This window comes from Xanthomonas euvesicatoria pv. euvesicatoria (assembly GCF_020880415.1).
GTDB classification, from domain to species: domain Bacteria; phylum Pseudomonadota; class Gammaproteobacteria; order Xanthomonadales; family Xanthomonadaceae; genus Xanthomonas; species Xanthomonas euvesicatoria.
The window spans coordinates 115,343-171,127 of record NZ_JAJIUJ010000038.1 but is presented as its reverse complement, the minus strand read 5'-3'; the positions used below and the strand labels follow the sequence as shown (position 1 = coordinate 171,127).

Genomic DNA, 55,785 nt, shown 5'->3' with positions numbered 1-55,785 from the left:
GTCGGCACGCGGTTCAGATGCTCGCGCCGGCGCGGCCGCAGCCAGTAAACTCGCAGGCCATTCAAGGTCGCTACGGCGAGGAACAGTCATGACGGTGGTCAGCGTTGAACATGCGCTTGCGGGAAAGCTCCCGGAAGGCGGCGAAGTCACGGTACGGGGGTGGGTGCGCACCTTGCGCGGATCTGCCGGACTGGCCTTCATCAACGTGACCGACGGCTCGTGCTTCGCTCCGATCCAGGTGGTGGCCAACGACACGCTGCCCAATTTCGACGAGATCAAGCGGCTGACCAGCGGCTGCTCGCTGATCGCCAAGGGCGTACTCGTCAAGTCGCAGGGCAAGGGCCAGTCGTTCGAGATCCAGGCCAGCGGCGTGGAGATCGTCGGTTGGGTCGAAGACCCGTTGACGTACCCAATCCAGCCCAAGCCGATGACGCCGGAATTCCTGCGTGAAGTGGCGCATCTGCGCCCGCGCACCAACCTGTTCGGTGCGGTGACCCGCATCCGCAACTGCTTGGCGCAGGCGGTGCACCGCTTCTTCCATCAGAACGGATTCAACTGGATCAGCACGCCGATCATCACCACCTCCGATGCCGAAGGTGCCGGGCAGATGTTCCGCGTCTCCACGCTGGACATGGTCAACCTGCCACGCGATGCCAGCGGCAATGTGGATTTCAGCCGTGATTTCTTCGGCAAGGAAACCTTTCTGACCGTGTCCGGCCAGCTCAACGTGGAGGCTTACTGCCTGGCGCTGAGCAAGGTCTACACCTTCGGCCCGACCTTCCGTGCCGAGAACAGCCACACCACGCGCCATCTGGCCGAGTTCTGGATGATCGAGCCGGAAATCGCCTTTGCCGATCTTGCCGAAGACGCACGCCTGGCTGAGCAGTTCCTCAAATACCTGTTCCGCGCGGTGCTCGATGAGCGTGGCGACGACCTGGCGTTCCTGGCCGAGCGCGTGGACAAGAACGCAATCACCAAGCTCGAAGCGTTCATCAATGCACCGTTCGAGCAGATCGACTACACAGAGGCGGTAAAGCTGCTGCAGAACTCCGGCAAGAAGTTCGATTTCCCGGTGGAATGGGGCCTGGACCTGCAGACCGAGCACGAGCGCTGGCTCACCGAAGAACACATCGGCCGCCCGGTGGTGGTGACCAATTACCCCGAGCACATCAAGGCGTTCTACATGCGCTTGAACGATGACGGCAAGACCGTTGCGGCGATGGACGTGCTGGCGCCGGGCATCGGCGAAATCATCGGCGGCAGCCAGCGTGAAGAACGCCTGGACGTGCTGGACGCGCGCATGGCGCAGTTCGGCCTGGATAAGGAGCACTACAGCTGGTATCGCGATTTCCGTCGCTACGGCTCGGTGCCGCATGCCGGCTTCGGCCTGGGCTTCGAGCGGCTGGTGGTGTACGTGTGCGGGTTGAGCAACATCCGCGACGCGATCCCCTACCCGCGTGCGCCAGGCAGCGCGGAGTTCTGAGGTGAGCTTGCCGGCCGCCGTCCCCCTGCTGCAATCGCTGGCCTTCTGGCTAGCGGCGATCATGGCCGGGCTGACGGCGGTACGGAGCGTGTTGCTGGCGCGGCTGGCAGCGCGCCAACTGGAGCCGCAACGCTGGTGGCAGACCGACGCCGCGCGCGCCGCAACCCGGCATGCCACCGGTCCAATGCGTTGGTCCATCGCCGCGTTGGTCATCGGCGCGACACTCCCCAAACTCGCACTCCTGCTGGCGGCCACATGACCCTGTTCTTCGCACTGTGTTTTGTGGGTGTCGCCGTCGCCGGGTTGACCGCGCTGCTGATCTTCTGGCCGCTGACCCTGGTGCACATGCGCGACCGCCACCCGGAGGCATTGGCCAGCTTCGGCGACCCTGCCTTCATCAGCCCTGTGGCGTTGCGCTGGTTATTGGCGCGCCGTTACCGCAGCTACCGCGACACTGCGCTGTCCGGTCTGGCCACACCCGCCTGGCTCTCGCTGCTCACCATCTTTTTCGGCCTGGGCATGGCGGCCCTGCTCGGCCTGCTTTCCAAGGTAATGCAATGACCACTTACGAAGACACCCTGCAGGGCGCCCGCGACTCCTGGTGGCTGGCCACGATCGGCCGCACGCTGATCTGGGCGCGCCTGCGCGTCAACGAAGCCGGCACCGCCGAGGTACTGGACAGCGACGGCAAGACGCTGCCCTACGACAGCGAAGACAGCGCACGCGCAGCCTTGTTCGATGCCGAATTCGTGGCACTGGAAGGGCTGGACGAGGAAGACGCGCTCATCCGCGGCTTTTCGCTGCATGAAGTCTCGCCGCCCCAAGGTAACGACGATGCCGAGCTGCGTGCGCGCATGGTCGTGAACATGGGCGGCCGCGCCTGACATGTACGCCCCGCGCGCATTTGCGCAGACCGATCTGGCCTTGCTGGACTGGCTGTTCGCGCGCGATGCGTTCGTCACCCTGATCAGCCAGGACGAGGACAGGCAGCCGGCGATCTCGCACCTGCCGGTGCTGTATCAGCGCGATGGCCAGGATGTCGTGATCGAAGGCCATTGGGCACGCCCCAATCCGCAGGCGCGCACTGCTGGCGACGCGGTCATGGTGTTGCAGGGCCCGCATGCCTATGTCTCGCCCACCTGGTACCTGGACAAAAACGCAGCTGCGCGTGTGCCCACCTGGAACTACGCCGTTGCGCACCTGCATGGACGCTGCAACCAGGTGAGCGATGAAAACGCGCTGGGCAGTCTGATTGCGCGCATGAGCGCGCACTTCGAGCAGCGCGTGGGCAGCGATTGGCAGTTCGAAATGGAGCGCGACAGTCATCGCCGGCAATTGCGCGGCCTGGTCGGCTTCCGCTTCGTTCCAAGCCGCATCGAGCTCACCTTCAAGCTGAGCCAGAACCACCCGGCCGGCAATCAACGCAGTGTCGCCCAGTTCCTGACGCAGCAAGCCGACCAAGACGCGCACGCCATCGCAGCATTGATGCAGGCGGCGCTGGATGTCGATACGACGCGCTGAGGCGGCCGCTTCGTACCCCGAACGGCTAGTCACCAAACGGCTGGGGCGCGTCGGCCACACTGCGGCCGACGCCTGCATCGGCCCGCGCACAGGTCATTGCAGGTGTCTCCCACTTCGTAAGGAATTGCCCTTCGCGACGCTCATGGCATGAGCAGTAGTTTGCCGGTGCGGTCATGTTCGAGCATTCGCTCCAGCCGTTGAATCGACTCCAAATTGCCGCCTCGCGCGCCGGCAACGGCACCATTGCCGGCCTTGGACAGCGCGCCAGCCAGATCGGCGCTTTTGGCGCTCAGAAATGTGCCGACGTCGATGTACCGCAGTGCATGCCGACACGCCTCAGCCGGCACGGCGCATGTGCTGCGCTACGCAGCCATCGGATGACTCACTGTTACCGTCGATTGCAGCTTCAAGCGGAGAAAGGCCCTGGGCGATCGCATAACGGGTCAGCTGAGCGATGCTTTGGATATTGAGCTTCAACATGCAGTTTTCGCGATGCGTCCCCACCGTCTTCACGCTCAGGTGCAAGCGGTTGGCGATCTGCCTGGTGGACAGGCCTTCCGAATAGAGCTGCACGATTTCGCGCTCGCGTGAGGTGAGTCGGGTGTAGGCCGAATCGGCCTTGGCGGCTCGACGCAGCCCGGCGATCAGCGAACGCGACATCTGCGGGCTGATGTAGGTCTGATCCTGGATGACGCATTGAATTGCCCGCAGCAATTCGGCAAAACGGCTGGTTCGCGCCAGATATGCTTTGGCGCCAGCTTCGAAGACTGCGCTGGCCTGGGTACAGGCATCGGACGGAGCGATACAGATTGCCCGGCTGTTGGGGCTGCGCTGCATCAAGCGCCGCGTCAGATCGATACCATTGAGGCCGGGTAGGAGCACATCCACCAGAACGATATCAGGGCGCTCTCTGGCGGCGATCTGAAGACATGCCAGCCCGTCTTCTGCATGGCCTACCACTTCGATACCGGGAACCTTTTGCAGCAAAGCGACCATCCCTTCCACAAGGATGGTGCGATCGGCAGCGACGACGATACGTGTCTTCATCATACCCTCTGGTGCACGAATGGGGACCGCGCTGTGCAGCGGCTTGCACGCGGCGCGCTGCAGCGAATCGGCAGATGCTCGGCAGGAGCACTTGAGCGAGCTTGTCACACGCTTATCTCCGGGCCATCGGTCTTGAACTGATTTGGCGAGCATCAGATGCTGGTATCGACAACGCCGCTAATGTCGCTGAGGCGCCGTGTCGGGTGCGCCTGCCTGAAGCGTGTTACGCAATTTGCGCCGACGCCGAAGCGAGCTATGCCGCACAACGCGAAAGCGTGCTGCCACCTGATGTCCGGCAGGCCGTGCCAAACCGCACTCTACGGACGGGCAAAAAAGGGCGCACGCGCGTGTTGAGCGCATTTCATGCGCGAACGATCAGGACTCGTCTGACATCATCTGCCTGGCAAGGCCGGTCAGTTGCTGGCGCACCTGATCCAGGCGCGGATCGGCCTGCATCTCACGCTGCAGGTCCAACAGACCCGCGGCAAGTTCGCCACGGGCGCGGATGCTTTCGGATTCGGCCGACGCACGCTGCGACTGGATCGCGGCAGCGGCTTGTTGGCCGGAATCGCCGCGCACGACCGTTTCCATGACCTCGACCATGCGTTGCAGCAGGCGATACACCGCGCTTGCCGAGAAGCCGCCCATCATCGCCAGTGCGGGCTTTCCGAACGCGCCCAGGCTGCTGTCAGCAAAAAGATTCTCCGGCAGCAACTCCACCAGGATCAGGCCAGCGATGAGACCGAGGATCATGCGCGCGGCATAGGAGGAATCGAAGCGCGGATCGTATGTTGCGTCGGCAACGTAACGATGGGCTTGGAACAACGCGGAAAACGCTGCACCGAGTCCGGCACAGGCCAGGATGAACATCACATTCCAGCCCAGCGTGCTCCCCGAGGAAGCGAGGAAGCCCAGCGTGATGTTGTGCTCGTTCACCAGGCTGGACATTGCCAGACCGACCACTGAGGCCAGGCAACCGACCGAGGTCAAGGTCAAGGTGCGGATCAACGGAATCGGCCCCAGCCAGCGCAACCAGCCACCGCGCAGGCGCTCGCGCTCGATCAGCACCACCGCCTGCGGCGTTGCCGGCTGGATCGCACGCACCAGCTGTCGGTGCAGACCGGCCAATTCGCGCGCGCCGGATTCGCCGTGCAAGGAGGCGCCAGGCATCACGCGCAGCTCTGCCAGCCGGCCAGGCAGATCGGGAGACATCGCCAGACCTTGCTTCAGTGCGTAGGACACCATCGCCCGGCATTCGAGCTCCAGTTGTTCGAGCACGCTGGAAAATGCCGGCCCGCCGAAATCCGCCGGCGGGACCGGCTGGGCCACTGCGCGTCGTCGTAGGCCGGCGCGCCGACTGGCTCGCTTCCACATAAATGACGTCCTTACTGGCAGCCACGCGGCTACGACACCTCAAGGCATCCGCTCGAACAGCGCCGTCTCTCGCTGTCCCTTCAACAGCAATGCAAGCTCGGCACTGCCATCTGCACGAACCTGCAGACTGGCCTGGGCATCGCTGAGCTGACGGCAATAGCCTCTATCGTTGGCCACGACCCAGGCATTCAACGCACCTGCTGCACGCCCGGCATAGCGCAATTCCACCTGGCAATCCCGTGGAGCACCGTAACGCAGGCGACCGAGCACGTCGCCGGGACGGATCGTGGTCGCCACGATTTCCAGCTGGGCGGAGATCAGCCCCGCCCCACGCCAGCGCCCGGCTTCGGCCAATCCAGCACTGCTCTGACTCAGGGCGACGACGAGCGGCGAGGCGCTGCCAGACAAGGTGAGCTGCATCCCGTGCGCCCCACCCTCTGCGATCTGGAGTTGGGCAAGCCCGCCGGTCAGCGCCTCGCAGAACTTGCCGCCATTGCGCGACAGCAAACCATACCCGTCCGGCTGCGCGCGCAACTCGAGCGCGCAATTGTAGGGAGGCCCGAATCGCAGATCCGCCACCTGGGTACCCTCGCCTCCAGCCGCGCGCGCACTCAGACGGACGTAGACCGGCCCAGCACTGCCGCTGGCGGACAGGATGCCGCGCCAGTCACCAGCCGGAATCCCGCCCGCCGGAGCTGCCTGCGCTGCGGTCAGCGATACACACAAGGCAAGTGCCGAGGTGATGCGCAAAATGTGATGTCGATAGCGATGTTGACCAGCCATGAAAAAGCTCCGATAAGAAATTGGAAAGCATGGAGAGATCGATCACGCTGCCGCTCAGCACACCGAACGCAGCGATAACCAGAACAACGACCAGGCAGATGACGAAGCTGGATCGCAGCTTGCGCCGGGACTGCCGACAGAGATCTGCATGCAAGGCGGCCACATCGGTTCCCAGCCGCTCGGCGAGCGCCCGGGCATCGGCATCCGACAGCAGCAGCCTCACCGCAGCGCTCCTGGATCGGATAGTGGCACGTCCATGAACGGGTGCAGCGTCCACTCCTTCAGTGCGACACCATCGAACCAAAGCACGCCACGCGGACGCTCGGCTCCTTGATAGCTGATCTTCAGCGTATGCCCAGGCGTACGGCCATCTGGCGGCGCAAGACGCAATGCCAACCCGGGTGCACCGTCGGCCTGCGTGACCGGCTCGATCTGCACTTGCAGCGTCAACGAAAGCTCGCTGATTTGCTGCAGCCGCAGCGCACGCAATTGGCATACAGGAATGGAGAACAGGGTTGCCGTTTCGGCCTGCGCCGTTTGCTCTGCATCCATGCACTGCACCCACAGGTCGCATGCGGCCGCCGCGGCATTTACGACTGCAGCGTGCCGCTGGCGGCACCGCTGTTGCGCGCGTCGGACGGCCTGGTCGAGCAGCTCCACGAAGGTGTCGAGGCAATAGCTCGCACGTGCCATCTATGCCTCCGTCAGCCAGACCGGCTTGCGCTTGAACCCGACGTGGTAGCACAGCCATTGCAGCACGACCTGGTGCTCGCCCAACTGCAGGATATTGAAGCTCTTCTCGATTCCGAGAATTGCCCCCCTGGGCGCTTCGCTGAGGCAGCGATTGAGCAACTGCTGCGCGGCTTCGACCTGCTCGGCAGTCTGCATTTTTGCCGGGTTGTCGCTGCCGACGACGATGCGCTTGATGAAACTGACTTCTGAAAAATCCATCATCGGCAACGACTCGGGTTAGGGGAAAGTACGGGACGCACTAGCGACGTTACGGCACCGGCACAGGTGCGGTGACTTTGCGTGGGGCCGCAGCGGTCTGCAGGATGTCGAGCACACGCGACAGGCCTTCGGGCGTGCCGCGATCTTCGGCGTGCAGCGCGACGTGATACTTTGCCGAGTTATCCGAAGAGCGGGTATTTTCCTTGTGGCTGGACACGGAGCCCTGCACGTTGACCTTGGCCTTGAAGACGCCCCAGCCGACGCTGGCTTCCAGATCCACCTTGAGGCTCTTGTCTTCGGCTTCCTTTTCCGAGAACGAGGATTTGACTTCCATATCGAAGGTGACGTCCACGGTCTGAATGCTCAGGTTGGGGACGTTGACGAGGGTCAACAGCGGTACAACGATCTCGACTTCTTCCTCTGCCATGCCGGTACCGCTAGGGTCTTCGACCGGGCGCTTGAATTTGAACTGCGCGGTGCGCGTGCCGCCGTTCCCGTTGGGATCGGCAGGGTCGGTCGGCGGCAGAAAGCCGATGACCTTGATGAAGTCGGCGGTGGCCCGTGCCAGCATGACCTGCGCATCGCAGGCTGCACGCAGCGGAGCGCCGATCAGGTCTGCCATCGGCAGGCCCTTGAACTGGTCGGACATGTTGACGATATCGCTCATGATGTTCTCCTGAAGAACGGTTGTTTAAGAAGAAAGCGATGACGGCGGGCGTTACTCTCCCTTGACCGTCTTGAACACACCTTGCGACTGCGCAAGGCGATTGATGAGACGTGCCACGCCCTCGGTCGGCTCGCTGCCTTCCACGCGCAACACGACGTGCACCGCACTGTTTCGTGCATTTTTTGCGTTGGAGCCGAGATCGATGCCAATCTGGCCTGGCAGCGCCGGCGGCTTGGGATGCCAGTCCTCGACGACGGATGGAACCGCCAACGCATCCGGCACGCCTGCTTCGTCCAGCTCGCTGAGTTCACCGAGCTGTGCATCGAAACTGATCTCTACATCCTTGATCCGCAGGACGTTGGACGACACCAGCGGCAACAGCGGTGCCCGATACAGGTCTTCGTCGTTCTCACCCGCTTCCGGGTGCTGCGACGGCAAGCGGATCAGGACGCTTCTAGGACGGTTGTCTTCGTCGAAGAACGCACCCAGGTTGGCCATCTGGTGTTGCTCGATCCGGTCCTGGGCGTCGATGACCGCGCCAGCCAGTGCTTCGATCAGATCATTGAGGGATATCTGCGCCATGTCGGGCTCGTCGGTAGGAAGTGTCGCTGGGCCGCTGCCGGCTCAGACCGAGTCGGGAAAGGAATCCACGCGCGCCAGCCAGCCCTTGAGAAACTTGCCAAGCGCCGGTCGCGCTGCGACGAGCCTGTGGTAATAGTCCCTGCGGCCGGCCTTGTAGCGTGCATACAGGTCTTGCTGGTTGCTGGATGCCAGCGCCGCGAAGGTGGCCGGCCCCATGCGGCCGTCAGCGACCAACTTGCCGCCGGTCTGGCTGTTGAGCACGGTCTGCAGCAGTTTGATGGCGTTGTTGCCGGCGTTGACGTAGAAGTCGAACACGATGTTGGCTAACGGCTGCAGCGCGATCTGATCGGCGCGCAGCCGGTCCCAGTACTGCGCCTTGTAGATGACCCCAGCCTGGGCGTCGGTCAACGCACGCAGGTTCGCCAGACTTGGCTCGATGCCCAGCAGGTTCTGCGCGCAGGCCTTGAAGGTCGACAGGGTGATGCCCTTGTTGGTGGCTCCGCCCGGATCGACGGGATCGTTGACGAAACCGCCTTCGTGTTTGAGCAAGGTCGGAAAGAACGCGTTGAAGTCGGCCATCGGCGCCACCTGTGGAGTTGATCGGTGGCGCCAGTTTCCCCAGGGGTGCACTGGCCGCACATCGGTCGTTCGCCGAGACCGGGAAGCCTGAAAGCTGATTCATCCTGGGCGCTCATAGAAGCCGCCACGGCCACGTTTTCTGGAATACTGCGCGCATGAACGAGCTTAACCACTTGCTTGAAAACAACCGCGCCTGGTCCGAGCGTATCCGCCGCGAGGATCCGGAATTCTTTTCCAAGCTCTCGACCCAGCAGACGCCGGAATATCTGTGGATCGGCTGCTCCGATTCGCGCGTGCCGGCCAACCAGATCATCGACATGGCGCCGGGCGAAGTCTTCGTCCACCGGAATATCGCCAACGTGGTCGTGCATACCGATCTGAATTGCCTGTCGGTGATCCAGTTCGCGGTGGATGTGCTCAAGGTCAAGCATGTGCTGGTGGTCGGCCATTACGGCTGCGGCGGCGTGTTCGCCAGCCTGACCCAGAAGCGCATGGGCCTGGTCGACAACTGGATCCGCCACGTCACCGACGTGGCCGACAAGCACGAAGCCTGCCTGCACAACGCCGGCGAGCTGTCGGTGCAGCACGCACGCCTGTGCGAGCTCAACGTGCTCGAACAAGTGGTCAACGTGTGCCGCACCACCATCGTGCACGATGCCTGGGAGCGCGGCCAGCAATTGAGCGTGCATGGCTGGGTATACAGCCTGCGCGATGGCCGCGCGCACGACCTGGGCATGTCGATCGACCGCCCCGAGTTGCTGCAGGAACGCTATGACGCAGCGCTGGCGCAGATCCAGGCCGATCGCGCCGAGCGCTGAGCCGCACGCACACCTGGCCGGCCGCAGCGTCCATCGGACGTAGGCGGCCGGCTGAGCCGGATACCTTACTTTGCCGAGGAACGTCGATGCTGATCCCGCCGATCAACCTGCACGCCTGGATCGAGGAACACCGCCATCTGCTCAAACCGCCGGTGGGCAACAAGTGCATCCAGCAGGATGGCTTCATCATCATGGTGGTCGGCGGGCCGAACGCGCGCACCGACTATCACTACGACGAAGGCCCGGAGTGGTTCTTCCAGCTCGAAGGCGAAATGGTGCTGAAGGTGCAGGACGAGGGCGTGGCGCGCGACATTCCGATCCGTGCCGGCGAAGTCTTTCTGCTGCCGCCCAAGGTGCCGCACTCGCCGCAACGCGCGGCCGGCTCGATCGGCCTGGTGATCGAACGCGAGCGCCTGCCCAACGAGCAGGACGGCCTGCAATGGTATTGCCCGCAGTGCAATCACAAGTTGTATGAAGCGATGTTTCCGCTGAAGAACATCGAAACCGACTTCCCGCCGGTGTTCGATCGCTTCTACCGTTCGCTGGCGCTGCGCACCTGTTCGCAGTGCGGGCATCTGCATCCTGCGCCCGAGCGCTATGCCACGGTCGAGGACTGACAGCGCGATGGCATGCGGCTGCGCGCAGCAGGTTTGCCGCTCGCATGCTCTGAAACCGGCACCATGCTGCGCGCACTGATCGACCTCAAACCGCGCGACGTGCCCCTGCGCGTCGCGCTGCGCAACACCGTTGCAGTCGTCCTGCCGCTGGCGATCGGCGTGGCGACCGGGCAGGTTGCCGCCGGCCTGGCGGTGTGCAGCGGCGCGCTCAATACCATGTTTTCCGACCAGCCCGGGCCGTATCGCGCGCGTCTGCAACGCATGTTGATGGCAGCCCTGGCGGCCGGCTTGGCTGCCTTGCTCGGCATCTGGGTCGGCCACAATACGCCGGCGCTGGTGCTGGCCGGCCTGTTGCTCGGCCTGGGCGGCGGCTTGCTGGTGGCGCTCGGACCGGTGGCCGCGCGGGTGGGCCTGACCAGCATGATCCTGCTGGTGGTCAGCGCAGACATGCGGCTGCCGGTGCAGCAGGCACCCGGTGTGGCGGCGCTGATCTTCGCTGGCGGACTGCTGCAGGTGGTGCTGGCGTTGGCGGCGTGGCCGCTGCAGCGTTATCGCCCGGAACGCTTTGCATTGGCAGACCTGATGCGCCAGCTGGCCGGCATCGCGCGGCAGCGCCCGGACGCCAGTGCGGCGCCGCCGGCGACGCAGGAAGTACTCGACGCGATGGTGATGCTGCACGGCGAGCATCGCTCGCGCGCGATCGCGGTGCAGAGCTTTCGCATCATCGCCGAGCTGTGCGATCGGGTGCGGCTGGAGCTGCTGTCGTTGGCCGATGCCGAGACGCGCCTGACCGACTCGCAGGCGCGACCGGCGATCGAACGCGTGCTCGAACGCAGCGCCATCGTGCTGGAACAGCTCGCGCACGCGATGACCATGGGTGAAGACCCGCAGGCCGCCAATGCCTCGATGACCGGGTTCGACGATCTGGTCGGTGCATTGGCACAGTTTCAGCACGACAACGCCGACACGCGCGAACGCCGCCTGGTGCGTGTCGCCGTCGCGCGCGCGCAAGGCCTGGGCGGCCAGCTGCGCGCGCTGATCCGCAACGCGCACTGGGCCAGCAGCCGTGGCGAAATCCAGGCGCAACTGGCCGAAGCGCGGCTGCCGTCGGCGTTGCGCCCGGCCGCGACCTGGGCCACGTTGCGCGCGAATCTGGACCTGTCGTCGGTCGCCTTCCGGCACGCGTTGCGTTGCGGCGTGTGCCTGGCGCTGGCCATCGCCTTCCAGCGCTGGCAGCAGATTCCGCACGGCTTCTGGATTCCGATGACCACCGCCATCGTGCTCAAGCCCGATTTCGGCGGCACCTTCAGCTTTGGCGCGTTGCGCGTGGCCGGCACCTTCGTCGGACTATTGCTTGCCACCTTGCTCGCGCACCTGGCCATGGACGGCGCCAGCGTCCGCATGGCCCTGCTGGCGCTGTTTTGCCTCGGGTTTCGCTTGCTGACACAGGTGAACTACGGCATCGGCGTGGCGTTTTTGACCGGCATGCTGGTGCTGCTGCTGTCCTTCGAAGGCGTTGCACCGGGCGAAGCGGTCGGCGCGCGCCTGCAGGCGACAGTGGCCGGCAGCGCGCTGGCGCTGGTCGCCTATGCGTTGTGGCCCACGCGCGAACGCCGGCAGATTCGCGCCTCGCTGGCGCACTTGCTCAGCGCATATCGCGACCATCTCCGCCATGTGCTGCTCGGCCAGATGGAGGGTCTGAGCGATACGCGTGCCGCCGCGCGTGTTGCCCGCACCAATGCGCAGGCCTCGATCGAGCGTCTTCGCGGCGAACCGCGCAGCCGCCGCAACCTGCAGGAGCTCAAGCTGGCCGAATCGCTGCTGGCCAATGGCAACCGGCTGATCCGCGCCAGCTTGTTGCTGGAAGCGGCGCTGCGCGATGGCCATCCGTTGCCCACGCTGGACGCGCTGCCCATCTTCGCGCGGCAGGCCGATGAGGCGCTGTCCGCGGTGATCGACTGCCTGCGCACTGGCGGTATTCCTGCCGCGACCACCTTGCGCAACGCCGAGCGCCAGCTTTCCGATGCGCTGGCCGCATTGCCCGACAGTTCCCCAACCACCGCCGCGCTGGCCGACACCATCGACCGCGTCACCGACAGCATCGGCACGCTCACCCACCTGCTGCGCCCTGCCCGACCGGCCTCGGCCGATGCGCCGGCCGTGCATGACGGCGTGCACGATGCGGGCAGGTAAACTGCCGCCCTGATCCGTGTTGCGAGCCCGACGATGACCGACCTGCTGTCCCGCGCCCATGCTGTCGCCCTGGATGCCGCCGACCCGCTGCGCGGCCTGCGCGATGCCTTCGTGTTCCCGCAGCACGGCGATGACGATCAGACCTATTTCGTCGGCAATTCGCTCGGCCTGCAGCCGCGTGCGGCACGTGCGATGGTGGACGAGGTGCTCGACCGGTGGGGCGCGCTGGCGGTGGAAGGTCACTTCACCGGCCCGACCCAATGGCTGACCTACCACCAACTCGTGCGCGACGGGCTGGCGCGCGTGGTCGGCGCGCAACCCGGCGAAGTGGTGGCGATGAACACCCTCAGCGTCAATCTGCATCTGATGATGGCCAGCTTCTACCGCCCCACTGCCGAGCGCGGCGCGATCCTGATCGAGGCAGGCGCATTTCCATCCGACCGCCACGCGGTGGAATCGCAGCTGCGCCTGCACGGGTTGGACCCGGCCACGCATCTGATCGAAGTGGACGCCGACGAACCCAACGGCACCGTCTCGATGACGGCCATTGCCGAAGCCATCGCGCAGCATGGCCCGCGCCTGGCCTTGGTGCTGTGGCCGGGCATCCAGTACCGCACCGGGCAGGCCTTCGACCTGGCCGAGATCGTGCGGCTGGCGCGCGCGCAGGGCGCGGCGGTGGGTTTCGATCTGGCGCACGCGGTGGGCAATCTCCCGCTGACCCTGCACGACGACGGCGTGGATTTCGCGGTGTGGTGCCACTACAAATATCTCAACGCCGGCCCCGGCGCGGTGGGCGGTTGCTTCGTGCACGCGCGGCATGCAAATAGCGACCTGCCGCGCATGGCCGGCTGGTGGGGACATGAGCAGCAGACCCGCTTCCGCATGGACCCGCAGTTCGTGCCCTCGCCCGGCGCCGAAGGCTGGCAGCTGAGCAATCCGCCGGTGCTGGCGCTGGCACCGCTGCGCGCGTCGCTGGCGTTGTTCGACCAGGCCGGCATGGCTGCGTTGCGCGCCAAATCCGAACAGCTCACCGGGCATCTGGAGCAATTGATCCACGCGCGGGTGCCGCAGGCACTACAGATCGTCACCCCGGCCGAACCTGCACGACGCGGCTGCCAGCTGTCGCTGCGGGTGGCCGGCGGACGCGCACGGGGCCGCGCGCTGTTCGAGCATCTGCACGCGGCCGGCGTGCTCGGCGACTGGCGCGAACCGGACGTGATCCGTATTGCGCCGGTGCCGCTGTACAACCGCTTCAGCGATCTGCATACCTTCGTCGAGCAGGTGGAAGCCTGGGCGGCTGCTTGAGCGCGGCAGTCTGACTGCAGTGCCACCAAAGCACTTGTACGGCACGCGGAATCGCCGCGCGCCCACGTACACTCCCAGCCCGCCCGGCGTTGCTGCCGGGGCCACCGTCGTTGCCAGTCGCTGTCTTCCCCTTTTCGCCGGCGCTGCGTCCGGCTGCTGCCGGACATTGCATTGAGCCCAGTTTCTCCGCGTTCCCTGACCCTGATCGGCGCCGGTCTGGCCGGTTGCCTGCTGGCCATCCTGCTGTCGCGTCGCGGCTGGCAGGTCACCGTATACGAACGGCGTGGCGACCCGCGCATCAAGGGCTACGAGTCCGGCCGCTCGATCAACCTGGCGCTGGCCGAGCGCGGCCGGCATGCGCTGCGCCAGGCCGGCGCCGAAGATGCGGTGATGGCCAAGGCGGTGATGATGCGTGGCCGCATGGTGCACCCAATCATCGGCCAACCGCAGCTGCAACGCTACGGGCGCGACGACAGCGAGGTGATCTGGTCGATCCACCGCGCCGCGCTGAATGTCGCGCTGCTCGACCTGGCCGAACAGGCCGGCGCGCGCGTGCATTTCTACCGCCGCCTGCATACCGTGGGCTTCGACGCCGGCTATGCGCGCTTCATCGACGACCGCGACGACCAACCGCACGAGATCCACTTTCAGAGCTTGATCGGCAGCGATGGCGCCGGCTCGGCCTTGCGCGCGGCGATGCAGCGCAAATCGCCACTGGGCGAACGCACCGAATTCCTCGATCACTCGTACAAGGAGCTGGAAATTCCGCCGCAGCCGGGCGGCGGATTCCGGATCGAAGGCAACGCGCTGCATCTCTGGCCGCGCGGGCGCTACATGTGCATTGCGCTGCCAAACGATGGCGGTACGTTCACCGTCACCCTGTTCTTGCCCAACGCCGGCGAGCCGAGCTTTGCCACCACGCGCACCGGCGATGAAGCATTGGCCTTGTTCGCACGCGATTTCCCGGACGCATTGCCGCTGATTCCGCAGCTCAGGGAGCATTGGGAAGAGCATCCGCCCGGACTGCTCGGCACGCTGACCCTGGATCGCTGGCATCTGGATGGCCGCGCATTGCTGATCGGCGACGCCGCCCATGCGATGGTGCCATTCCACGGGCAGGGCATGAATTGCGCATTCGAAGATTGCGTGGCGTTGGCAGATCAGCTGGACGCGCACGACGACCTCGCCAGCGCGTTCGCGGCCTTCGAGGCTGCGCGTCGCGACGATGCGGCCGCCATCCAACAGATGGCGCTGGAGAACTACCTGGAAATGCGCGACCGCGTCGACGACCCCGACTTCCTGCTGCAGCGCGAGCTCGAACAGAAATTGCAGGCGCGCTGGCCCACCCGCTTCGTGCCGCACTACACCATGGTGACGTTCCTGCGCACGCGCTATTCGATTGCGCTGGCGCGCAGCGAGATCCAGCGCCAGATCCTGGTGGAGGCCACGCGGGGACACCGCGATCTGTCGCGCATCGACTGGGCTGCCTTGGAAGCGGTTGTGCACGCACGCCTGGAGCCGCTGGACGGCGCGCATTGACCTCTGCGGAAGACACGGAGGACAGCCTTAGAGCGGCTAACAAAACGTAGTGAGCAGTCGTCAGGTGGGCGCAGACGGCGCGCTCAGAACCGCAGTACACGAGTGGTACATGAGGATTCCGAGCACCGGCCGCACCCGCCTGGCGGCTGCGCGGTAGTTTTGTTGGCTGCTCTTAGCGTGACGTTGCCGCGATGAGGGATACTGGGCGGCACCGGCAGCGCATACGCCGTGCGCCGCGCATCTGGATGTCGTACCCGCATGCCTGACAGCTTTCTCTTCTACGACCTGGAAACCTTCGGCCAGGATCCACGCCGCACCCGCATCGCACAGTTCGCTGCGGTGCGCACCGATGCGCAGTTGCGCGTGATCGAAGAGCCCATCAGCTTTTTCGTGCAGCCGGCCGATGATCTGCTGCCCTCGCCCTATGCCACCATGGTGACCGGCATCACCCCGCAACATGCGCTGCGCGAAGGCGTCACCGAAGCAGAGGCGTTCGCGCGCATCGCCGAACAAATGGGCCGGCCCCAGACCTGCACGCTGGGCTACAACTCGATCCGCTTCGACGACGAATTCATCCGCTGCGGCCTGTTCCGCAATTTCTACGACCCGTACGAGCGCGAGTGGCGTGGCGGTAACTCGCGCTGGGACCTGCTGGATGTGCTGCGACTGGTCCATGCGCTGCGCCCGGACGGCATCGTCTGGCCGCAGCGCGAAGATGGCGCTACCTCGTTCAAGCTGGAGCACCTGGCCGATGCCAACGATGTGCGCGAAGGCGATGCGCACGAAGCCTTGTCGGACGTGTACGCCACCATCGGCATGGCGCGCAAATTCCAGCAGCACCAGCCAAAGTTGTGGGACTACGCGCTGCGCCTGCGCGACAAGCGCTTTGCCGCCACCTTGCTGGATGTCATCGCCATGCAGCCGGTGCTGCATATCTCCCAGCGCTACCCCGCCTCGCGCCTGTGCGCCGCGGCGGTGTTGCCGCTGACGCGCCACCCGCGCATCGACAGCCGCGTGATCGTGTTCGATCTGGAGGGCGACCCGGAGGTGTTGTTGCGGCTGAGCCCCGACGATATTGCCGACCGCCTGTACATCCGCGCCGCGGATCTGCCGGAAGGCGAACAGCGCATTCCGTTGAAGGAAGTGCATCTGAACAAGTCGCCCGCGCTGGTGGCCTGGCAGCATCTGCGCGCTGCAGATTTTCAGCGCTTGGGTGTGGATCACGACGCGGTAGTGGCCAAGGCGGCACGCTTGCGCGCCTTGGGCCCTGAACTTGCCGAGAAGGTGCGCCAGGTCTACGGCAGCGAACGCGCCGCGGTAGCGGCGGTCAACGATGCCGATGCCTCGCTCTACGATGGATTTCTGGCCGAAGGCGACAAACGCCTGCTTGCACAGGTCCGCGCCAGCGCGCCGGACGAACTGGGCGCGCTGGAAGCGCGCTTTCGCGACCCGCGCCTGATCGAGCTGCTGTTTCGCTACCGCGCGCGCAACTGGCCGCAGACACTCTCGTTCGAGGAACAGGAGCGCTGGAACGTGTATCGCCGCCAGCGCCTGCTCGAAGACCGCGGCCTGGGTGAAGTCACCCTGGAGCAATACCACGCGCAGATTGCGGATTTACGGCGTACTCACTCCGACGATGCTACCAAGCAAGCCCTACTCGATCAGCTCGCCGCCTGGGGTTCGGACCTCCAACGCACGCTATGACCACCTACTTTTCCGACGCCAGCTTCAAGTTCCTGCGCGCCCTGGCCCGCCACAACGACAAGACCTGGTTCAACGACCATCGGCATCAGTATGAGGCGCATGTGCGCCAGCCGTTTCTGCAGCTGATCACCGATCTGCAGCCGGCACTGGCACAGGTCAGCGAACACTATCGCGCCGATCCCAAAACCCAGGGCGGCTCGCTGTTTCGCATCTATCGCGATGCGCGGTTTTCCAACGACAAATCGCCTTACAAGAACTGGCAAGGCGCACGCCTGTTCCATGAACGCCGCCGCCAGATGCCGGCGCCATCGTTCTATATCCACCTGCAGCCGGGCGAAAGTTTTGTCGGCGCTGGCCTGTGGCATCCGGAGCCGGACACGCAACGCAAGCTGCGCCAGTTCATTTTCGACAATCCCGGCAGCTGGAAGGCCGCCGCGCATAACCCGAAACTGCTGCGCAAATTCACCATGGACGACAGCGAAAAGCTGGTGCGCACACCGCGTGGATTTCCCAACGACTTCGAGTTCATCGACGATCTCAAGCACCGCAACTGGGCGTACCTGCGTCACCTGGACGACAGCATCATGACCGGGCCGCGACTACGCCAGACCATCGAGACGGACCTGGTGACCCTGGCCCCGTTCGTCGATTACCTGTGCGCGGCCTTGGACCTGGAATTTTGATGACACACTTGGCACGCGAATCGTGCCGCGCTGCGCCGATCCTGCGCGCACCGCAGCGACGTTACGCAGCCCTCGCCTACCTGGCGACCACGCTCCCGGCTTCAACAGCACCGGAATGCACACGATGAGGAAGCGCTGGCTGCTGCTGCCGGTGCTGGCCGTCGTGCTGCTGGCCGGGTACGTCGTTGCCGGACCATATCTTGCTATCCGCGGCATCAGCCAGGCTGTGGCCAACCGCGATGCCGGACAGCTGGAGCGACACGTGGATTTCCCGACTCTGCGCGTCAACCTCAAGGCGCAGCTGGACGATTACCTGGTGCGCCAGGCCGGGAGCAGCCTGCAATCGAGCTTGCTCGGCGGGTTCGCCTTGCAGCTCGCCAGCGGCATCGGCAGCGCGGGCGTGGATACTCTGGTCACGCCGCTTGGGATTGGCGCGCTGTTGCAAGGCCACAGCGTCTGGAATCGGGTCACCGGCGACACCGTCAGCGCCGACACCTACGCCGCGCCAGCGCCCGCACGGCCGCTGCGAGGCGCCGAACAACGCTTCGAGTCCACTCGCCGCTTCACCGCAACTACGCATACCGCCACTGGCGCGCCGGTGGTGTTCGTGTTGACGCGGCAAGGCCTGCGATGGCGGCTGACCGATATCCGCCTGCCGTTGGCTGACGCGCAAGCGGGACAGGGACGCTAAGCGTCCCTTCGCGACAACACTTTGGTGCGTCAGCCAGCGCAGACGCCGCGCAGCCCGTCCTGTCGTGCGCGGGTGTGTGGCTCAGGCAAACGGCGGATCATTGGCCACGCCGTGCGGCACATGTCCGGCGGCCACGTGCTGATGCTGGCGCGCACTGTCGATGTTGTGCTGCGAATCGTCGAAGAAGATATCCGCACCAAACGCCTGAAGAAACGGGCCCTTGTGACGCCCGCCCAGGAACAGCGCCTCGTCCAGACGCACGCCCCACTCGCGCAAGGTGCGGATCACCCGCTCATGGGCCGGCGCCGAGCGCGCAGTGACCAGCGCCGTGCGGATCGGCGAGGCCTGGCCGGGCGGAAACGCCGCCTGCAAGGTGTGCAGGGCCGCCAGAAAATTACGGAACGGCCCCACCGACAACGGCTCGCGTGCACGCTCGCGCTCGTGACGCCCGAAGGCTTCCACGCCCTGCTCGCGCGAGATGCGTTCGCTCTCGTCGCCGAAGATCACCGCATCGCCATCGAAGGCGATCCGCAGCTGCGTCGACAAACGGCTTTCGTCGTTGTCCACGATTGCCGCCGCGGCCTCGGCGCGTTCGCCCAGTGCGCGCGGCATGATGGTCGCCGCCGCGATGCCATGGCTCAGCGCGCGCCGTACCGATTCCGGATTGGCCGAGAGAAACAGGTCGGTCCCGAACGGCTTGACGTACGGCCAGGTCGGCTCGCCCGAGGTGAAGGTGGCACGCACGATGCCCAGGTTGTAATGCTGGATCGAGTTGAAGATGCGCAGGCCGGTATCGGCGGAATTGCGTGACAGCAGGATGACCTCCACCCGCGGCGCGTCCTCGGGCACATCGTGATTGAGCGCCAGCAGCTTGCGCACCACCGGGAACGCAACGCCAGGTTGCAGGACGTCGTCCTCATGCTCGCGCTGGAATGCCGAATACGCCTCCACTCCGTCGGCCTCGAACAGCGCATGGCCTTCTTCGAGATCGAACAGGGCGCGCGAGGTCACCGCGACGGTCAATAACCTTGGGGAGTTGTCGGGCATTGGGGAGGCCGGGATTGGGGATTAGGGAGTGGTTTAAAGCAGGACTGGAGGTCGGGATTTGATCGCCCATCCGCGCAGCATCGTAGCGCGTGCGCGCGATTCTAAAGACGACGTGGCACGCTGCTGCCGTTGCCAATCCCGAATCTCGAATCCCAAATCCCCGCTCCTCAAACCGCAAACTGCTCGCTGAAGATGCGCTCTTCCAGATTGTGTTCGGGATCGAACAACAACGTGACCTGGCGTTGCGTGGATTCGCGGATGGTCACTTCGACCACGTCGCGGATTTCGTGCGAGTCGGCGGTGACGCTGACCGGGCGCTTGTACGGGTCGAGCACGCGGAAGCGCACTTCGGTATCTGCCTTGAGGATGGCGCCGCGCCAGCGCCGCGGACGATACGGCGCGATCGGCGTCAGCGCCAGCGTATGCGAGCCCAGCGGCAGGATCGGCCCGTGCGCCGAATAGTTGTACGCCGTGCTGCCGGCCGGCGTAGCCACCATCACGCCATCGCCGATCAGCTCGGCAATGCGGGTCTGGCCGTTGAGATCCACGCTCAGATGCGCGGCCTGCCGGGTCTGCCGCAGCAGCGAGACCTCGTTGTAGGCCAGCGAGCCGGCACTGGCACCGGATTCGGTCTGCACCTGCATTTCCAGCGGCCGCAGATACGCTGGCTCGGCGCGCTGCAGGCGCTCGAGCAGGTCGTCTTCGTTGTCGCGGTACTGGTTCATCAAAAAGCCGACCGAGCCCAGCTTCATGCCGAACACCGGCTTGTCGGCGGCGCCATGCCGGTGCAGCGTCTGCAACATGAACCCGTCGCCGCCCAGCGCACAGACGATGTCGGCGCTGTCCAGGGCATGGTCGCCATAGCGCTGCGTAAGGCGTGCGCGCGCGGCCACCGCCGGCTCGGCGGGGCTGGCAAGAAAAGCGATGCGAGGTGGTGCGGTCATCGTTGACTCCAGAGCATGCGAATCAGCATACCGCAGCCCTGTGCTGGGCTTGTTGTGGGCGCATTGCGATCATGCCCACGCCTTCTGCGCGTGCACGGCAGCGGTCGCGTCGTGGCAAGCACGCGCTCCCGCGCCTGCGACGCATGGCACCTTGGCAACCGCGTCTGCTGGCGTCTACGCGAGCCGAGCCGGCGCGCCATCGGACGCAACCGGCGCGAGCTCAGGCCGTCAACCGCCAGGCGCGATGAATGCGCGCATGCCGCTCGAAATCCGGGTCGATGGTGCGCGGGCTGATTTCTTCGCACTGCGCGAACTCCGCCACCCCTTCCTCGTCCAGCTTGAAGCGACGGAAGTTGTTGGAGAAATACAACACGCCCCCCAGCGCCAACCGCGCCACGGCCGCGCGCAAAAGACGCACATGCTCGCGCTGGATATCGAAATCTTCCGCACGCGCAGAGTTGGAGAAGGTCGGTGGGTCGCAGAAGATCACATCGAAGTGCGCACGCTCGGCTTCCAGCCAGGCCAGCGCATCGGCCTGCATCAGTTTGTGCTTGCTGCCGGCCAGCCCGTTCAACGCAAGATTCTCGGCGCACCACTGCAGGTAGGTTGCCGACAGATCCACGCTGGTGGTGGACGCCGCACCGGCCACCGCCGCTTCCACGCTGGCCACGCCGGTGTAGCAGAACAGGTTGAGGAACCGCCGGCCCTTGCTCTGCTGCGCCATGGTGCCGCGCAGCGGGCGATGGTCCAGGAACAACCCGGTATCCAGATAATCGAACAGGTTCACGCGCAGCAACGCGCCGTGTTCGCGCACGTGGACGATTTCGTTGCGCTGTTCGAAACGGCCGTACTTGCTGCCGCCCTTGCCGCGCTCGCGCGACTTCAGCGCCACGCGCTCGGCCGGCACCTCGAAGACCTCGCGTGCGGCGGCCAGCAATTCGTTGAGACGACGGCGCACATCGGCCTCGGGAATCGTCGCTGGCGCTGCGTATTCCTGCACATGCAGGAAGATGCGCCGGTCGCCGTCGGCTTGCTGGTACACGTCGATGGCGGCGGAATATTCCGGCAGGTCGGCGTCGTAGGCGCGGAAACATTCGATGCCTTCGCGCGCGCGCCACTTCTTGAATTTCTGCAGATTCTTGCGCAGCCGGTTGGCCACCATCTGCGCGCCCTCGCTGAGCGCGGTCGGCGCTGCCAGCGGGGTGCGTCGCGGCACTGCGATCGGGTCGCAGACGATCAACGCGCATTCGATCGCACCGTTGAACAGCTGGTATTTCTTGCCCGCGCGCAGGCCGGTGGCATACGCCAGCTCGGCATTGCCGCACAGCAGGCTGGCACGCCACTGGGGCACGACGCGCTGCAAGGTATCGCCCAGACGGCGATACAGCGCCGCATCGGCGGCCAGGCGCTCGTCGTACGGCGGATTGCACACCACCACGCCGGTGGCCTGCGGCGGCGTCTGCAACTCACCGACTTCGCGCACGCCGAACCAGATCGCCTCGGCCACGCCGGCCACCTGCGCATTCTCTTTCGCGGCGCGGATGGCGTGCGGGTCCATGTCGCTGCCATGGATCACCTGTTTGAGCGCAGCACGGCCGACGCTGTCGCGTTCGCGCGCCTCGCTCACCAGCTGCTGCCAGCTCTCGCGGTCGAAGCCGCGCCAACGGCTGGGCACATCGCTGCCGTAGCGCTGCAGACCGGGCGCGACATCGGCGGCCATCAGCGCGCCTTCGATCAGCAGCGTGCCGCTGCCGCACATCGGGTCGAGCAAGCCGCCGCCATCGGCATAGGCGCGCGGCCAGCCGCCGCGCATCAGCACCGCTGCGGCCAGATTTTCCTTCAACGGCGCCTCGTTCTGCGCCATGCGCCAGCCGCGTCGATGCAGCGGGCCGCCGCCCAGGTCCACCGAAATGGTGGCGCGGCCCTTGCGCAGCGACAGGTTCAGGCGCAGGTCGGGGTTTTCCACGTCCACCGACGGGCGCTCCAGGCCCTGCCGGCGCATGGTGTCCACCACCGCGTCCTTGATGCGCTGCGCCGCATAGCGTGCGTGGGTGATGGCGGTCCCGGACACATGTGCGTCCACCGACAGCGTATGCCCCACAGACAGATGCGCGTCCCAGGGCAGTTCGGCCACGCCGGCGTACAGCGCGTCTTCGTCCGGGCAATCGAATTCGGTCAGCGGCCACAGCACGCGGCTGGCCAGGCGCGACCACAGCACGGCGCGCTGCGCATCGCGCAGTTCGCCTTCGACGTTGACGCCGGAAATAGTGGCGGTGGCCTTGCTGGCACCGAGCGCAAGCAGCTCGTCGGCAAGCAGGTATTCCAGGCCCTTGGCGCAGGATGCGAAGAATTTCACGTAGGCAGGTATCGATAAAGACGCTGGCCGCGGCGGCGAGCGTGAAAGCAGGACAGCGGGCCGGCGCCTGGGTAGGCAAGGCCGCGGCCGCGGTGGACGGGCCGCAAATGGTCGGCCATCGCGGCCGGCATTACCAGCCCGGCGCCCGGATCGCCCGCCGCACGGTTCACCACGGCGCCAGCCGCCATTGCGCCTGTGCCGTGTCCAGGCGCTGCTGCAGGCCCAACCACTGTAGGAAGGCGGCATCGTGCGAGGCGACGACCAGCGCCCCCTGATGGCCGCGCAGCAGCGCCTCGATCGCTTCCACCGAGGCCAGATCCAGGTGGTGGGTGGGCTCGTCCAGCAACAGCAGTTGCGCCGGCTGCGCCCGGTACAGCGCGCAGGCCAGTGCCGGCTTGAGCCGCTGGCCGCCGCTGAGGCGGCTGCAGGGCAGGTCGGCACGCGCCCGGTCCAGCCCCAGCAGCGCCAGGCGCAGCCGCTGTGCGTGGGCCGGCGCAGCTGGATCCGCGTCCTGCAACTGCGCAACGACCAAGCGCCGGGTCCAGCAGCGCCAGGTGCTGATCCAGATAGGCGGTCGGCGCATGCACCTGGCAATGCCCGGCGCTGGGCTGGAGGCGCCCGGCCAGCAACTGCAGCAATGTGGACTTGCCGCTGCCGTTCGGGCCGACCAGGCCATTGCGCCCGACCAAGCCGGTCGCGCGTTGGTCGATATGGATGTTCAGATCGGAAAACAGCGCGCTGCCATCGGGCAGCGCATACGCCACGCTTTCCAGCGTCAGCGACGGACAGGTCATCCGGGTCTCCATTGCATGCCAGCACACGTGCCGATCCAACCGAACCAACAGCGGTAGGCCGTCATCACGACGGCGGCATCAATGGCGCATCGGACCAATCCTCAACAGGTGAAGTGCAGCCAGTCCAACCCGCCGCACTGGCAGCGACACCGGCGCAACAGGCCGGGCCAATGCAGCCGGCGCTCAACCCAGCCCGAACGCCGGGTGGTAAGCCACATCGGCCAGCGGCAGCAGCCGGTCGCCGAACGCCAGGGCTTGCAATTCCGATGCAGGCACCTCGGGCAACGCCAGGCCAGGTTCGACCGCAAAGCCCAAGCGCCGGAAAAACGCCGGCTCGCCCAGCGCCAGGCAGCCTGCGGCGCCGCGCTCGCGCAACGTGGCAAGCGCGGCCTGCACCAGCCGCGTCCCCAGCCCTTGCCGTTGATGGCCGGGCCCCACGGCCAGCGGGCCAAGCGCGAACCAGCCGGGCGAATCGTCCGACAGCGCCACCGGCGAGACGGCCAGATGCCCGACCACGTAGCCGTCGTGGTCGGCGACCAGCGACAACACGAGTGCGCCGTCCTGACGCAATCCTGCAATCACCTGGTGCTCGTCATGCCGGCTGTGTTCGGCGCGCATGAAGGCCACCATGGTCAGCAGTTCGATGGCAGCGGCGTCGCCTTCGGTGGCTTCGCGGATCAACACGTTCATCGGTGGCACCGCGCGCAGCCATGGCTGGCAACCGTCCGCATCACAGGCCCTGCAACAACGCTGCGAACGCGCGCGCCGAGGCGTCGACGTGCGAGGCCAGACGATGGTCATCGTCGACCAGCAGCAGGCGCGCATGCCGGGCCTGCGCCCAGGCAATCACGTCGGCAGCCGGAATCAACGCGTCGCGCCAGGCATGCACGATCGAGATCGGCACCGATGCGGCGTCCAGCGCCGGCATCGGGCCCATCTTGGTCGGCGGCACCATCAGAAACAGGCCGCGCGTGGGCACCTGCAACGACACCATCCCGGCGATATACGAGCCCAGGCTGGAGCCGGCCAGCACCACCGGCCCCTTCTCGGCCGCCGCCCGCGCAATTTCCAGCAGGCGTTGCAGCCGGCCTGGCACGTCGCCCAGCGTACTCACCTCGCGGCGTGCATCCAGGTCGGTGAAATCCGGGCGCTCATGGGTCCAGCCCAACTGCTCGGCCACGTTGGCCAGCGCGGTCACCTTCAAGGCGTCCGGGCCGCTTTCGAAGCCGTGCGAGAGGATGCAATGGCCGCGACTCATAGCGCCTGCACCGTATCGCCGATGCGCAGCACGCCGCCGCGCAGCACGCGTGCGCACAGCCCACCGTGGCCGCGCATGGCGTTATAGCCGCCCGCACCCAGGGCATCTTCCATGCGCGAACATGGGTCGCACGGGTCGGTGCCTTCCAATTCGATTTCGCCGATTCGGAATCGCCGCCCTTTCAGCGCGATCAACGCAATTCCGGACACCACCAGGTTGCGCCGCAGCGTCGCCGGCGCGATGGTGGCGTGTCCTGACAGCGCCGCGATCACCGGCAAATGCTCGGCCTGGATCAGGGTCACGCCGCGCTTGCCGCTGCCACCTTTGTAGCGGTCTCCCACAAGACCCATACCGGTGCTCACCTGCGCCGCGTCCACTTCCTGCATCGCCACCTCACGCGCCGGGCGCACGCCGATCCAGGTCACCTGACCGGTCTGTGGCAGCGTCGCCATCAATTTGCCCAGAGGGCTGTCGGGATTCAAAGCCATCGGGCAATGCTAGCATCCGCTCCATGTCCGATGCCGTCTTGCCGTCGCCGCCAATCACCTATGCGCCGTTATCCTACGAATCGCGGTTGGCCAGGCGCGCGCTCACCCAGATCGACATGGTGGTCATCCATTGCACCGAATTGCCGGACATGGCGATGGCGCGCGAATACGGCGAACGCGTGCTTTATGACAGCGGCACCGGCAACAGCGGGCATTACTACCTCGATCGCAACGGCAGCATCCAGCAATACGTCGCCCTGGAGCGCGTTGCGCATCATGTGCGCGGGCACAACCCGCATACGCTGGGCATCGAACTGGTCAACCGCGGCCGTTATCCGCACTGGCTGGATTCGCGGTATCAGCAGATGACCGAACCCTATCCCGAAGCGCAGATCGCCGCGCTGATCACCTTGTTGCAATGGCTGCAGCAGCAGCTGCCCTCGGTGCGGCGCATCGCCGGCCATCAGGCGCTGGATACCACCCAGGAAGCCGCCAACGACGACCCGGCCCGTAAAATCCGGCGCAAGCTCGACCCCGGCCCGCTGTTCCCGTGGCCGCGCATCGAAGCGGCGGTGAGCTGGTCGCACACGCCGCGTTAGGCGGCGCTTTCTTGCCACTGCCGGTGGGCGAGTCACTGCGTTACGTCGGTCATGCCCGGTCGCGCCCGACAGCGCCGAGAAGCGATCCAACCTGCGTGCCAGCCGCGCCGTCGAAAGACAGCGTCGCCCGGAGAACACGCACGTGACCGCTCCCGGATGCTGTGATGAGCCATCGAAAACACCTCTTGACTCGCACACCGTCCACCGTTGCAGCACACTCAACGTTCGGTCCCACGGTAAGTCTTCTCGCCGGCATTCACTGCCACGTCCAACCGGTTTTCAGGCGGCGCGATGGGGCAGACCACATGGGGCGTCAGTGCGCATGGCGGGTTTTCGGCCAGATTGAAATCCAGAACCACCTGACCATCGCGGGGCGAGGTGGCAAACAGATACCGCGCGCCGCCATAACTCTCCTTGCCGCTGGTGCGGTCGGCGAACAGGAAGAACAGGCCCTGGCCATCTTCCTGCAGCAGCGGCCGCAAGCGGTATTCGTGGCCGTTGCGCGAGAACACGGCTTCTCCCGGCACCTCCACGGTGAGCGGCGTGCCGATCGAGGTCAGCAAGGTGGTCGTGCGCGGCGTTGGATAGGGTTGCCACTGCGCCTGGATGCGCCACTGCGGATCGGTCGGGAAATATTCCAGCCCGTCGAACTGCGTCAGCGCCGGCGCTGCCGGGTCGCGGAAGCGCCAGCCGTACAAGGCGCCTGTCTGCACCAGGTAGAACTGTCGGCCACCCACGTCCAGCCGGTCGCCGCGCTGCCCTGCCCGCTCTGGTTGCAGGCGCACGTCGCCGATGCGCTGCCCGTTGAGCGTCACCGCGGCGGAGACATCTGCGCGAAAGCGTATGTGTCCTGCAGCATCCAGCGTCAGTTGCCCCAGCTGCGCAGGGCCGGCAGGCAGGACGATATCGCTGTGCGGGTCGCTGCCCACACGGTACTGGCCGGCGCGCACGCGCCCCGAACCGGTATAGCTCAGCCACCCATCGGGCGCCCGCAGCTGCCTCAGCCGCTCCGCACGCGCGCGTTCCAGCGCGACTTCGTACACATCATGCGGCGCCGCATTGCGATGAGCGACCGCAGGCGTATCGCTGACATCGGCGGACGACTCCGCCGAACAGGCAGCCAGCGTCCACACCGCGACGCACAGCGCGCCAATCCGTAACTGCAACCGCATGGCTCACCCAGCACTGCAAGAAACTGCGCTCCGCGCAGCGAACCTGCGTCCCCACAGGTCACCGTTCCTGCCGCCATTGTGCCTGCAATCAGGCGCCGGTCGCGACCGGGCGCGAGGCATCTTGCAGCCAACCGCTCCAGGAACTGGCGTAGACGCGCGCACCGGACAACCCGGCCACTTCCAATGCCAGCAACAGATGGCAGGCCGTCACGCCCGATCCGCACATCACCACCGCCTGCTCGGGCCGGTACGCACCCAGCAACGCGGACAACTCGGCGCGCAGTTCGGCAGCTGGTTTGAAGCGACCATCACGCAGGCTCAGCCCAAGCGGGCGACTCACTGCACCGGGCACGTGCCCGGCCACCGGGTCGATCGGCTCGACTTCGCCACGGAAACGCTCGCCCGCCCGCGCGTCCAGCAACCAGCCCGGCGCCTGTTGCAGGCGCTGCGCGATCTGCTCGGCATCCACCACCGCCGTGGCGTCAAAGTGGCCCGGATACGCGGTGCCGCTGCGCAAGGCAGGCGACTCGGTGCTTTCCGCAAAACCGGCCGCACGCCACGCGGCCAAGCCACCGTCCAGCACCGCCACCCGGCGATGGCCCATCAGCCGCAACATCCACCACGCGCGCGCGGCCGCCATGCTGCCATCGCCTGCGTCGTAGACAACGACCTGGCTCTGCGGATCGATGCCCCATTCGCCGAGGCGTCTTGCAAAGGCCTCGCTATGCGGCAACGGATGCCGCCCCTGCGCCGGCCGTGACAGATCTGCAAGGTCGTGGTCCAGATCGGCATAGTGCGCGCCGGGCAGATGCCCCTGCGCGTACGCCTTGCGCGCTGCGTGCGGGTCTGGCGCAGTCGGTGGCGCGGCACGCGCATCCAGCAGACGCAGCTGTGGATGCTGCAACGCGGCCGAAAGCGTGGCGGCATCGACCAGCGTGGTCCAGTTCGGATCTGCACTCATGCAACCTGCTCCAGGCGACGACGAAGATTGAGAAGAATGGCGGCGGTGGCGCCCCAGATACGGTGGGCAGGCCAGTCGTATTCGAGCACGCGTCGCGGGCGTCCGCGGAACTCCAGTTCCACACTGCGCAGATTGTCCGGGTCCATCAGATAGGCCAGCGGCACTTCGAAGACGTCCGCTACTTCATCCGGCTGCGGCACCGCCACGAACGCCGGGTCGATGACCGCCACCACCGGCGTCACCCGAAATCCGCTCACCGTCACAAACGGATCCAGGTACCCCAAGGCATGCACGTGCTGCGCCCCCAGCGCGATTTCTTCGCAACTCTCGCGCAGCGCTGCAGCAGCGGCATCGGCATCGGACGGCTCCATCCGCCCGCCGGGGAAGCTGACCTGCCCGGCATGATGGCGCAGGCTGTCCGTGCGCCGGGTCAGCAACACCGTCGTGCCCTGTTCGCGCGGCACCAGCCCGCACAGCACCGCCGCTTCGGCAGACGGGTCGCCGTCGGTCAGGTCGATCAGCTCGGCATGGTTCCAACCCGGCCCGGCCGGCGCGGTATCCAGCGGATACAGCGCCCGCCTCAACTGCGCGTATTCGGGCAGCCGCGCCGTCAGCGCGCGTGCGGGCAGCATCGTGTGCAGATAGTCCTGGCGTTCGGCGTCGCTCATGCTCATCCAGCGTGCAATTTCATCCAGGCTGCGCAAACAGCCGACGCAGTGCGACTGCGCGTCCAGCGAACATACACCGATACACGGACTGGGCAGAGGGCCGGCCTCGGATCCGACATCGTTGCCACTCATCGCTGGGTCCTGCGGCCGCTGCATCGTTGCATCGTTCTCTTCAGACAATCGCTGGACCAAAACGACAACGCCGGCCTGGTGGCCGGCGTTGTCGCAACAACATCACGTGCAATTACTTGACGCTGACCAACTTGATCTCGAACTGCACAGCCACGTTCGGCGGGAACGGGGTACGCGGGTCGGCACCGTAGGCCTTTTCCGGCGGCAGGGTCACTTCCCACTTCGAGCCGGCCGGCATCTGCAGCAGCGTGTCGCGCATGGCCTGCATTTCGACTTCGCTGACCTTGATGGCCGGGATCTGCTGCGCCGGACGTGCCTTCTCGCGGTCGCCGAACGGGAACGGACCGGCCACTTCCAGCTGCACGGTGCTGGCCTGGGTCGGCTTGGCGCCCTTGCCGGCTTCGATCACGCGGTACTGCACGCCGCTCGGCAGCGTCTGCACGCCGGCGGTGCTCTTGTTCTTGGCCAGGAACGCATCGCTCTTGGTCTTGTTGGCTGCAGCGGCCTTGTCGTACTCGGCCTTGGCCTGCTGGGCACGGCCCTGCTCGCGCTTCTGGAACGCCTCAACGGCCGGCTTCAACTGGTCGGCAGTGATGGCCGGCTGCTTCTTGGCATAGGCGTCCTGCAGACCCTTTACCACCGAGTTGATGTCGAGCTGCTCGCCGCGGCCGGTGAGCTCGGCAAGGTTGTTGCCATAGTCGTAGCCGAAGTAATAGCTCAACTTGCCCTTCTCGGACGTCGTGTCCTGGGCCAGTGCATTGCCCGTCAGGGCCAGGGCCGCCACAGCGACCGCGATAGAACGCAACTTCATCAAACAATTCTCCAGGGTGGTGGCACAGGACGGGTCTGCCGCCTGAGATGACGCGCTAGGATAGCGGCCGCGATACCGAACCGCTACTTATCGCGAAAGCTAGGACCAGCAAGGGTTTTGGAAGTTCCGTGTTTACTATTTTTTTACGTTCGCAAGGGTTCACATGTCCAATCACGTCATTCTGATCGCCGACCACGCCAGCGTCCGGACGATTACGGTCAATCGGCCGGACAAACTGAACGCACTGAACCGGCAGACCATGCAGGCCCTGGATCAGGCGTTCCAAGACGCAGCCAATGCGGACGACATACGCGCCGTGATTCTCACCGGCGCCGGCCCCAAGGCCTTCGTGGCGGGTGCCGATATCGCGGAAATGAGTGACCTGTCGGCAATCCAGGGGCGCGAGTTCTCGTTGCTGGGCCAGCAACTGATGCGCCGGATCGAGCGCATGCCCAAGCCGGTGATCGCGATGATCAATGGCTTTGCGCTGGGCGGCGGCCTGGAGCTGGCAATGGCGTGTCACCTGCGCATCGCCGCAGCAACAGCGCGCCTGGGGCAACCGGAAATCAATCTCGGCCTGATTCCCGGCTTTGGCGGCACGCAGCGCCTGCTGCGCCTCACCGGCCGCGCCGCAGCGCTGGAACTGAGCCTGCTCGGCCTGCCGATCGACGCGGCCCGCGCACTGCAATTGGGCCTGGTCAATCGCGTGGTCGAAGCGGATGCCCTGCACGAAGAAACGCTGGCGCTTGCGCAACGCCTGGCAACTGCAGCGCCGCTGGCACTGCGCGGCATTCTGGATGCGGTGGTGTTCGGCGGCGAATGCGCCATCGAGGAAGGCCTGCAGCTGGAAACCGCGCAATTTGCGTTGTTGTTCGCCACTGACGACATGCGCGAAGGCACTCGCGCATTCCTCGACAAACGCCCTGCCCAGTTCCACAACCGCTGATATCGCCATGACGCTCGAGCTCATTCCGGCATCGCGTCCGTTGGCGCTGCGGTTGTTCGATTGTGTGCAGGCCGACGACCTGGATCGTGCGCTGGCACTCGGCTTGATGGCCTATCTGCCCGACCCGCAGCACGATACGCTGGACGCCGACTGCCCGCAGGTCTGCGCCACGTTGCTCAGCGCGCAACGCCGTCTACAAGACGCCTGGGCCGCGCGCGAACGCTACCGCGCGCGCTCGGCGCGCCTGCAACGGCGCGCCACCGAACGCGATGCGCGCAGGGCGCCCGCCCCGGCACCCAGCCAACCGGCAACGCCCGCACTGCCGCCGCTGGCCGCTGCCATCCTGGCGCGCGCGAAGGCGAAAGCCGCTGGCGGAGCGCAGCCATGAACACACCCCAGGCAATGGTACCGGCGCGTCGTGGCAGCAGCATGCGCAAGCCCGAGATACAGGAGATGTTCGAGCGCCTGCGCGAACTCAATCCGCACCCCACCACCGAGCTGGAATACACCACCCCATTCGAGTTATTGATCGCGGTGCTGCTGTCGGCGCAAGCCACCGATGTCGGCGTCAACAAGGCGACCCGCAAGCTCTATCCGGTGGCCAACACCCCGCGCGACATTCTCGATCTCGGCGAAGAAGGCCTGAAGCGGTACATCTCCACCATCGGCTTGTTCAACGCCAAGGCCAAGAACGTCATCGCCACCTGCCGCATCCTGCTGGAGCGCTATGGCGGCGACGTGCCGCATGATCGCGCCGCGCTGGAAGCGCTGCCCGGCGTGGGCCGCAAGACCGCAAATGTGGTGCTCAACACCGCCTTCGGCGAACCCGCCATGGCCGTGGACACGCATATCTTTCGCGTTTCCAACCGCACCGGCCTTGCACCAGGCAAGGACGTGCGCGCGGTCGAAGACAAGTTGGTCAAGGTGATCCCGGCCGAGTTTCTACACGATGCACATCACTGGCTGATCCTGCACGGACGCTACGTCTGCAAGGCACGCAAGCCGGATTGCCCGGGCTGCGTGATCCACGATCTATGCCGCTACCGCGACAAGACGCCACCGGCGCCTGAGCGGCAAGCAAAAACCAAGAGTTGAGACAGCAGTGGCGCCGGAGCAACGGCGCAACCGCGCGCCCTCGTCACACGCAGCAAACCGCAAGGCTGCAAGCTTTTACGAATCTCGAATCCCCACTCCGCCCAAAAAAATCGTGACCGGATGATGCGTCTTTCGGCGCCATGCATCACCCGATCACGATGGGGGTCACCCGGCGCGAACGCCGGGCGTTTACAACACTTTACGCAGCTTTCGCCTGCTCGACGCGCTGTTCCACCAGCACGCCATCCACTGTGGGCTGGCCTTCGACACGTCGATCCAGCTCCTTCCAGTCCACCACCAGTTCGCAGCCGCGTGAGGCCGCATTGCGGCTCCAGTCGCGCAACAACTCGATGCAGGCATGATCGACGTGGTGCAGCTTGGCCACATCCAGATGCAGCGCAGTGTTCGGCGGCACGCTTTCCAGCGTACGTGCCATGGCCGGCACCTTCAGGAAGGTGGCCGAACCCTGGAGGGTCAGATGCATTTCGTCCTTCTTGTCGGCGTGCTCACGCACCTCGACCTTCAGACGCGACGAATGCAGTGCCAGACGGAACAGCGACAGACCGAAGCCGATCAGCACGCCGGTCAGCAGGTCGGTGGCCACGATCGCGAAGGTGGTCGCCAGGTAGATCGCGGCCGTTCCGCGGCCATAGGTCGCCAGCTCCTTGACCTGCCCGATCTTGATCATCTTCACGCCGGTATAGACCAGGATGCCGGCCAGACAGGCCACCGGCGTCATCCGCAGCAGCCACGGCAACAGCATGGCGAACACCAGCAGCCAGCTGCCGTGCAGGATGGTCGATGCACGCGTTGCCGCACCGGCCTGCACGTTGGCCGCGCTGCGCACGATCACCCCGGTCATCGGCAATGCACCCAGGAAGCCGCAGAGCATATTGCCCACGCCCTGCGCCGCCAGCTCACGGTCGTACTGCGTCCGCGCCCCCTGATGCATGCGGTCCACCGCCGCCGCCGACAGCAAGGTCTCGGCGCTGGCGATGAAGGCGAAGGTCACTGCCGAGACCAGCAAGGTGTGGTTGAACACGCCAAAGATGTCGGAAATGCTGGGGATGCTGATCGCAGAGAACAGATTGGTCGGGACATCGACCTTGTTGACGTTCAAGCCCTGCAACTGCACGGTCGCGGTGACAACCACCACCGCGATCAATGCACCCGGCAGAAACCGCAGGCGCTGCGGGCGCAGCTTGTCCCAGGCCAGGATGATACCGATCGTCGCCAGACCCACGAACAGCGCATTACGGCCGGTCCCCTCGCTGATGGCCTGCCACAACACGCCAGGCAATGCAGCGAAGTTTTCCAGACCGCGGGCCTTGGGCGCGGCATCCATCAAGACGTGCGCCTGCGAGGCCACGATAAGGATGCCGATGCCCGACAACATGCCGGCCACCACGGCCGGCGATGTCATCCGGAACCAGACGCCTGCGCGGCACAGACCGGCAATCAGCTGAATTGCGCCGGCCACCAAGATCACCGGCCCGAGCGCAACAGCGCCGTGCTCCCGCACCAGTTCGAACACCAACACAGCCAGGCCGGCGGCCGGCCCGCTCACCTGCAGCGGAGAACCCGCCAGAAAGCCGACGACCAGACCACCCACGATGCCGGTGATCAGGCCCGCGGCGGGCGGCATGCCGGATGCGATCGCGATACCCATGCACAGCGGCAGCGCGACAAGGAAGACCACCACGGACGCCAATAAATCACGCCCAAACAGTCCCTGGCGGAAATATCCGCCGATACCTGATGTGTTCATGGCAGGCTCCGTCAGGCGAGTTCAGCGCGCACGACTTGTTGCAGTCGCGGGCGTGGAGTGGCTTCGGGGGTGCTTTCGGCCAGCAGTGGCCGGAAGCCACCCTTCTCGGCATCGAAGGCGCGGATCTCCCCGTGCGCGATATCGTAGATCCAGCCGTGGATGCGCAACGTGCCCGCCGCCAGGCGCGCTGCCACCACCGGCTGCGTGCGCAGGTGGTCCAACTGCGAGACCACGTTCTCTTCGGTCATGCAGCTCAGCGCTTCATGGCTCTGCGGATCGTGCCCGTGATGCGCGGTGACATGGCGCGCCGCATCGGTGTGCTTGAGCCACGCTGCCACGGAGGGCACGTCTTCCAGCGACTCCGGCTTGAGCACTGCCTTCATCGCGCCGCAGTCGGTGTGCCCGCAGATCACGATGTGGCGCACGCCCAGCACTGCGATGGCGTATTCGATCGCTGCCACCACGCCACTAACATGTTGCGAGTACGGCGGCACCACATTGCCGATATTGCGATAGACGAACAATTCGCCCGGCTGTGCGGAGAAGATCAGCTCCGGCATGACGCGCGAGTCTGCGCAGGTGATGAACAGCGTATGCGGGCTCTGGCCGCCTGCCAGTTCCTGAAAGCGCGCACTCTGACGCGGATAGACTTCCTTACGGAAATGGCGAAAACCTTCTAGCAAACTTTCCATGGGAGATTCCTCTAGGCAACGAATAGCCATCCGCGGCGCAAACCGCGAATTGCAAGACAAACAAATCAATTGGGAATCCGGCGCGGAATGCACCGGGTGCAGCGACAGCGGGGATCAGCCAAGCAGTGCGTTTGGAGGACGCAGCTGTGGGATCAGGTCGCGTTTTTGATTTGCCGGCGCGTGATGCGCGTGCCAAGAGGGGGAATACCGCGCCAGCATCGGCCATGCTTGGGAAAGCAAGGGGATATCGTCTGCAGGCTGTGTGTCGACTTGGCTCTGTGTATCGCCGTCGTCCTGCGGATCTTCTGCTGCATCGCGTTCTTCGCCAGCATCCACCATTACCGCCAGGCCGTCGCCCACGAACGCATGATGCATGCGCGCGTGCGCATTGGCTGCCGACCACGCGGAAAGCGCGAGCAGGCAGACCAACAGCATTTGGAGGAATCGAGGAAACATGGCCTCGAAGCTAACAATTTTGACGCCGCGTATGCAAGTGGTGCGCCGCACAAACTGACGCATGTGTTCAGGCTGACATAGCGCCAGTTCAGCCCGTCAGCGGCACAGCTGGGAAATTCAAGGCGTTGAGGTTGGCACCGAGTACTGTCATAAAACAGCGCGGTTCAGTTTTTTGACACACACTGACATAGTTTAAACAAACGTAAACTCTTGTCTTTATTGGCAAAAATCACGTATTACGTTTTTGTTGTTTTGTCACATTAACGCAACCTTCACACCCTAGCCTGCGCCCACTTTCTCAGGTCGCAAGGCATCTATGAAACTCGCTCCCACCCTGCTTGGTTCCGCGCTGCTGCTGGCACTGGCCGCCCCTGCAGCACACGCCGAGATCGCCATCGATGTGATCGGTGGTTCGGAAATCTCGCTGGAAGGCCTGGTCCAGGCCGACGGCAACTGGTTCCACAACGATGTGCAGGACCTCAATGGCCCGATCGGTGCCAATGGCGACAATTCCGAATTCAGCATCCGGCGCGCCGAGCTGGTCCTCAAGGGCAAGGGCCCGGGCAACTTCGAATGGGTCGCCGGCTATGACCCGAGCGTGCTGAAGGAGGTCACCATCCGTGGCACCACCATTCGCAGCACTGGCCGCTTCCTGGATAACAACATCAAGTACAAGTTCGGCGGCAACGCGAACAATTACCTGCAGATCGGCCAGTTCAAGCAGCCCAACAGCCTGGAAGAACTGTCCAGCACCAAGAACAACGACTTCGTCTCCAAGGCGTCGGTGACCAACACCTATGGCATCTCGCGCCGGTTGGGCGTGGCCTATGGCATGGGCGACAACAATTGGAGCGTGACCGCCAGTGCATTCGGCCGCGAGCTGACCCGTAACCAGGCGCACGGCAACGGCTATGGCGCGCGCGGCACCTGGGCGCCGATCAACGAGACTGGCAACGTGCTGCACTTCGGCCTGAGCTACCTGGCCTACGACACCGACGACGACACCTTGCGCCTGCGCGCACGCCCCGACGCCGACCTGACCACCGTTCGCCTGATCGACAGCGGCGCCATCACCAATGTGGACAACGTTGGCGTGGCCGGTGCCGAGGCGATGTGGATCACCGGGCCGTTCAAGCTGCAGAGCGAGTACTTCCAGGAAAACGCCAACCGCATCGGTGCCAATGCGCACGACTATAAGAGCGACGGCTGGTACGTGAGCGGCGTCTGGAACCTCACCGGCGAAACCTGGGGCTACAAGGCTGGCGTGCCGACCACCCCGCTGCCCAACGAGCCGGCATCGGGCATGTGGCAGCTGGCGGTGCGCTACGACACCCTGGACCTCAACGATGGCCACCTGGTCGCCAACGGCAACACACCGTTCGTCGATGGCGTGCTGGGCGGCAAGATGAACATCTGGACGGTCGGCGCCAATTGGTACTGGCGCTCGAACTTCAAGTTCGCCCTCGACTACGCCAAGGTCGACAGCACCCGCTACAACAGCACCACCCGCGGCCTGGTCGACGATAACCCGTCGATCATCGAAGCACGCGCGCAGTTCTACTGGTAAGTGCGTCGCTGCCGCGTGCGATCGGTCGAGCGCACGCGGTGGCAGCGCCGCCACTTCCTGCCGGCCTGAACATCCGACGGCGCAATGCCGTCATCGCCCTGTCATTTCCCAGACACCGCATGGTCATGCCATTGCCCTGCAATGGCACCACGGCGGGACGTCCTCATCCCTTCGCTACAGGAGCTGTTCCGTGATCCACTCCTTCAAGACCCGTCTGGCCGTCGGCGTACTCGCCGCCTCGCTGGCACTGTGTGCCCAGGCTGCCGATGTCACCGGTGCCGGTGCGTCGTTCATCTACCCGGTGATGTCCAAGTGGTCGGCCGACTACAACGCCGCCACCAAGAAGCAGGTCAACTACCAATCGATCGGTTCGGGCGGCGGTATTGCCCAAATCAAGGCGGCCAGCGTGGACTTCGGCTCGTCCGATGCCCCGCTCAAGCCGGAAGAATTGGCCGCTGCCGGCCTGGCGCAGTTTCCCTCGGTGATCGGCGGCGTGGTGCCGGTGGTCAACGTTCCGGGCGTCGCCGCCGGTACGCTCAAGCTGGACGGCAAGACCCTGGGCGACATCTTCCTGGGCAAGGTCAGCACCTGGAACGACCCGGCCATCGCTGCGCTCAACCCGGGCATGAAACTGCCGGAAGGCAAGATCACCGTGGTGCACCGCTCCGACGGTTCGGGCACCAGCTTCAACTTCACCAACTACCTGTCCAAGGTCAACCCGGACTGGAAGAGCAAGGTTGGCGAAGGGACTGCCGTGCAGTGGCCGACCGGCATCGGCGGCAAGGGCAACGAGGGCGTGGCCGCCTACGTGAAGCAGATCAAGGGCGGCATCGGCTATGTCGAGTTGTCGTACGCGCTGCAGAACAAGATGGCCTACACCGCAATGAAGAACGCGGCCGGCAAGTTCGTGCAACCGTCGGACGAAACCTTCGCCGCCGCGGCCAACAGTGCCGACTGGGGCACGGCCAAGGACTTCTATCTGGTGATGACCAACGCCGCTGGCGATAACGCCTGGCCGATCACGGCGACCAATTTCATTCTGGTGCAGAAAAAGCCGAAGAACCCGGCTGGCCTGAAGAACACCCTGGACTTCTTCCGCTGGGTCTACACCAAGGGCGATGCGCAGGCCAAGCAGTTGGACTACGTGCCGCTGCCGGACACGCTGGTCACCCAGATCGAGGCGTATTGGGCCAAGAATCTGCCGCACTAAGGACAGCGCAGCCTGTGCTGTAGCGCCAAGGTGGGCAAGCCATGCTCTGAAACGGCATGGGCGGTTGTCTGGTCCATGCCGGCGACCTGCAGGGCCGCCTGAAATGGCAACTAGGTGCCCCGCACCGAGGCTCGGCAGCCAGCACGAAAACGCGTAAAGGAACGACGCCGTCTCTCTCCCCGGCGTCGGCCCCGGGACGCGGATCCCGGAGGGTGCCACTCCCTCCGCGGTCCGCGTCCTTTTTTTGTGATGCGTTGGCCAGAAGGCACTGTCATGCAGGTGTAACAAAAACATCATTTCATAGTGTGGTCTGCCGGAGACACCGGCCAATCCAGCCTCGGAGCTTCCATGAAATTGCAGTCGGCCAGCCTGACCGCCCTGTCCCTCACCATCGCCCTCGCCCTGGCCGCGTGCTCGCCCGGCAAGGACGCGCAGTCCGCAGACGCCGCAAAGGGCGCGCCGACCGCAGGCGCCACCGCCAGCGACAGCAAGGGCGCTGAAATTTCCGGCGCCGGTGCGTCCTTCATCTATCCGCTGGTGTCCAAGTGGTCGGCCGACTACAACGCCGCCACCGGCAACAAGGTCAACTACCAGTCGATCGGCTCCGGCGGCGGCATTGCGCAGATCAAGGCCGGCACCGTGGATTTCGGCTCGACCGACAAACCGCTGGACAGCACGGAACTGCAACAGGCTGGCCTGGGCCAGTTCCCGTCCGCCATCGGCGGCGTGGTGCCGGTGGTGAATCTGGAAGGCATCGCGCCGGGCAAGCTGCGCCTGACCGGCGCCCTGCTGGGCGATATCTTCCTGGGCAAGGTCACCATGTGGAACGATGCGGCCATTGTGGCGGCCAACCCGGGCGTGACCCTGCCGGCCACCAAGATCAACCTGGTGCATCGCTCGGATGGTTCGGGCACCACCTTCAACTTCTCCAACTACCTGTCCAAGGTCAGCCCGGAGTGGAAGAGCAAGGTCGGCGAAGGCACCTCGGTGCAGTGGCCGGGCGGCGTGGGTGGCAAGGGCAACGAAGGCGTTGCCTCGTATGTGCAGCAGATCAAGGGCTCGATCGGTTACGTCGAGCTGGCCTACGCCCTGCAGAACAAGATGCCGTACACCTCGCTGCAGAACGCGGCCGGCCAGTGGGTCGAGCCGAACGCGGAAAGCTTTGCCGCCGCCGCTGCCAGCGCCGACTGGGCCAACGCCCGTGACTTCAACCTGGTGATCACCAATGCGCCGGGCGAGAAGGCGTGGCCGATCACCGCGACCAACTTCATGTTGATGCACAAGCAATCCAAGGACGCCGCGCGCAGCAAGGCGACGCTGGACTTCTTCAAGTGGGCGCTGGAAAACGGCCAGGCCCAGGCCAGCGAATTGCACTACGTGCCGCTGCCGCCGGAGCTGGTGAAGCAGATCGAAGCCTATTGGGGCAGCGAGTTCAAGTAATGCCCTGCACCCGCCCATGCGGCGGGCTGCGCTGCGGCGAGGTACCTGAAGGTGCCTCGCCGTTCCTGCTGTCTCACGCTCCCGCCATTGCGCGGGTGACGAGTCCAATCGAATGAATGCCACCGCCATTCCCGAAGCGATGACCGCGCCACGCGGCCGCGACCTGCGCGACGCACGTGCCGATCGCCTGTTCAAGCTTGCGCTGGCCGCTACGGTCGTTTTCGTCCTGTTGGCGCTCGGCAGCGCGGCACTGTCGATGCTGTGGGGCGGACGCCATGCCTTGCAGATGCAGGGCCTGAGTTTCTTCTACTCAGCCGACTGGAATCCGGTCGAAAACAAATACGGTGCGCTGGCACCGATCTACGGCACCCTGGTCACCGCGGTGATCGCGATGCTGATTGCGGTGCCGGTGAGTTTCGGTATCGCGTTCTTTCTGACCGAAGTGGCACCACGCTGGCTGCGTGGCCCGGTGGGCACTGCCATCGAACTGCTGGCCGGCATCCCCTCGATCATCTACGGCATGTGGGGCCTGTTCGTGCTGGTGCCGGTGATGACCGAACATGTCACGCCATGGCTGAACGATCATCTCGGCACGCTGCCGCTGATCGGCCCATTGTTCCAGGGCCCGCCGTTGGGCATCGGCCTGCTGACCGCCGGCTTCGTGCTGGCGATCATGGTGATTCCCTTCATCTCTTCGGTCATGCGCGAAGTGTTTTTGACCGTGCCCACGCGCTTGAAGGAATCGGCATACGCACTGGGCTCGACCAAGTGGGAAGTGAGCTGGGACATCGTGCTGCCCTACACCCGCTCGGCGGTGATCGGCGGCGTGTTCCTGGGTTTGGGGCGTGCGCTGGGCGAAACCATGGCAGTGGCGTTCGTGGTCGGTAACACGGTGCGCCTGTCGCCGTCGCTGCTGGAGCCTGGCACCACCATCGCGGCGTTGATCGCCAACGATTTCGGCGAAGCCACTGAAACCTACCGGTCGGCATTGCTGCTGCTGGGCTTCGTGTTGTTCATCGTGACCTTCATCGTGCTGGCCATCGCACGCTTCATGCTGATGCAGCTGTCGCGTCGGGAGGGCAACTGATGTCCGCCGCTTCGGTGTCGCAATCGCTGTACAACCGCCGCCGGGTCGTCAACGCCATTGCGTTGCTGCTCTCCTGCGTCACTGCGTTGTTTGGTTTGTTCTTCCTGGCCTGGATCCTGTGGACGCTGGTGTCCAAGGGCGTGCCGGGCATCGACCTCAACCTGTTTACCAAGATGACGCCGCCGCCGATGCAGGAAGGCGGCCTGCTCAATGCCTTCTTCGGCAGTGCGGTGATGTGCGGGCTGGCGCTGGCCATCGGCACGCCGCTGGGCATCGCCGCAGGCACCTGGCTCGCGGAGTACGGCAATGCGCGCAAGGCCGGCGTGGTGGTGCGCTTCGTCAACGACATCCTGTTGTCGGCGCCCTCGATCGTGCTGGGCCTGTTCGTCTACACCTTGTACGTGATGCAGACCGGTGGGCGCTTTTCGGCATTCGCCGGCGCACTGTCGCTGGCCTTCATCGTGCTGCCGGTAGTGGTGCGTACCACCGACGAAATGCTGCGATTGGTGCCGGCGCAGATGCGTGAAGCCGCATTGTCGTTGGGCATTCCGCAGTGGAAAGTCACCGTGCAGGTGCTGTACCGCAGCGCCTCGGCAGGCATCGTCACCGGCGTGCTGCTGGCACTGGCGCGCATCAGCGGCGAAACCGCACCGCTGCTGTTCACCGCATTCGGCAACCAGTACTGGAACAGCAACATCTTCCAGCCGATGGCCAGCGTGCCGGTGATCATGAATCAATTCGCCGGCAGCCCGTACGACACCTGGCAAACGCTGGCCTGGGCCGGCGCGCTGGTACTGACCGTGTTCGTGTTGCTGGTGAGCCTGGGTGCGCGTGCCCTGCTCTTGCGCAACAAGATTTCCAATGACTGACCTTTCCCTCCGGACACCCGACATGAACGATCTCCAAAACGCCAAGCCGATGCATCGCATCGCTGTTCCGGCCGCCACGGGGGCGCCGACGGCGCAGGAGCCGGTGAAGGTGGCCGCACGCAATCTGGATTTCTATTACGACAAGTACCACGCGCTCAAGAGCATCAACATCGAGATTCCCGAAAAGCGCGTCACCGCGTTGATCGGTCCCTCCGGCTGCGGCAAGTCGACCTTGCTGCGCATCTTCAACCGCATCTATGCGCTGTATCCGAAGATGGAAGCGCGCGGCGAGGTGTTGCTGGACAACGAAAACATCCTGTCGCCGAAGTACCCGATGAACCGCCTGCGCAGCAAGGTGGGCATGGTGTTCCAGAAGCCGGTGCCGTTTCCGATGACCATCTTCGAAAACGTGGCCTACGGCATCCGCCACCACGAAAAGCTGTCCAAGGCCGACATGCAGAACCGCGTCGAGCAGGCCTTGCGCCAGGGCGCGCTGTGGGACGAGGTGAAGGACAAGCTGGGGCAGAGCGCACTGGGGCTTTCCGGTGGCCAGCAGCAGCGCCTGTGCATCGCACGTGCGGTGGCGCTGCGCCCGGATGTGTTGTTGCTGGACGAACCGACGTCCGCGCTGGACCCGATTTCCACCAGCCGCATCGAACAGTTGGTGGAAGAGCTCAAGCGGGACTACACCATCGTGATCGTCACCCACAACATGCAGCAGGCCGCGCGCGTGTCCGACTATACCGCCTTCATGTACCTGGGCGACCTGATCGAGCATGACCGCACCGAAACCATTTTTTCGCAGCCATCCAAGCAACAGACCGAGGACTACATCACCGGCCGCTTCGGTTGATGTAAGGCGCGCCAGCGCAACGCCGCATTGACGCAGTTCCGCCGCACCGCCCGGCACGACATTTGCATCATGTGCCATGTCGCCAAGGTTACGGCGGACATCCACCACTGCCACGAATCGAGACCACGATGAACCAGCACCTCAACGACCATATCGTCAAAAGCTACGACGAGGAGCAGCACCGTCTTGTCGCCGAGATCGTGCGCATGGGCGAGACGGCGGTGGCGCAGCTGGAAGCCGCACTGGATGTGGTGGAGCGTCGCGATGACAACGCCGCGCACCGCATCGTGGTCAACGACGAGGCGATCGACGCACTGGAGCATGCGATCAGCCACGACGTGATGCGGCTTGCATTGCGCGGCCCGATGGCGCGCGATCTGCGTGAAATTCTTGCAGGCCTGCGGATTCCGGCCGATATCGAACGTATCGGCGATTACGCGGCCAACGTGGCCAAGCGCTCGATCGCGCTCAATTCCGCACCGCCGCTGCCGCAGACCGTGGGCCTGCGCGCGCTTGGCCAGATGGCGGCCGATGCCGTGCGCGAAGCCGTACAGGCGTATCGCAACAAAGATGCCGATGCGGCGATCCGTGTCCGCGACGAAGATGCACGCCTGGATGCGCAGTACACCGCGTTGTTCCGCGAGCTGCTCACCTACATGATGGAAGACCCGCGCAATATCACTCCGTGTACGCATCTGCTGTTCATGGCAAAGAATCTGGAACGCATTGGCGACCACGCCACCAACATCGCCGAGAACGTGTGGTTCCTGGTGCATGGCGAGCAGCCCTTGCCTCCGCGGGTGAAGCGCGACGACACCAGCAGCACCGGCGTCATCTAGACCGCGGCAGCGTTGCCGTGAGGCGCCGCAAGGCCTTCTCATTACGTATTCAGCTTGAAACTTCTACGGTGCAGCTGCACAGGCATTTCCTGTGACCCAGGAGTCCGCTGATGAAACGTTTCGTTGGATCCTTCATGGCCTTGACGCTGCTGACCTCTGGCGCAGCGTTTGCAGCACCGCAGCAGCACGAGCTGGATCACGACCGTGACCGCAATGCGCAGCGTCACGACGACCATGGTCCTGACCGCCATGACGATCACCGCGACGACAGGCATGACGACAGGCGCGACGATCGCCGCAACGCGCATCACGAGGATCATCGCAACGAGCGCCGCGGCCCGCCGTATCGCCGCGGCGAGCGGCTGGCACCGGACCATCGTGGTAGCCGCGTTGCCGACTACCACAAGCACCATCTCAAGCCGCCGCCGCGCGGGCACGAATGGCGTCGCGTGGATAACACCTACGTGCTGATCGCAGTGGCCACCGGGCTGATTACCAGCGTCGTCGCGGGTCGCTAAGGGCTCGCTCACCGTGTCGTTAGGGAGGCCCGGTCCGTGGCAACGCGGATCGGGCCTTTTCATTTCGGTGTATGGCGACTGTCGCTGTGTGGTCTGCAGTCGCCCGGTTCGGGGAAGACGCGCGTAGACGGTGGGCCGGCAATGCACGCCGACGCCACTCGAGTGGCCGTGCACCGAATCGTCGCGGCGTCGCTGCCGCCGGTGTGAGCGTGCCAGCCTGCAGCCGGGGCAGAGCACGGCGTGCGACCTGCTAGGCTATGCGGATGAACGAACCGGTCGATGCACAGCCTGCCCCCTCTTTTTTGCCGATGTCGCGCCGCTTTCGTGGCTATCTGCCCGTGGTGGTGGACGTAGAAACCGGCGGGTTCGACTGGAACAAGCATGCACTGCTGGAGATCGCCTGCGTGCCGATCGAGATGGATACCGACGGACGCTTCTTTCCCGGCGAGACCGCCAGCGCGCACCTGGTGCCGGCGCCCGGGCTGGAGATAGACCCGAAGTCGCTGGAAATCACCGGTATCGTGCTCGACCACCCGTTCCGCTTCGCGAAACAGGAAAAGGACGCGCTGGACCATGTGTTCGCGCCGGTGCGCGCAGCAGTGAAGAAATACGGCTGCCAGCGCGCAATCCTGGTCGGCCACAACGCCCATTTCGATCTGAATTTTCTCAACGCCGCCGTGGCGCGCGTGGGCCACAAACGCAACCCGTTTCATCCGTTCAGCGTGTTCGACACGGTGACGTTGGCTGGCGTGGCCTATGGCCAGACCGTGCTGGCACGCGCCGCCCAGGCCGCAGGACTGGACTGGAATGCCGCCGACGCCCACAGCGCGGTCTACGACACCGAACAGACCGCACGCCTGTTCTGCAAGATCGCCAACGCCTGGCCCGGGCCGGTGTGAGGACGGGATTCGTGATTGGGCATTCGGGATTGGCAAAAGCGTCGTGGTTTCTGGATTGAAGCGGCCAATCGCGTACGTTTACCAAGCACGAGCCGCAACCGTTTGATCACGACGCAGCACTGCTGCTTGCTGCCGTACCCTCATCCGCCCTTTTGAGCACCTTCTCGTGCAGGAGAAGGAACGCCTGCACTGCCGTTGCCAATCCCAAATCCCGATTCCCGAATCCCGGCGTCTAACCCACACAGATCCGATCGCGGCCGGCGCTCTTGGCCTCGTACAAGGCGTGATCGGCGCGCTGCATCAGCGACGAGCCGGTGTCGTCGTCGCGCAGCGCGGCAACACCGGCGCTGAAGGTCACCTGCAAGCCCTCGACGCTGGCCCAGTTGTGACGGGCGTGGAAGAGCGCGCGGATGCGCAGGCAAAGCGCCTGTGCCTCGTCCAGCGTGGTGTCGGCCAATAGCAGCGCGAATTCTTCGCCGCCCAGGCGTGCCGGCAGATCCGAGGCGCGCGCGGCCGCCGTCAGGAGCACTCCCACCTCGTGCAGGACCGCATCGCCGCTGGCGTGCGAATAATGGTCGTTGATGCGCTTGAAGTGATCGATATCCAGAATCGCCAGCACCAGCGGCCGCCCACTGCGCCGTGCACGGCTGATATCGCGCGCCAGCGCTTCGTCGAAATGGCGACGGTTGGGTAGCCCGGTCAATGCATCTTCGTGCGCCTGGCGCTCGAACACATCGGACTTGATGCGCAAACGCGTCAATAGCTCGCTCTTTTCCTGATTGGCCTGCAGCAAGCGCTGCGCCTGCCGTTGCAGGTCTTCGGTGCGCTTGCGCACCAGCTCGGCCAGGCGCGCGTTATGGGTCTTGTAGCGATGCAGCAACACCCGATACAGCAGGGCCAGCAGCAAGAGCGCCCCCAGCGCCGCGGCAAAGCGCACATCCTGGCGTTGCCACCACAGCGGCAATACCTCGAACGCCCACACCGCTTCGTGCGGGCTCCATGCCCCGCCCGGATGGCGCGCAGCCACGTGCAGACGATATCGGCCCGGCGGCAGGCCGATGAATTCCACGCTGCGCTGCCGGCCGCGTTCGGTCCAGGTGTTGTCCAGGCCTTCCAGCCGGGTGCGGTACTCGATTCGCTCCGGCAGCAGAAAGCTCATGCCGACGTAGGACACGTTCAAGCGATGCCCGCCAGCCAGTTGGGCGCGCTGGCGCCACACCAACGGGCGGCCATCCTGCTGCGCGTTCTCGATCACTGCCGGCGGCGGGCGACGTTCGCGAAAGCGCTGCAGACGTGAGGGGTCGACCATGCTTACCCCGCCAGCTGTCACCACCCACACCGTGCCGTCGGCGCGCCGCAGCAGGCTGGGGCCGGAACTGCCGTTGGCCTGTGCATTGCCCATGCCATCAATCTCGCCATAGCGTTCGATCGCGAGCGTGCCGCGCCCATCGGCAACTGCATCGAGCGTTTTGAATTCGGTACGCAGCACGCCGCGATTGCTGCTGATCCACGCATTGCCAAGCCGGTCTTGGACAAGCTGGAACACCGTATCGACCGGCATCCCCTGCTCCAGACCCACGCGTGCGAGAACGCCATTGCGCTCGCGATACAACCCGCGGTCGGTCGCGATCCACATGGCATCGCCGATGGCCTGAAAACCGAATACGCTGCGCGCGCCGCCCAGTTGCTCAAGATTCAACTGGCGCAGCTTGCCGTTGCGTAGCACTGCCGCACCATCGACCGAACCGATCCACACCGCGCCATCGACGTTGGCCAATGCGGTCACCACGCTGGCAGGCAAGCCGTCGATCGCCAACGGCGTGCGCTTGCCATCCACCAGCTGCACCACGCCACGCTGGGTTGCCAGCCATACCGTCTCGTGGTCGTCGATCACGATCGCGCGGATATGCCCGCCGGGAATGCCCTCGGCCTCGCCGTAATGGCGCAGCACGCGCCCGGCGCGCAACACGAAGACACCATCGGCATAGGTGCCTACCCAAAGATCGCCGTGCCGGTCCAGCGCCAGGCTGAGCACCGAAAGGCGTCGCCCCGATGGTGTGGCCACCGGCACCGCCACGATGCGCCCGTCCGGCAGCATCCGGTCCAGGCCGGCGGTTCCGGCGATCCACAAGCTGCCGTCGCGGTCTTCCAACATGGCGCGGCTGTAGTCGCCGCTTAATCCATCGCGCTGGCTGTAGCGACTGAACAGTGTCTCGCGCAGCCGGAACAGACCGCCATTTGCGCCGACCCAGATGCTGCCTTCGGCGTCCTCGCGCAGACTGACGATGCGCCCGGTCGGCAGGCTGCGACCGGCCGGCAGATGCTCCACGCCGTACGGCCCGATCCGCAGCAGCCCCTGGTTTTCGCTGCCCAGCCACAGGTCGCCATTGCGATCCTGCAGCATCGCGGTGAAGTGACCCTGCCCCGGCACCCGATGCATCAGCTCGGCGCGCTCGCCCTGCAGGCGATACAGCTGATCTCCCGCAACCACCCACACCGTGCCGTCCGTTGCGCGATACGGCCATGCCAACCCCGGCGGAAACCCGAATGCGGCCGGCGCGCGGTGCATGCGCCCATCCGGTTCGCGGTAGATCAATCCATCGAAGGTGCCGATCAACAAGCGCCCCTGCGCATCGACCACCATGCGCGGAAAGCTGCTCTGCAGCGGTGCGTCATCGTGCGGCGGGAAATAGTCGAAGCGCCCATCCGGCCACAGGCAGCCCAGCCCGTGCCCTTCGAACAACAGCCACATGCGGCCTTCGGCATCCATGGTCATGGCATGGATCAACGCCTGCGGCCACTGCCCTTGCCGCTGCCACTGTCGCCATTGCCCGTCGGCACCATGCCGGACCAGATTGCCGCGCGCATCGCTCAGCCACAGCGCGCCATCGCGATCTACATACAGCGCGCCGACGCCGTTATCGGGCAGCCCCGGGCGCGTGCTGCGGTCGATCACGCTGAATTCCAGCCCGTTGTAGCGCACCAACCCTTCCCAGGTCGCGAACCACAGATACCCGTCGCGGGTCTGGGCGATGTCGCGCAAGGAGTTGTGCGGCAGCCCGTTGCGCGAACTCCAGCTATCGATGGCGTAATCGCGCAAGCGTGCCGTGCCGGCCGGTGAGGCAGCCGCAACAAGCGAACACAGTGCCAACAGCAGGCAGGCGCCGACACCGAGCCAGCGCGGCTGCCGTCTATGTTTTCGTCGTGCTGACGCCTGGACGCCGCAACTGCTCTCGCCTGTTTGCCAGGCGCCCACCCCATCGTTCATCACACACAACGCGCCGTTCGCTGGCGATATGGTAGGCAAAAACGTCGCGCTGCGTTCGACGGTGGCTGCGCATGCCTGGAAAGCCTTGCTGCACCTCCCTGCGCGTGCGCCAGTCAACGCCTCGCGAACCGCATCTGCGCGGAACATTGCGCAGATGCCCATCGGCAATGCAACGATCAAGCGTTGGCGCTGCTGTGCATCGCGTAACGCGCGTGGGTTACGCAGGCCGGCATGCCTGCGCTCGCGCCTGATGCATGCGGGCCGTTAGGTGCCCAGGCGCTGGCGCACGGCCTCGAACAGGGTCACACCGGTCGCGACCGACACATTGAGGCTTTCGATTTCGCCGGGCATCGGGATCTTGACCAGGCCGTCGCAATGCTCGCGGGTGAGACGGCGCAGGCCATCGGCCTCGCCACCCAGCACCAGCCCGACATTGCCGCGCAGATCCACGCTGTATAACGAAGCCTCTGCTTCGCCGGCCAAGCCATACAGCCACACACCCTGCTTCTGCAGGTCGCGCAGGCAGCGCGCCAGGTTGGTCACCGCCACCACCGGAATGCGGTCGGCCGCACCGGCGGAGGTCTTGCGCACGGTGGCGTTCACCGTGGCCGACTTGTCCTTGGGAATCACCACTGCGGTGACCCCGGCCGCTGCCGCACTGCGCAGGCATGCGCCAAGGTTGTGCGGGTCCTGCACGCCATCGAGGATCAGCACAAGCGCGCGCCCTTCGGCGGCCTCGACCAACCCTTCCAGCTCGTTCTCGGCCCACAGCCGCGCGGCGGCATAGCGTGCGGCCACGCCCTGGTGGCGTACCTGCCCACCCACACCGTCCAGTGCCTGGGTATTGACCCGGCGGACGTCGATGCCCTTGCGGCGCGCCTGTTCTTCGATCTCGGTCAGGCGCGGATTCTTGCTGCCGGCCTCGATCAACACCTCGCGCACGTTGTCGGCGTCGTTCTCGACGGACGAGGCGACAGCATTGACGCCGACGATCCACTGGTTCTGCTTGCTCATTGCGGGCATACGAAGAGGTAAAGGGGAATGGTAGGGCCTGCGGCCTGTCACGTCACGGCCGGTGCGTGGAGCCCGGCGATGCCAACGACGCGATGCGGCGATGGCACTGGTGCTGGACGCGCAGCGCCCGGGGCCAATGGCGCACGCCTGCATTGACCGCACGCCGGCCGCGCACCCCATCGTGTCGATGGATGCCTGCCAGATGGCGCACTGGCGCGTGTTGCCGCGGCCAGTGACGGCCGCGAGCGAGGTGACGCCATTGCTGCTCGCATGCCGCGATCAGCAGCACAACAAACCAAAGCCTTTTCTCACGCCGGCCAATGCGCAGTGTCGTGATCGGGATGTTGTCGCGACACCACGCTGGCCAAAAAAGCCTCCGCGGCGGCATCGTCTTCGGGTGGACGCGTAGGCAGCTGCGCCAGGCCATCGACGAAGGGCAGTTTGCGATCCAGTCCATATTGGATATGCGGCGGCAACTGCTCGGGCGTGTCGAAGGCACCTGCCGCGACTGCCACGCCGTCGGGTGCCTCATACGTCAATGGCGTGCCGCATTCGGCGCAAAAACCGCGCTGCACGACATTCGACGATGCAAAGCGCTTGGGCTCGCCACGGGTCCAGCGAAACTCGGTGCCTCGCACAGACACCAACGGCGCGTAATACGCGCCGAATGCCTTCTGACACATGCGGCAGTGGCAGATCGAAGCATCCACCAACGCACCACGCACATGAAACCGCACCGCCCCGCAATGGCAGCCACCGCTATATTCGCTTGAAGTGTCCATGCCCCGCTCCGCGTCAGTCTGTTATGGACATCATTGCAGACCCACTCGCCTGCAACAGCCCACCTGCCTCTCTCACAGCGAATAACACGACTGCGATCACGGCCAAGCGGATGCGGCCAATCGTGGGAGTCGCCGTGAACCGCTGGCGCGCCGCGGCTCATCAGCCTCGTCTACACCCGCCCGACGACCCGCGCTTCATTTTAGTGGCTGCTTGTCACCACCACCTCGCGTGGCGGGCTGCCAGTTCGGCCGCCCGCAGCGCCGTCCTGCAACTCAGTACGACTTCTTCTTGCGCTTGGTCGGCTTCTCGCGTGGCGGCAGCGGCGCTTCGGGCGCTGCACCATTTTCGTCGGCCAGGCGGAAGTCGATCTTGCGCTCTTCCATGCTGGCCTTGAGCACCAGCACGCGCACCGGGTCGCCGAGGCGGAACTCGCGGCCACGGCGCTCGCCGCTGAGCGTCTTGCGAATCGGATCGAACTGGTAATAGTCCTGCGGCAGCTGCGTGACGTGCACCAGGCCGTTGACCTTGGACTGCGTCAACTCCACGAACAAACCAAATCCCGTCACACCGCTGATCACGCCATCGAACTGGCCGCCGACGTGCTTTTCCATCCACGCGGCGCGGTAGCGCTCGTCCACTTCGCGCTCGGCTTCATCGGCACGCCGTCCGCGCTCGGAGCATTGCAATGCCAGCGCCGCCATCTGACGCGAGGTATAGATGAATGTCTGCGGGCTGGCGCCGGTCAACGCATGCTTGATTGCGCGGTGTACCAGCAGATCCGGGTAACGCCGAATCGGCGAGGTGAAATGCGCGTATGCCTCCAACGCCAGACCGAAATGGCCGTTGTTTTCCGGCGAATACACCGCCAGGCTCTGGCTGCGCAGCAACACCGATTCCAGCAACGCCGCATCCGGGCGCGCGCGCACTTTCTTCAGCAACTTGGTGTAGTCGCCGGGGCGCACCTTGCTCCATGCCGGCAAGCTCAACTGGAACTCCTTGAGGAACTCCAGCAGGTCTTCGTACTTGCTCTCCGGCGGGCGCTCATGCACACGGTAAGGCGCAGGCACATGCACGCTCAGCAGGTAGCGCGCCGCCTCGACGTTGGCGGCGATCATGCATTCTTCGATGAGCTTGTGGGCATCGTTGCGCACCAGCATGCCGGCCTGGGTGACTTCGCCGGTGTTGTCGAGCACGAAGCGCACTTCGGAGGTTTCGAACTCGATCGCCCCGCGCTGCGTGCGTGCCTTCGACAGCACGTGATACAGCTGATGCAGGCGCTGCACCTGCGGCAGCAGCGGGCCGATGAAGGCCTTGGTGTCCGCATCGTCTTCGCCCACCGCCTTCCAGACCTGGTTATAGGTCAGGCGTGCGTGCGAATTCATCACCGCTTCGTAAAAACGCGAGCCGGTCACTTCACCATCGCGTCCCACCTGCATGTCGCAGACGAAGCACATGCGGTCGACCTTGGGCATCAGCGAGCAGATACCGTTGGACAGCGTTTCCGGCAGCATCGGTACCACGAAGCCGGGGAAATACACCGAGGTGGCGCGCTTTTGCGCTTCGTCGTCCAGCGGCGTCCCGGGACGGACGTAATTGGACACATCGGCGATTGCCACCACCAGACGGAAGCCGTCGGCATTGGGCTCGCAATACACCGCGTCGTCGAAATCCTTGGCGTCTTCCCCATCGATGGTGACCAGTGGCATCTGCCGCAGGTCCACGCGCCCGCCGATCATCTGCGGCTCGACCACCAACGGCACGGCCGCCGCTTCGTCCAGCACTTCCTGCGGAAATTCGTGCGGCAATTCATGGCCGTGGATGGCCATTTCGACGACCAGCGACGGCGTCAGCTTGTCGCCCAGTACCGCGATGATCTTGCCGATCGCCGGGCGGCGCGCGTCCGGCGGCGCGATCAGTTCGCAGACCACCAATTGGCCTTCGCGTGCCTCGCCGATACCGTCCGGGGCAATCTGCACATTGCGCTGGATGCGCTTGTCGTCGGGGTCGACGTAAGCCACACCGTGCTCATAGAAAAAGCGCCCCAGCATGCGCGACATGCCACGTTCGAGCACGCGCGCAATGGCACCTTCGCGACGGCCGCGATGGTCGATGCCGGTGACATTGGCGAGCGCGCGGTCGCCATGCATGACCTTGCGCATTTCGAACGGCGGCAGGAACAGGTCGTCGCCGCCCTCGTCGGGCTTGAGGAAACCGAAGCCCTCCGGGTTGGCGATGACCACGCCGGCGATCAGGCTGGTCTGCTGCACCGGCGCGTAGCCACCGCGGCGGTTCTGCACCAGTTGCGCTTCGCGCACCATTGCGGCCAGGCGCTTGCCCAGCGCATCGATGCGGTCGCTCAGATTGAGCTGCTCGGCAATTTCTTCGGCGGTCTGCGGACCGTCGCAGGCTTCAAGCAATTGCAGGATCGCCTCGCGGCTGGCGATCGGCTCGGCATACCGAAGAGCCTCGCGCTCGGCATGCGGATCCTTGAATTCGGCAGTCGCAGGTGCAGCGGTCTGGAAGCGTTCCGGCGGCGGCGCAGACGGGCCACTCTTGCGCGGATGCGGAGCGCGCGGCGCAGGCGGCGCGGACGCCGGCTGTGGCGAGGCTTTGGAGGGGTTGGATGCTTTGTCGGCAGCGCGCTTGTTGGCGGACTTGGTCGATGCGCCGGCTGCGGCGCGGACCAGGAAGTCTGGCATCCAGCCCGGCAACTTCTGCTGTTCGGCAGTGCTGGAATCGCCTGCGCCGGTGGATTTGCGGCGACTCGGCCGATCGGAATCTGGGGTTTTTTTCTTTGTCATTGCTTACATGGTACTGCGTGGCGCGGCGGGATGGGCAGCAAGGCCGGCGCGACCGCCGACGATTGCCGCATGGAACCCATTGACAAGCCGGCCGGGGGCCTGCAAAATTCGCGGCTCACCTGCCCAGGTGGCGGAATTGGTAGACGCACTAGCTTCAGGTGCTAGCGGGGGCAACTTCGTGGAGGTTCGAGTCCTCTTCTGGGCACCAGTTTAAAAAGACCTCCGAGCAATCGGGGGTCTTCTGGTTTCTGGGGTTCGAAAATGCAGTGCGCTGCACTCGATCGCCGCGCCCTTGCCGGCAGCCCGGCCCCGGCTCGCTCTTTCGGCGTTGGAAAACGGCAGACCAGCTCACTGCCCGGGGCGCAGATGGCCTCGCTTGAGCCCTTGGCCATCATCACGCTCCACGCCGGAAAGTGGCCCCGCGCACTCCTGAAAACCAAGCGCGCCTGCCGGCCCGCGCGACCCGGCAGCGCGCGGGCGGCCGCACTATCACCCTTACCCGCTGCGCTCGCTTATCGATGAATGCGCTCGCGTGCCGCTACCGTTACGGCGCAGCGGTAATGCCCGCCTCGCGCAGCGCCTGCGCCCAGATGCGGTAGCCGGACTCGCTGGGATGGGTGCCATCGGGCATCAGCGCTTCGGGCAGCGTGCCGTCGGGCTGCAGCATCTTGGGGCCGATATCGACCAACTGCACCGCCGGATCCTTGGCATAGCGCGCGACCAGCAGCCGGTTTGTCTCGGCGATCGGCGCGCGCCGTGCATCGTCGGGGTTGCGGCCACGCGGCATGATCGCCATCAGGATCAGCTTGCTGTTGGGCAGGCGACGGCGCACCTCGCTCACCACCGCCTGCACACCCAACGCCGCTTCAGCCGGGGTGCTGGCGCGCGATTGCGCGGTGCCGCTGAGATTGTTGGTGCCGATATGCAGCACCACCCAGCGCGGGTCCAGACCATCGAGTTCGCCCTGCCGGATGCGCCACAGCACATTTTGCGTGCGGTCCCAACCGAATCCCAGATTCAGGACCGGCCGCGTGCCATACAACCATTGCCATGATTCGGGGCCACTGACGCGCGTGGCCTGCGGCAGCCCAGACCAGAAATGCGTGATCGAGTCGCCGATCATCACCACCTCCGGCTTCAGGCTGCGCGCGACGGCCAGCGCTGCGTGGTGGCGTGCGTACCAGTCGTAGGAATCCTGCTCCAGCCAGTCGACCGGCATCAGCGAGGTCGCCGCGTCACGGCCGAGTTCGGCCACCGGCTTGACCGGTGGCTCGCCCAACAGCCGCGCCAGCGTGGGCTCGATCGCTTCGGCCAGCATGCGCTGCCCCCGCGTGTCCGGATGCAAGGCACCGGCCGCCGGACGGAACCGGGTGTCGTAAAACAGATCGGTGCGGAGTATGCCGTCGCGCTGGAAGACCGAGCTCACATCCAGATAGGTCACGCGTGGGTTGTCGCCGTAACGCACGGCCAGGCCCTGATTGATCTGCGCATCGCGCCGCGATTTTTCGCTGGAGAGATCGCTGGGCAACACGCTCAGCAGCAGGATGTGCGTGCGCGGCAGCTTCTGCTCGATCGCCGCGACCACCGCATCGATACCGAGTTGGGTCTGCTCGGCGGTTTGACCGAGATGGCCAGTGTTATTGGTGCCGATCAGCACCAGCGCGACCTTCGGCTGCAGCCCATCGACTTCGCCATTGGCCAGCCGCCACAGCACGTTTTCGGTGCCGTCGCCACTGAAACCCAGGTTCAGCGCACCGCGGCTGCCGTAGAAGGTTTGCCAGGTCGGTCGGAAGTCTTCGTCCGGCGCCTTGGCTTTCTCGTAGTTTTGAGTGATCGAATCGCCGATCAGCAGCAATTTGGTATCCGGGTGCTGCTTGACCTGCTCCAGCACCTGCGCATGCCGCTGCGCCCACCAGGACTCGCGCAGACGATCGGTTGGCACGATCGAAGGCGGCGAGGTTTGCGCGCCTGCCGTCGTGCAGAACAGCAGCAGCCCCCAGCACCACAGGGTATGCGCTAAGCCGGAGCGTGAAACACGGGGCGAAGCAGCGTGCGAAGACCGGGACATGCGCGCACCAGACACGGGAGAAGCGTCGATTGTGGTCCGCGCATGCAACGCAGGACAACCCTTGGCATAGCCGCCCTTGATGATCACAACGCACTGCAGCGAGCACTCCGTCGTTGCCGCGTTGCTGCGGCAATGCTGAGGGAATGACGGGCTTCGCCGCGACCCTGTCATGCCGCGTGCGATCACCAAGCGCTGGATTGCCGAGGCGCCCGCGTCGATTTCGGTGATCTTGGCATCGCGGAAAGCCCTCCAGCGGTGCCGCGCGCAGCGGCAGCGCTGGGGCGCGCCAAGACCTCAGCGCAGCCCGGTCTCGCCGCGCGCGATCACCAGGCGCTGGATTTCCGAGGTGCCCTCGTAGATTTCGGTGATCTTGGCGTCACGAAAGTAGCGCTCCAGCGGCATTTCTTTCGAATACCCCATGCCGCCATGAATTTGCACCGCCTGATGGGTGATCCACATCGCCGCCTCGGATGCGGTGAGCTTGGCCACGGCCGCTTCGGTACCGAACTTTTGCCCCTGCCCCTTCAACCACGCCGCGCGCAACGTCAGCAGCAGCGCCGCATCCAGCTTGCACTTCATGTCGGCGATCTTGGCCTGGGTCATCTGGAACGTGCCGATCGCCGCGCCAAATGCCTTGCGCTCCTTGACGTAGGCCAGCGTGGCCTCATACGCCGCGCGTGCAATCCCGACCGCTTGCGAGGCAATGCCGATGCGCCCGGCATCCAGAACGCTCATCGCAGTCTTGAAACCCTCGCCTTCCACGCCCAGCACCTCGTCGGGCTGCGCAACGTAATCGGCAAACTCGATTTCGCAGGTGGCCGAGGCACGGATGCCGAGCTTGGGCTCGGTCTTGCCGCGATGAAAACCGGCGCGGTCGGTATCGACCATGAAGGCGGTGATGCCGCGCGAGCCCTTGTCCGGCTCGGTCACCGCAAACAACACGATGTACTTGGCCACCGGGCCGGAGGTAATCCAGCTCTTCTTGCCATTGATGACGAAGCTGCCATCGGCCTGCTTGACCGCGCGGCAGCGCATTGCCGAGGCATCCGAGCCGGACTGCGGCTCGGTCAGCGCGAACGCACCGATGTGCGTGCCCTCGGCGATCGCGCGCACGTACAGCTGCTTCTGCGCTTCGCTGCCGTTTTTGAGAATGCCGGTGCAAAACAGCGAGTTGTTGACCGAGACGATGGTGGAGTGCGCGCCATCGGCCGCGGCGATTTCGATCATCGCCAGCGCATAGCTGATCGGGTCCATGCCGGCGCCGCCGTACTCGACCGGCACCTCGATGCCCATCAGACCGTTTTCGCCAAGCAGGCGGATATTTTCCAGCGGGAATTCGCCGCTACGGTCGAATTGCTCGGCGCTGGGCGCGATCTTTTCCTGCGCGATGCGGCGCGCCACATCCTGGATCATCAATTGTTCTTCGGTAAAGCTGAAATCCACGTCGCACCCCTTCAGGCCTGAGCTGGACCCCATTGTAGCGCCAACCATTCGCATGCGTATGTAGTTGACCGCACCTGCCGCCGGCCCGAAAATATCTCCATATCGCGATATAGAGATATTCATGGATCTGGAAGACTGGTCGGCCCGCTTGAAGGTATTCGCCGACGCCACCCGAGTCCGCCTGCTGGCCTTGCTGGAGCAGGAAGAACTCACCGTGGCCGAGCTGTCGGCCATCACCCGGCTGGCGCAGCCGCGGGTGTCCACGCACCTGGCCAAACTCAAGGAAGCCGGGCTGGTCCGCGACCGCCGCGCCGGGGTATCGGCGTATTACCGCTTCGACGAAGTGTCGCTGGACCCGGCGCAGCGCGCGCTGTGGCTGGCACTGAGCACCGGCAGCGACGA

The 55,785-nt window shown here is 65.1% G+C and carries 55 protein-coding genes, 1 tRNA gene, 1 other RNA gene and 3 pseudogenes (1 of these 60 running past the window's edge); 29 read left to right on the top strand and 31 right to left on the bottom strand.

Annotation, left to right across the window (positions count from 1 at the left end):
• Positions 1-88: 88 nt before the first annotated feature.
• From asnS to LN450_RS06765, 5 genes are read left to right on the top strand one after another with little or no spacing between them, the layout of a single operon-like run.
• Positions 89-1,483, top strand: a complete 1,395-nt coding sequence (gene asnS / locus LN450_RS06785) for an asparagine--tRNA ligase (RefSeq protein ID WP_011347025.1) — start codon at positions 89-91, stop codon at positions 1,481-1,483.
• A gap of 1 nt (position 1,484) precedes the next feature.
• Positions 1,485-1,742, top strand: coding sequence for a hypothetical protein (locus LN450_RS06780; RefSeq protein WP_029819147.1), 258 nt, complete (start codon positions 1,485-1,487; stop codon positions 1,740-1,742).
• A complete protein-coding gene (locus LN450_RS06775; protein WP_008576283.1) occupies positions 1,739-2,044 on the top strand; it encodes a hypothetical protein in 306 nt (101 codons plus the stop codon). Before LN450_RS06780 ends, LN450_RS06775 begins: the two co-directional genes overlap by 4 nt.
• Complete coding sequence (locus tag LN450_RS06770; RefSeq protein WP_008576284.1) at positions 2,041-2,367, top strand: hypothetical protein; 327 nt, start codon at positions 2,041-2,043, stop codon at positions 2,365-2,367. Before LN450_RS06775 ends, LN450_RS06770 begins: the two co-directional genes overlap by 4 nt.
• A 1-nt stretch (position 2,368) precedes the next feature.
• Positions 2,369-3,004 (top strand): FMN-binding negative transcriptional regulator, encoded by a 636-nt coding sequence (locus LN450_RS06765; protein WP_011347023.1) that lies wholly within the window; start codon positions 2,369-2,371, stop codon positions 3,002-3,004.
• A gap of 140 nt (positions 3,005-3,144) precedes the next feature.
• On the opposite strand, the pseudogene LN450_RS06760 reads toward LN450_RS06765, so the two are convergent.
• The 4 genes and pseudogenes from LN450_RS06760 to LN450_RS06745 form a co-directional block, all read right to left on the bottom strand.
• Positions 3,145-3,374 (bottom strand): annotated as a pseudogene (locus LN450_RS06760) (hypothetical protein).
• The gene (locus LN450_RS06755) at positions 3,341-4,054 is read right to left on the bottom strand and encodes a response regulator (protein WP_014089852.1); all 714 of its coding nucleotides are present in this window, start codon (positions 4,052-4,054) and stop codon (positions 3,341-3,343) included. The pseudogene LN450_RS06760 and the gene LN450_RS06755 overlap by 34 nt, the downstream one beginning before the upstream one ends.
• A gap of 372 nt (positions 4,055-4,426) precedes the next feature.
• Positions 4,427-5,296, bottom strand: a complete 870-nt coding sequence (locus LN450_RS06750; protein ID WP_039417640.1) for a hypothetical protein — start codon at positions 5,294-5,296, stop codon at positions 4,427-4,429.
• A 168-nt stretch (positions 5,297-5,464) separates the two neighbouring features.
• On the bottom strand, positions 5,465-6,175 hold the full coding sequence (locus tag LN450_RS06745; protein WP_039417641.1) for a hypothetical protein: 711 nt from the start codon (positions 6,173-6,175) through the stop codon (positions 5,465-5,467).
• Positions 6,176-6,227: 52 nt separating this feature from the next.
• Between LN450_RS06745 and LN450_RS06740 the strand changes: the two are divergent.
• Positions 6,228-6,416: pseudogene (locus tag LN450_RS06740) on the top strand (hypothetical protein); the annotation flags it as partial.
• A gap of 11 nt (positions 6,417-6,427) precedes the next feature.
• Here the strand turns inward: LN450_RS06740 and LN450_RS06735 are convergent.
• The 5 genes from LN450_RS06735 to LN450_RS06715 are packed head-to-tail and all read right to left on the bottom strand — an operon-like array spanning position 6,428 to position 8,987.
• Positions 6,428-6,901 (bottom strand): hypothetical protein, encoded by a 474-nt coding sequence (locus LN450_RS06735; RefSeq protein WP_011347018.1) that lies wholly within the window; start codon positions 6,899-6,901, stop codon positions 6,428-6,430.
• Entirely contained in the window at positions 6,902-7,162 is a 261-nt protein-coding gene (locus tag LN450_RS06730) for a hypothetical protein (RefSeq protein ID WP_008576302.1), read from the bottom strand.
• Between the two features lie 46 nt (positions 7,163-7,208).
• Positions 7,209-7,826 carry a DUF2589 domain-containing protein gene (locus tag LN450_RS06725; protein WP_003485902.1) on the bottom strand — a complete coding sequence of 206 codons (618 nt, stop codon included), beginning with the start codon at positions 7,824-7,826 and terminating at the stop codon, positions 7,209-7,211.
• Between the two features lie 51 nt (positions 7,827-7,877).
• The gene (locus LN450_RS06720) at positions 7,878-8,408 is read right to left on the bottom strand and encodes a DUF2589 domain-containing protein (RefSeq protein ID WP_011347017.1); all 531 of its coding nucleotides are present in this window, start codon (positions 8,406-8,408) and stop codon (positions 7,878-7,880) included.
• A gap of 42 nt (positions 8,409-8,450) precedes the next feature.
• Positions 8,451-8,987, bottom strand: a complete 537-nt coding sequence (locus LN450_RS06715) for a glycoside hydrolase family 108 protein (protein ID WP_008576306.1) — start codon at positions 8,985-8,987, stop codon at positions 8,451-8,453.
• A gap of 155 nt (positions 8,988-9,142) precedes the next feature.
• Here LN450_RS06715 and can point away from each other — a divergent pair, with 155 nt between their 5' ends.
• The 5 genes from can to LN450_RS06690 all read left to right on the top strand — a co-directional run bounded on the left by can (position 9,143) and on the right by LN450_RS06690 (position 15,459).
• Complete coding sequence (gene can, locus LN450_RS06710) at positions 9,143-9,805, top strand: carbonate dehydratase (protein ID WP_011347016.1); 663 nt, start codon at positions 9,143-9,145, stop codon at positions 9,803-9,805.
• 86 nt (positions 9,806-9,891) lie between these two features.
• Positions 9,892-10,422, top strand: coding sequence for a 3-hydroxyanthranilate 3,4-dioxygenase (locus LN450_RS06705; RefSeq protein WP_008576309.1), 531 nt, complete (start codon positions 9,892-9,894; stop codon positions 10,420-10,422).
• 12 nt (positions 10,423-10,434) lie between these two features.
• The gene (locus LN450_RS06700; protein WP_039417635.1) at positions 10,435-12,615 is read left to right on the top strand and encodes an FUSC family protein; all 2,181 of its coding nucleotides are present in this window, start codon (positions 10,435-10,437) and stop codon (positions 12,613-12,615) included.
• Between the two features lie 33 nt (positions 12,616-12,648).
• On the top strand, positions 12,649-13,920 hold the full coding sequence (gene kynU / locus LN450_RS06695; RefSeq protein WP_011347013.1) for a kynureninase: 1,272 nt from the start codon (positions 12,649-12,651) through the stop codon (positions 13,918-13,920).
• Positions 13,921-14,091: 171 nt separating this feature from the next.
• Positions 14,092-15,459 carry an FAD-dependent oxidoreductase gene (locus LN450_RS06690; RefSeq protein WP_011347012.1) on the top strand — a complete coding sequence of 456 codons (1,368 nt, stop codon included), beginning with the start codon at positions 14,092-14,094 and terminating at the stop codon, positions 15,457-15,459.
• Positions 15,460-15,493: 34 nt separating this feature from the next.
• Here the strand turns inward: LN450_RS06690 and LN450_RS06685 are convergent.
• A non-coding RNA gene (locus tag LN450_RS06685) (sX9 sRNA) lies at positions 15,494-15,570 on the bottom strand.
• A gap of 147 nt (positions 15,571-15,717) precedes the next feature.
• Between LN450_RS06685 and sbcB the strand changes: the two genes are divergently transcribed.
• The 3 genes from sbcB (at position 15,718) to LN450_RS06670 (ending at position 18,537) form a co-directional block, all read left to right on the top strand.
• A complete protein-coding gene (sbcB, locus tag LN450_RS06680; RefSeq protein ID WP_011347011.1) occupies positions 15,718-17,163 on the top strand; it encodes an exodeoxyribonuclease I in 1,446 nt (481 codons plus the stop codon).
• A complete protein-coding gene (locus tag LN450_RS06675) occupies positions 17,160-17,846 on the top strand; it encodes a DUF2461 domain-containing protein (RefSeq protein ID WP_011347010.1) in 687 nt (228 codons plus the stop codon). Before sbcB ends, LN450_RS06675 begins: the two co-directional genes overlap by 4 nt.
• Positions 17,847-17,970: 124 nt before the next feature.
• Entirely contained in the window at positions 17,971-18,537 is a 567-nt protein-coding gene (locus LN450_RS06670; protein WP_039417642.1) for a DUF2939 domain-containing protein, read from the top strand.
• Between the two features lie 81 nt (positions 18,538-18,618).
• On the opposite strand, the gene LN450_RS06665 is transcribed toward LN450_RS06670, so the two are convergent.
• The 8 genes and pseudogenes from LN450_RS06665 to LN450_RS06630 form a co-directional block, all read right to left on the bottom strand.
• Positions 18,619-19,584, bottom strand: a complete 966-nt coding sequence (locus tag LN450_RS06665; RefSeq protein ID WP_011347008.1) for a 5'-nucleotidase — start codon at positions 19,582-19,584, stop codon at positions 18,619-18,621.
• 167 nt (positions 19,585-19,751) lie between these two features.
• Complete coding sequence (locus tag LN450_RS06660) at positions 19,752-20,528, bottom strand: NAD kinase (protein WP_011347007.1); 777 nt, start codon at positions 20,526-20,528, stop codon at positions 19,752-19,754.
• A 220-nt stretch (positions 20,529-20,748) separates the two neighbouring features.
• Positions 20,749-22,884 (bottom strand): bifunctional 23S rRNA (guanine(2069)-N(7))-methyltransferase RlmK/23S rRNA (guanine(2445)-N(2))-methyltransferase RlmL, encoded by a 2,136-nt coding sequence (gene rlmKL, locus LN450_RS06655; protein ID WP_011347006.1) that lies wholly within the window; start codon positions 22,882-22,884, stop codon positions 20,749-20,751.
• The gene (locus tag LN450_RS06650) at positions 22,881-23,072 is read right to left on the bottom strand and encodes a hypothetical protein (RefSeq protein ID WP_039417636.1); all 192 of its coding nucleotides are present in this window, start codon (positions 23,070-23,072) and stop codon (positions 22,881-22,883) included. Before LN450_RS06650 ends, rlmKL begins: the two co-directional genes overlap by 4 nt.
• Positions 23,051-23,564, bottom strand: a pseudogene (locus LN450_RS06645) (ATP-binding cassette domain-containing protein); the annotation flags it as partial. The pseudogene LN450_RS06645 and the gene LN450_RS06650, both read right to left, overlap by 22 nt.
• A 297-nt stretch (positions 23,565-23,861) precedes the next feature.
• On the bottom strand, positions 23,862-24,368 hold the full coding sequence (locus tag LN450_RS06640) for a GNAT family N-acetyltransferase (protein WP_008576330.1): 507 nt from the start codon (positions 24,366-24,368) through the stop codon (positions 23,862-23,864).
• 40 nt (positions 24,369-24,408) lie between these two features.
• Positions 24,409-24,936 carry an alpha/beta hydrolase gene (locus tag LN450_RS06635; protein ID WP_011347004.1) on the bottom strand — a complete coding sequence of 176 codons (528 nt, stop codon included), beginning with the start codon at positions 24,934-24,936 and terminating at the stop codon, positions 24,409-24,411.
• Complete coding sequence (locus LN450_RS06630) at positions 24,933-25,424, bottom strand: MOSC domain-containing protein (RefSeq protein ID WP_008576334.1); 492 nt, start codon at positions 25,422-25,424, stop codon at positions 24,933-24,935. The genes LN450_RS06635 and LN450_RS06630 overlap by 4 nt, the downstream gene beginning before the upstream one ends.
• A 23-nt stretch (positions 25,425-25,447) precedes the next feature.
• Here LN450_RS06630 and LN450_RS06625 point away from each other — a divergent pair, with 23 nt between their 5' ends.
• Positions 25,448-26,023, top strand: coding sequence for an N-acetylmuramoyl-L-alanine amidase (locus LN450_RS06625; protein WP_011347003.1), 576 nt, complete (start codon positions 25,448-25,450; stop codon positions 26,021-26,023).
• 218 nt (positions 26,024-26,241) lie between these two features.
• Here the strand turns inward: LN450_RS06625 and LN450_RS06620 are convergent, their stop codons facing one another.
• The 4 genes from LN450_RS06620 to LN450_RS06605 all read right to left on the bottom strand — a co-directional run bounded on the left by LN450_RS06620 (position 26,242) and on the right by LN450_RS06605 (position 29,767).
• On the bottom strand, positions 26,242-27,195 hold the full coding sequence (locus LN450_RS06620; RefSeq protein ID WP_011347002.1) for a DUF1684 domain-containing protein: 954 nt from the start codon (positions 27,193-27,195) through the stop codon (positions 26,242-26,244).
• Positions 27,196-27,283: 88 nt separating this feature from the next.
• Positions 27,284-28,156, bottom strand: a complete 873-nt coding sequence (locus LN450_RS06615; RefSeq protein WP_011347001.1) for a sulfurtransferase — start codon at positions 28,154-28,156, stop codon at positions 27,284-27,286.
• Positions 28,153-28,956 (bottom strand): CoA pyrophosphatase, encoded by an 804-nt coding sequence (locus LN450_RS06610; RefSeq protein ID WP_011347000.1) that lies wholly within the window; start codon positions 28,954-28,956, stop codon positions 28,153-28,155. The genes LN450_RS06615 and LN450_RS06610 overlap by 4 nt, the downstream gene beginning before the upstream one ends.
• A 112-nt stretch (positions 28,957-29,068) precedes the next feature.
• Entirely contained in the window at positions 29,069-29,767 is a 699-nt protein-coding gene (locus LN450_RS06605; protein ID WP_004429231.1) for an FKBP-type peptidyl-prolyl cis-trans isomerase N-terminal domain-containing protein, read from the bottom strand.
• Between the two features lie 163 nt (positions 29,768-29,930).
• On the opposite strand from LN450_RS06605, the gene LN450_RS06600 reads away from it, so the two are divergent.
• Genes LN450_RS06600 through nth form a run of 3 tightly spaced genes read left to right on the top strand, consistent with a single transcriptional unit; the run spans position 29,931 to position 31,808 of the window.
• The gene (locus LN450_RS06600; RefSeq protein ID WP_011346999.1) at positions 29,931-30,713 is read left to right on the top strand and encodes an enoyl-CoA hydratase-related protein; all 783 of its coding nucleotides are present in this window, start codon (positions 29,931-29,933) and stop codon (positions 30,711-30,713) included.
• A gap of 7 nt (positions 30,714-30,720) precedes the next feature.
• Positions 30,721-31,101 (top strand): hypothetical protein, encoded by a 381-nt coding sequence (locus LN450_RS06595; protein ID WP_011346998.1) that lies wholly within the window; start codon positions 30,721-30,723, stop codon positions 31,099-31,101.
• A complete protein-coding gene (gene nth, locus LN450_RS06590; protein WP_011346997.1) occupies positions 31,098-31,808 on the top strand; it encodes an endonuclease III in 711 nt (236 codons plus the stop codon). Before LN450_RS06595 ends, nth begins: the two co-directional genes overlap by 4 nt.
• Before the next feature lie 199 nt (positions 31,809-32,007).
• On the opposite strand, the gene LN450_RS06585 is transcribed toward nth, so the two are convergent.
• The 3 genes from LN450_RS06585 to LN450_RS06575 form a co-directional block, all read right to left on the bottom strand.
• Complete coding sequence (locus tag LN450_RS06585; protein WP_008572157.1) at positions 32,008-33,576, bottom strand: SulP family inorganic anion transporter; 1,569 nt, start codon at positions 33,574-33,576, stop codon at positions 32,008-32,010.
• A gap of 11 nt (positions 33,577-33,587) precedes the next feature.
• Positions 33,588-34,268, bottom strand: coding sequence for a carbonic anhydrase (locus tag LN450_RS06580; protein WP_011346996.1), 681 nt, complete (start codon positions 34,266-34,268; stop codon positions 33,588-33,590).
• A 114-nt stretch (positions 34,269-34,382) separates the two neighbouring features.
• A complete protein-coding gene (locus LN450_RS06575; RefSeq protein ID WP_014089829.1) occupies positions 34,383-34,703 on the bottom strand; it encodes a hypothetical protein in 321 nt (106 codons plus the stop codon).
• Positions 34,704-35,040: 337 nt separating this feature from the next.
• Between LN450_RS06575 and LN450_RS06570 the strand changes: the two genes are divergently transcribed.
• From LN450_RS06570 to rnt, 9 genes are all read left to right on the top strand, one after another.
• Positions 35,041-36,291: an OprO/OprP family phosphate-selective porin gene (locus tag LN450_RS06570; RefSeq protein ID WP_008572160.1), complete on the top strand. Its 1,251-nt coding sequence runs from the start codon at positions 35,041-35,043 to the stop codon at positions 36,289-36,291.
• A gap of 190 nt (positions 36,292-36,481) precedes the next feature.
• Positions 36,482-37,501, top strand: a complete 1,020-nt coding sequence (gene pstS, locus LN450_RS06565; RefSeq protein WP_008572161.1) for a phosphate ABC transporter substrate-binding protein PstS — start codon at positions 36,482-36,484, stop codon at positions 37,499-37,501.
• A 348-nt stretch (positions 37,502-37,849) separates the two neighbouring features.
• Complete coding sequence (pstS, locus tag LN450_RS06560) at positions 37,850-38,941, top strand: phosphate ABC transporter substrate-binding protein PstS (RefSeq protein ID WP_008572162.1); 1,092 nt, start codon at positions 37,850-37,852, stop codon at positions 38,939-38,941.
• Between the two features lie 112 nt (positions 38,942-39,053).
• Positions 39,054-40,028, top strand: a complete 975-nt coding sequence (gene pstC / locus LN450_RS06555; protein ID WP_003487154.1) for a phosphate ABC transporter permease subunit PstC — start codon at positions 39,054-39,056, stop codon at positions 40,026-40,028.
• Positions 40,028-40,897 (top strand): phosphate ABC transporter permease PstA, encoded by an 870-nt coding sequence (gene pstA, locus LN450_RS06550; protein ID WP_008572164.1) that lies wholly within the window; start codon positions 40,028-40,030, stop codon positions 40,895-40,897. The genes pstC and pstA overlap by 1 nt, the downstream gene beginning before the upstream one ends.
• A gap of 22 nt (positions 40,898-40,919) precedes the next feature.
• Positions 40,920-41,750, top strand: a complete 831-nt coding sequence (pstB, locus tag LN450_RS06545; protein ID WP_011346995.1) for a phosphate ABC transporter ATP-binding protein PstB — start codon at positions 40,920-40,922, stop codon at positions 41,748-41,750.
• A 128-nt stretch (positions 41,751-41,878) separates the two neighbouring features.
• Complete coding sequence (gene phoU / locus LN450_RS06540) at positions 41,879-42,589, top strand: phosphate signaling complex protein PhoU (RefSeq protein ID WP_008572166.1); 711 nt, start codon at positions 41,879-41,881, stop codon at positions 42,587-42,589.
• Positions 42,590-42,699: 110 nt separating this feature from the next.
• Positions 42,700-43,107 (top strand): RcnB family protein, encoded by a 408-nt coding sequence (locus LN450_RS06535; RefSeq protein ID WP_011346994.1) that lies wholly within the window; start codon positions 42,700-42,702, stop codon positions 43,105-43,107.
• A gap of 257 nt (positions 43,108-43,364) precedes the next feature.
• A complete protein-coding gene (gene rnt / locus LN450_RS06530; protein ID WP_008572178.1) occupies positions 43,365-44,006 on the top strand; it encodes a ribonuclease T in 642 nt (213 codons plus the stop codon).
• 232 nt (positions 44,007-44,238) lie between these two features.
• Here the strand turns inward: rnt and LN450_RS06525 are convergent, their stop codons facing one another.
• From LN450_RS06525 to rnr, 4 genes are all read right to left on the bottom strand, one after another.
• Positions 44,239-47,274, bottom strand: a complete 3,036-nt coding sequence (locus tag LN450_RS06525) for a ligand-binding sensor domain-containing diguanylate cyclase (protein ID WP_031421999.1) — start codon at positions 47,272-47,274, stop codon at positions 44,239-44,241.
• Positions 47,275-47,538: 264 nt separating this feature from the next.
• The gene (gene rlmB / locus LN450_RS06520) at positions 47,539-48,288 is read right to left on the bottom strand and encodes a 23S rRNA (guanosine(2251)-2'-O)-methyltransferase RlmB (RefSeq protein ID WP_011346992.1); all 750 of its coding nucleotides are present in this window, start codon (positions 48,286-48,288) and stop codon (positions 47,539-47,541) included.
• Between the two features lie 308 nt (positions 48,289-48,596).
• Complete coding sequence (locus LN450_RS06515) at positions 48,597-49,070, bottom strand: GFA family protein (protein ID WP_011346991.1); 474 nt, start codon at positions 49,068-49,070, stop codon at positions 48,597-48,599.
• 273 nt (positions 49,071-49,343) lie between these two features.
• Positions 49,344-51,872 carry a ribonuclease R gene (gene rnr, locus LN450_RS06510; RefSeq protein WP_011346990.1) on the bottom strand — a complete coding sequence of 843 codons (2,529 nt, stop codon included), beginning with the start codon at positions 51,870-51,872 and terminating at the stop codon, positions 49,344-49,346.
• Between the two features lie 121 nt (positions 51,873-51,993).
• On the opposite strand from rnr, the gene LN450_RS06505 reads away from it, so the two are divergent.
• A tRNA-Leu gene (locus LN450_RS06505) sits at positions 51,994-52,080 on the top strand.
• A gap of 336 nt (positions 52,081-52,416) precedes the next feature.
• Here LN450_RS06505 and LN450_RS06500 read toward each other — a convergent pair.
• Entirely contained in the window at positions 52,417-53,940 is a 1,524-nt protein-coding gene (locus LN450_RS06500) for a platelet-activating factor acetylhydrolase IB subunit (RefSeq protein WP_170808587.1), read from the bottom strand.
• A gap of 294 nt (positions 53,941-54,234) precedes the next feature.
• Positions 54,235-55,416 (bottom strand): acyl-CoA dehydrogenase family protein, encoded by a 1,182-nt coding sequence (locus LN450_RS06495; RefSeq protein ID WP_029819122.1) that lies wholly within the window; start codon positions 55,414-55,416, stop codon positions 54,235-54,237.
• Between the two features lie 88 nt (positions 55,417-55,504).
• Between LN450_RS06495 and LN450_RS06490 the strand changes: the two genes are divergently transcribed.
• Positions 55,505-55,785: the 5' end (the start) of an ArsR/SmtB family transcription factor gene (locus LN450_RS06490; RefSeq protein WP_011346987.1), read on the top strand. The gene runs 715 nt beyond the window's last position; the window shows 281 of its 996 coding nt (coding positions 1-281); it begins with the start codon at positions 55,505-55,507; the stop codon falls past the right edge of the window.

Coding starts and splice junctions, on each gene's coding strand:
- asnS (WP_011347025.1), top strand. CDS start 89: ATGACGGTGGTCAGCGTTGAACATGCGCTTGCGGGAAAGCTCCCGGAA.
- LN450_RS06775 (WP_008576283.1), top strand. CDS start 1,739: ATGACCCTGTTCTTCGCACTGTGTTTTGTGGGTGTCGCCGTCGCCGGG.
- LN450_RS06770 (WP_008576284.1), top strand. CDS start 2,041: ATGACCACTTACGAAGACACCCTGCAGGGCGCCCGCGACTCCTGGTGG.
- LN450_RS06765 (WP_011347023.1), top strand. CDS start 2,369: ATGTACGCCCCGCGCGCATTTGCGCAGACCGATCTGGCCTTGCTGGAC.
- LN450_RS06755 (WP_014089852.1), bottom strand. CDS start 4,054: ATGATGAAGACACGTATCGTCGTCGCTGCCGATCGCACCATCCTTGTG.
- LN450_RS06750 (WP_039417640.1), bottom strand. CDS start 5,296: ATGGTGTCCTACGCACTGAAGCAAGGTCTGGCGATGTCTCCCGATCTG.
- LN450_RS06735 (WP_011347018.1), bottom strand. CDS start 6,901: ATGGCACGTGCGAGCTATTGCCTCGACACCTTCGTGGAGCTGCTCGAC.
- LN450_RS06730 (WP_008576302.1), bottom strand. CDS start 7,162: ATGATGGATTTTTCAGAAGTCAGTTTCATCAAGCGCATCGTCGTCGGC.
- LN450_RS06725 (WP_003485902.1), bottom strand. CDS start 7,826: ATGAGCGATATCGTCAACATGTCCGACCAGTTCAAGGGCCTGCCGATG.
- LN450_RS06720 (WP_011347017.1), bottom strand. CDS start 8,408: ATGGCGCAGATATCCCTCAATGATCTGATCGAAGCACTGGCTGGCGCG.
- LN450_RS06715 (WP_008576306.1), bottom strand. CDS start 8,987: ATGGCCGACTTCAACGCGTTCTTTCCGACCTTGCTCAAACACGAAGGC.
- can (WP_011347016.1), top strand. CDS start 9,143: ATGAACGAGCTTAACCACTTGCTTGAAAACAACCGCGCCTGGTCCGAG.
- LN450_RS06705 (WP_008576309.1), top strand. CDS start 9,892: ATGCTGATCCCGCCGATCAACCTGCACGCCTGGATCGAGGAACACCGC.
- LN450_RS06700 (WP_039417635.1), top strand. CDS start 10,435: ATGCGGCTGCGCGCAGCAGGTTTGCCGCTCGCATGCTCTGAAACCGGC.
- kynU (WP_011347013.1), top strand. CDS start 12,649: ATGACCGACCTGCTGTCCCGCGCCCATGCTGTCGCCCTGGATGCCGCC.
- sbcB (WP_011347011.1), top strand. CDS start 15,718: ATGCCTGACAGCTTTCTCTTCTACGACCTGGAAACCTTCGGCCAGGAT.
- LN450_RS06675 (WP_011347010.1), top strand. CDS start 17,160: ATGACCACCTACTTTTCCGACGCCAGCTTCAAGTTCCTGCGCGCCCTG.
- LN450_RS06670 (WP_039417642.1), top strand. CDS start 17,971: ATGAGGAAGCGCTGGCTGCTGCTGCCGGTGCTGGCCGTCGTGCTGCTG.
- LN450_RS06665 (WP_011347008.1), bottom strand. CDS start 19,584: ATGCCCGACAACTCCCCAAGGTTATTGACCGTCGCGGTGACCTCGCGC.
- LN450_RS06660 (WP_011347007.1), bottom strand. CDS start 20,528: ATGACCGCACCACCTCGCATCGCTTTTCTTGCCAGCCCCGCCGAGCCG.
- LN450_RS06650 (WP_039417636.1), bottom strand. CDS start 23,072: ATGGCGGCTGGCGCCGTGGTGAACCGTGCGGCGGGCGATCCGGGCGCC.
- LN450_RS06640 (WP_008576330.1), bottom strand. CDS start 24,368: ATGAACGTGTTGATCCGCGAAGCCACCGAAGGCGACGCCGCTGCCATC.
- LN450_RS06635 (WP_011347004.1), bottom strand. CDS start 24,936: ATGAGTCGCGGCCATTGCATCCTCTCGCACGGCTTCGAAAGCGGCCCG.
- LN450_RS06630 (WP_008576334.1), bottom strand. CDS start 25,424: ATGGCTTTGAATCCCGACAGCCCTCTGGGCAAATTGATGGCGACGCTG.
- LN450_RS06625 (WP_011347003.1), top strand. CDS start 25,448: ATGTCCGATGCCGTCTTGCCGTCGCCGCCAATCACCTATGCGCCGTTA.
- LN450_RS06620 (WP_011347002.1), bottom strand. CDS start 27,195: ATGCGGTTGCAGTTACGGATTGGCGCGCTGTGCGTCGCGGTGTGGACG.
- LN450_RS06615 (WP_011347001.1), bottom strand. CDS start 28,156: ATGAGTGCAGATCCGAACTGGACCACGCTGGTCGATGCCGCCACGCTT.
- LN450_RS06610 (WP_011347000.1), bottom strand. CDS start 28,956: ATGAGTGGCAACGATGTCGGATCCGAGGCCGGCCCTCTGCCCAGTCCG.
- LN450_RS06605 (WP_004429231.1), bottom strand. CDS start 29,767: ATGAAGTTGCGTTCTATCGCGGTCGCTGTGGCGGCCCTGGCCCTGACG.
- LN450_RS06600 (WP_011346999.1), top strand. CDS start 29,931: ATGTCCAATCACGTCATTCTGATCGCCGACCACGCCAGCGTCCGGACG.
- LN450_RS06595 (WP_011346998.1), top strand. CDS start 30,721: ATGACGCTCGAGCTCATTCCGGCATCGCGTCCGTTGGCGCTGCGGTTG.
- nth (WP_011346997.1), top strand. CDS start 31,098: ATGAACACACCCCAGGCAATGGTACCGGCGCGTCGTGGCAGCAGCATG.
- LN450_RS06585 (WP_008572157.1), bottom strand. CDS start 33,576: ATGAACACATCAGGTATCGGCGGATATTTCCGCCAGGGACTGTTTGGG.
- LN450_RS06580 (WP_011346996.1), bottom strand. CDS start 34,268: ATGGAAAGTTTGCTAGAAGGTTTTCGCCATTTCCGTAAGGAAGTCTAT.
- LN450_RS06575 (WP_014089829.1), bottom strand. CDS start 34,703: ATGCTGTTGGTCTGCCTGCTCGCGCTTTCCGCGTGGTCGGCAGCCAAT.
- LN450_RS06570 (WP_008572160.1), top strand. CDS start 35,041: ATGAAACTCGCTCCCACCCTGCTTGGTTCCGCGCTGCTGCTGGCACTG.
- pstS (WP_008572162.1), top strand. CDS start 37,850: ATGAAATTGCAGTCGGCCAGCCTGACCGCCCTGTCCCTCACCATCGCC.
- pstC (WP_003487154.1), top strand. CDS start 39,054: ATGAATGCCACCGCCATTCCCGAAGCGATGACCGCGCCACGCGGCCGC.
- pstA (WP_008572164.1), top strand. CDS start 40,028: ATGTCCGCCGCTTCGGTGTCGCAATCGCTGTACAACCGCCGCCGGGTC.
- pstB (WP_011346995.1), top strand. CDS start 40,920: ATGAACGATCTCCAAAACGCCAAGCCGATGCATCGCATCGCTGTTCCG.
- phoU (WP_008572166.1), top strand. CDS start 41,879: ATGAACCAGCACCTCAACGACCATATCGTCAAAAGCTACGACGAGGAG.
- LN450_RS06535 (WP_011346994.1), top strand. CDS start 42,700: ATGAAACGTTTCGTTGGATCCTTCATGGCCTTGACGCTGCTGACCTCT.
- rnt (WP_008572178.1), top strand. CDS start 43,365: ATGCGGATGAACGAACCGGTCGATGCACAGCCTGCCCCCTCTTTTTTG.
- LN450_RS06525 (WP_031421999.1), bottom strand. CDS start 47,274: ATGAACGATGGGGTGGGCGCCTGGCAAACAGGCGAGAGCAGTTGCGGC.
- rlmB (WP_011346992.1), bottom strand. CDS start 48,288: ATGAGCAAGCAGAACCAGTGGATCGTCGGCGTCAATGCTGTCGCCTCG.
- LN450_RS06515 (WP_011346991.1), bottom strand. CDS start 49,070: ATGGACACTTCAAGCGAATATAGCGGTGGCTGCCATTGCGGGGCGGTG.
- rnr (WP_011346990.1), bottom strand. CDS start 51,872: ATGACAAAGAAAAAAACCCCAGATTCCGATCGGCCGAGTCGCCGCAAA.
- LN450_RS06500 (WP_170808587.1), bottom strand. CDS start 53,940: ATGTCCCGGTCTTCGCACGCTGCTTCGCCCCGTGTTTCACGCTCCGGC.
- LN450_RS06495 (WP_029819122.1), bottom strand. CDS start 55,416: ATGGGGTCCAGCTCAGGCCTGAAGGGGTGCGACGTGGATTTCAGCTTT.